This is a genomic window from Pseudomonas syringae KCTC 12500 (assembly GCF_000507185.2).
Classification (GTDB): Bacteria; Pseudomonadota; Gammaproteobacteria; order Pseudomonadales; family Pseudomonadaceae; genus Aquipseudomonas; species Aquipseudomonas syringae.
Genome location: NZ_AYTM02000002.1, coordinates 4,657,059 through 4,714,729, shown reverse-complemented (window position 1 = coordinate 4,714,729; position 57,671 = coordinate 4,657,059). Strand labels below are relative to the sequence as shown.

General features: G+C 61.0%; 39 protein-coding genes and 4 tRNA genes (2 of these 43 cut by a window edge). 15 read left to right on the top strand and 28 right to left on the bottom strand.

Annotated elements, in window-relative coordinates; genetic code table 11:
• The 6 genes from V476_RS21160 to V476_RS21135 all read right to left on the bottom strand — a co-directional run.
• Positions 1 to 57 carry the 5' end (the start) of an aminotransferase-like domain-containing protein gene (locus tag V476_RS21160; protein WP_003423583.1) on the bottom strand. It extends 1,383 nt beyond the left edge of the window, so the window shows 57 of its 1,440 coding nt (coding positions 1-57); the start codon lies at positions 55 to 57; its stop codon lies beyond the left edge, outside the window.
• 217 nt (positions 58 to 274) lie between these two features.
• Entirely contained in the window at positions 275 to 1,090 is an 816-nt protein-coding gene (locus V476_RS21155; RefSeq protein ID WP_003394544.1) for an OmpA family protein, read from the bottom strand.
• A complete protein-coding gene (locus tag V476_RS21150) occupies positions 1,087 to 1,440 on the bottom strand; it encodes a DUF4398 domain-containing protein (protein WP_024960474.1) in 354 nt (117 codons plus the stop codon). The genes V476_RS21155 and V476_RS21150 overlap by 4 nt, the downstream gene beginning before the upstream one ends.
• Positions 1,441 to 1,450: 10 nt before the next feature.
• A complete protein-coding gene (locus V476_RS21145) occupies positions 1,451 to 2,278 on the bottom strand; it encodes a substrate-binding periplasmic protein (protein ID WP_024960473.1) in 828 nt (275 codons plus the stop codon).
• 116 nt (positions 2,279 to 2,394) lie between these two features.
• Positions 2,395 to 3,324 (bottom strand): electron transfer flavoprotein subunit alpha/FixB family protein, encoded by a 930-nt coding sequence (locus tag V476_RS21140; protein WP_024960472.1) that lies wholly within the window; start codon positions 3,322 to 3,324, stop codon positions 2,395 to 2,397.
• The gene (locus tag V476_RS21135) at positions 3,325 to 4,074 is read right to left on the bottom strand and encodes an electron transfer flavoprotein subunit beta/FixA family protein (protein ID WP_003394537.1); all 750 of its coding nucleotides are present in this window, start codon (positions 4,072 to 4,074) and stop codon (positions 3,325 to 3,327) included.
• 519 nt (positions 4,075 to 4,593) lie between these two features.
• Here V476_RS21135 and V476_RS21130 point away from each other — a divergent pair.
• Positions 4,594 to 6,249 (top strand): electron transfer flavoprotein-ubiquinone oxidoreductase, encoded by a 1,656-nt coding sequence (locus tag V476_RS21130; RefSeq protein ID WP_024960471.1) that lies wholly within the window; start codon positions 4,594 to 4,596, stop codon positions 6,247 to 6,249.
• Between the two features lie 122 nt (positions 6,250 to 6,371).
• Here the strand turns inward: V476_RS21130 and V476_RS21125 are convergent, their stop codons facing one another.
• On the bottom strand, positions 6,372 to 7,265 hold the full coding sequence (locus V476_RS21125; protein ID WP_024960470.1) for an AraC family transcriptional regulator: 894 nt from the start codon (positions 7,263 to 7,265) through the stop codon (positions 6,372 to 6,374).
• A 179-nt stretch (positions 7,266 to 7,444) separates the two neighbouring features.
• Here V476_RS21125 and V476_RS21120 point away from each other — a divergent pair, with 179 nt between their 5' ends.
• Positions 7,445 to 8,497, top strand: a complete 1,053-nt coding sequence (locus V476_RS21120) for an NAD(P)-dependent alcohol dehydrogenase (protein WP_024960469.1) — start codon at positions 7,445 to 7,447, stop codon at positions 8,495 to 8,497.
• 11 nt (positions 8,498 to 8,508) lie between these two features.
• On the opposite strand, the gene V476_RS21115 is transcribed toward V476_RS21120, so the two are convergent.
• The 9 genes from V476_RS21115 to leuC form a co-directional block, all read right to left on the bottom strand.
• Positions 8,509 to 9,318, bottom strand: coding sequence for an IclR family transcriptional regulator (locus tag V476_RS21115; protein ID WP_024960468.1), 810 nt, complete (start codon positions 9,316 to 9,318; stop codon positions 8,509 to 8,511).
• 79 nt (positions 9,319 to 9,397) lie between these two features.
• Positions 9,398 to 10,708, bottom strand: coding sequence for an MFS transporter (locus tag V476_RS21110; protein WP_024960467.1), 1,311 nt, complete (start codon positions 10,706 to 10,708; stop codon positions 9,398 to 9,400).
• A gap of 326 nt (positions 10,709 to 11,034) precedes the next feature.
• Entirely contained in the window at positions 11,035 to 12,183 is a 1,149-nt protein-coding gene (gene dgoD, locus V476_RS21105; RefSeq protein ID WP_003394509.1) for a galactonate dehydratase, read from the bottom strand.
• A 69-nt stretch (positions 12,184 to 12,252) separates the two neighbouring features.
• Positions 12,253 to 12,888 (bottom strand): 2-dehydro-3-deoxy-6-phosphogalactonate aldolase, encoded by a 636-nt coding sequence (locus V476_RS21100; protein WP_003316530.1) that lies wholly within the window; start codon positions 12,886 to 12,888, stop codon positions 12,253 to 12,255.
• Between the two features lies 1 nt (position 12,889).
• The gene (locus V476_RS21095) at positions 12,890 to 13,894 is read right to left on the bottom strand and encodes a 2-dehydro-3-deoxygalactonokinase (RefSeq protein ID WP_024692066.1); all 1,005 of its coding nucleotides are present in this window, start codon (positions 13,892 to 13,894) and stop codon (positions 12,890 to 12,892) included.
• A gap of 180 nt (positions 13,895 to 14,074) precedes the next feature.
• Positions 14,075 to 15,187, bottom strand: coding sequence for an aspartate-semialdehyde dehydrogenase (gene asd, locus V476_RS21090; protein ID WP_002552957.1), 1,113 nt, complete (start codon positions 15,185 to 15,187; stop codon positions 14,075 to 14,077).
• Between the two features lie 70 nt (positions 15,188 to 15,257).
• A complete protein-coding gene (gene leuB, locus V476_RS21085; RefSeq protein WP_024960466.1) occupies positions 15,258 to 16,340 on the bottom strand; it encodes a 3-isopropylmalate dehydrogenase in 1,083 nt (360 codons plus the stop codon).
• 147 nt (positions 16,341 to 16,487) lie between these two features.
• On the bottom strand, positions 16,488 to 17,129 hold the full coding sequence (gene leuD / locus V476_RS21080; RefSeq protein WP_003423567.1) for a 3-isopropylmalate dehydratase small subunit: 642 nt from the start codon (positions 17,127 to 17,129) through the stop codon (positions 16,488 to 16,490).
• 10 nt (positions 17,130 to 17,139) lie between these two features.
• Complete coding sequence (gene leuC / locus V476_RS21075; RefSeq protein ID WP_003316525.1) at positions 17,140 to 18,564, bottom strand: 3-isopropylmalate dehydratase large subunit; 1,425 nt, start codon at positions 18,562 to 18,564, stop codon at positions 17,140 to 17,142.
• A gap of 145 nt (positions 18,565 to 18,709) precedes the next feature.
• Between leuC and V476_RS21070 the strand changes: the two genes are divergently transcribed.
• The gene (locus V476_RS21070; RefSeq protein ID WP_003316523.1) at positions 18,710 to 19,582 is read left to right on the top strand and encodes a LysR family transcriptional regulator; all 873 of its coding nucleotides are present in this window, start codon (positions 18,710 to 18,712) and stop codon (positions 19,580 to 19,582) included.
• A 66-nt stretch (positions 19,583 to 19,648) separates the two neighbouring features.
• Positions 19,649 to 21,841: a putative bifunctional diguanylate cyclase/phosphodiesterase gene (locus V476_RS21065; protein ID WP_024960465.1), complete on the top strand. Its 2,193-nt coding sequence runs from the start codon at positions 19,649 to 19,651 to the stop codon at positions 21,839 to 21,841.
• Positions 21,842 to 21,905: 64 nt separating this feature from the next.
• On the opposite strand, the gene V476_RS21060 is transcribed toward V476_RS21065, so the two are convergent.
• The 9 genes from V476_RS21060 to uvrB all read right to left on the bottom strand — a co-directional run bounded on the left by V476_RS21060 (position 21,906) and on the right by uvrB (position 29,376).
• Positions 21,906 to 22,349, bottom strand: coding sequence for an Hsp20 family protein (locus tag V476_RS21060; protein ID WP_003316521.1), 444 nt, complete (start codon positions 22,347 to 22,349; stop codon positions 21,906 to 21,908).
• A 129-nt stretch (positions 22,350 to 22,478) separates the two neighbouring features.
• Entirely contained in the window at positions 22,479 to 23,444 is a 966-nt protein-coding gene (locus V476_RS21055; RefSeq protein ID WP_024960464.1) for a tRNA dihydrouridine synthase, read from the bottom strand.
• A gap of 29 nt (positions 23,445 to 23,473) precedes the next feature.
• Positions 23,474 to 23,935 (bottom strand): acyl-CoA thioesterase, encoded by a 462-nt coding sequence (locus V476_RS21050; RefSeq protein WP_024960463.1) that lies wholly within the window; start codon positions 23,933 to 23,935, stop codon positions 23,474 to 23,476.
• A gap of 525 nt (positions 23,936 to 24,460) precedes the next feature.
• Positions 24,461 to 24,536, bottom strand: a tRNA-Glu gene (locus V476_RS21045).
• A 46-nt stretch (positions 24,537 to 24,582) separates the two neighbouring features.
• Positions 24,583 to 24,658 (bottom strand) — tRNA-Ala (locus V476_RS21040).
• Between the two features lie 51 nt (positions 24,659 to 24,709).
• A tRNA-Glu gene (locus V476_RS21035) sits at positions 24,710 to 24,785 on the bottom strand.
• An 88-nt stretch (positions 24,786 to 24,873) separates the two neighbouring features.
• A tRNA-Ala gene (locus V476_RS21030) sits at positions 24,874 to 24,949 on the bottom strand.
• Between the two features lie 148 nt (positions 24,950 to 25,097).
• Complete coding sequence (gene gltX, locus V476_RS21025) at positions 25,098 to 26,579, bottom strand: glutamate--tRNA ligase (protein ID WP_024650137.1); 1,482 nt, start codon at positions 26,577 to 26,579, stop codon at positions 25,098 to 25,100.
• Between the two features lie 781 nt (positions 26,580 to 27,360).
• Positions 27,361 to 29,376 (bottom strand): excinuclease ABC subunit UvrB, encoded by a 2,016-nt coding sequence (gene uvrB / locus V476_RS21010; RefSeq protein WP_003345654.1) that lies wholly within the window; start codon positions 29,374 to 29,376, stop codon positions 27,361 to 27,363.
• Between the two features lie 401 nt (positions 29,377 to 29,777).
• Here uvrB and V476_RS21005 point away from each other — a divergent pair, with 401 nt between their 5' ends.
• Together V476_RS21005 and V476_RS21000 are read left to right on the top strand one after the other, a co-directional pair.
• On the top strand, positions 29,778 to 30,974 hold the full coding sequence (locus tag V476_RS21005) for an amino acid aminotransferase (RefSeq protein WP_024960462.1): 1,197 nt from the start codon (positions 29,778 to 29,780) through the stop codon (positions 30,972 to 30,974).
• Between the two features lie 199 nt (positions 30,975 to 31,173).
• The gene (locus V476_RS21000) at positions 31,174 to 31,485 is read left to right on the top strand and encodes a hypothetical protein (RefSeq protein ID WP_024960461.1); all 312 of its coding nucleotides are present in this window, start codon (positions 31,174 to 31,176) and stop codon (positions 31,483 to 31,485) included.
• A gap of 52 nt (positions 31,486 to 31,537) precedes the next feature.
• Here V476_RS21000 and pvdQ read toward each other — a convergent pair whose 3' ends face one another.
• A complete protein-coding gene (pvdQ, locus tag V476_RS20995; RefSeq protein ID WP_032629379.1) occupies positions 31,538 to 33,871 on the bottom strand; it encodes a bifunctional acylase PvdQ in 2,334 nt (777 codons plus the stop codon).
• A 192-nt stretch (positions 33,872 to 34,063) separates the two neighbouring features.
• On the opposite strand from pvdQ, the gene V476_RS20990 reads away from it, so the two are divergent.
• From V476_RS20990 to V476_RS20980, 3 genes are read left to right on the top strand one after another with little or no spacing between them, the layout of a single operon-like run.
• Positions 34,064 to 35,236, top strand: a complete 1,173-nt coding sequence (locus V476_RS20990; protein WP_024960459.1) for an efflux RND transporter periplasmic adaptor subunit — start codon at positions 34,064 to 34,066, stop codon at positions 35,234 to 35,236.
• Complete coding sequence (locus tag V476_RS20985; protein ID WP_024960458.1) at positions 35,237 to 37,207, top strand: MacB family efflux pump subunit; 1,971 nt, start codon at positions 35,237 to 35,239, stop codon at positions 37,205 to 37,207.
• Between the two features lie 7 nt (positions 37,208 to 37,214).
• Positions 37,215 to 38,603, top strand: coding sequence for an efflux transporter outer membrane subunit (locus V476_RS20980; protein ID WP_024960457.1), 1,389 nt, complete (start codon positions 37,215 to 37,217; stop codon positions 38,601 to 38,603).
• A 197-nt stretch (positions 38,604 to 38,800) separates the two neighbouring features.
• On the opposite strand, the gene pvdP is transcribed toward V476_RS20980, so the two are convergent.
• Positions 38,801 to 40,435: a pyoverdine maturation tyrosinase PvdP gene (gene pvdP, locus V476_RS20975; protein WP_024960456.1), complete on the bottom strand. Its 1,635-nt coding sequence runs from the start codon at positions 40,433 to 40,435 to the stop codon at positions 38,801 to 38,803.
• Positions 40,436 to 40,617: 182 nt separating this feature from the next.
• Between pvdP and pvdM the strand changes: the two genes are divergently transcribed.
• The 6 genes from pvdM (at position 40,618) to V476_RS20945 (ending at position 51,158) form a co-directional block, all read left to right on the top strand.
• A complete protein-coding gene (gene pvdM, locus V476_RS20970) occupies positions 40,618 to 42,012 on the top strand; it encodes a pyoverdine-tailoring dipeptidase-like protein PvdM (RefSeq protein WP_016567752.1) in 1,395 nt (464 codons plus the stop codon).
• Positions 42,005 to 43,285, top strand: a complete 1,281-nt coding sequence (gene pvdN, locus V476_RS20965; RefSeq protein ID WP_024960455.1) for a pyoverdine-tailoring periplasmic protein PvdN — start codon at positions 42,005 to 42,007, stop codon at positions 43,283 to 43,285. Before pvdM ends, pvdN begins: the two co-directional genes overlap by 8 nt.
• 47 nt (positions 43,286 to 43,332) lie before the next feature.
• On the top strand, positions 43,333 to 44,193 hold the full coding sequence (gene pvdO, locus V476_RS20960) for a dihydropyoverdine dehydrogenase (protein WP_024664125.1): 861 nt from the start codon (positions 43,333 to 43,335) through the stop codon (positions 44,191 to 44,193).
• A gap of 66 nt (positions 44,194 to 44,259) precedes the next feature.
• Positions 44,260 to 45,936: a cyclic peptide export ABC transporter gene (locus V476_RS20955; RefSeq protein WP_024960454.1), complete on the top strand. Its 1,677-nt coding sequence runs from the start codon at positions 44,260 to 44,262 to the stop codon at positions 45,934 to 45,936.
• Between the two features lie 306 nt (positions 45,937 to 46,242).
• Positions 46,243 to 48,474, top strand: a complete 2,232-nt coding sequence (locus V476_RS20950; RefSeq protein ID WP_017279768.1) for a TonB-dependent siderophore receptor — start codon at positions 46,243 to 46,245, stop codon at positions 48,472 to 48,474.
• Positions 48,475 to 48,746: 272 nt separating this feature from the next.
• Positions 48,747 to 51,158 carry a TonB-dependent siderophore receptor gene (locus tag V476_RS20945; protein WP_024960453.1) on the top strand — a complete coding sequence of 804 codons (2,412 nt, stop codon included), beginning with the start codon at positions 48,747 to 48,749 and terminating at the stop codon, positions 51,156 to 51,158.
• Between the two features lie 144 nt (positions 51,159 to 51,302).
• Here V476_RS20945 and V476_RS20940 read toward each other — a convergent pair whose 3' ends face one another.
• Positions 51,303 to 57,671, bottom strand: the 3' portion of a protein-coding gene (locus V476_RS20940; RefSeq protein ID WP_024960452.1) for an amino acid adenylation domain-containing protein. The gene runs 2,262 nt beyond the window's last position; only the last 6,369 of its 8,631 coding nucleotides appear in the window; its start codon lies beyond the right edge, outside the window; its stop codon occupies positions 51,303 to 51,305.

The window sequence follows — 57,671 nt, the reverse complement described above, 5'->3', positions numbered from 1 at the left end:
ACGGATGTCTTCGGCCAACTGCTGAGCGATACGCTGGTAGAGCAAGAGATTGGTCATGACACAGCCTCAAAAAGACCGGTGATTTATTATTTTTGAAAATACAGATGCGTAATAACCGGCACAGATCGGAAGTGTACGGGAACAGTTTGAAATCAGGCCAGCATTGATGATTGCTGAGTGAAAATAAACGCGGGCAGAAACGCCATAGTCAATGTGATTAAAGACAAAAAAGCCCGAGGCCGTTTCCGGCGTCGGGCTTTTTATCGGCTTTTTATCAGCGAGCTGCGCCCAACTGACCTTTCTCGTCCGAGAAAACGATCTCGACACGCCTGTTTTGCGCACGGCCCCGCTCGGAGGTATTGGCATTCACAGGAAACTCCTGGCCATAGCCTTCGACGTGGATACGCTTTTCATCGACACCCAGGTCCATCAGCACGTCAGCGACGGCCTGTGCCCGGTCTTTCGAGAGCTTCAGGTTGTCCTGACGATCGCCCGTACTGTCGGTATAACCTTCGATCCGGACCACTCGGCGCGGGTTGATCTGCAGAAACTGCACAACTTTGAGGATGGTACGGCTGGCGGAGTTTTTCAGCTCGGCATGTCCGGCGTCGAACAGCACATCACCCAGGGTCATGACCAGGCCGCGGTCGGTTTCGGTGGTGGCCAGGCTGAGGATCTGATCCTCCAGCCAACGGCCCTGCTGCTGAGCGCTGGCCAGCTTGGCTTCACGCAGTGCCAGCTGCATACGCTGACGCTCCATGTCCATTTTCGCCAGACGCTCCTGACTCAGCATCAGGTTGCTGTGCTCACGCGCGATTTCGCTATAACGGCTGCTGAGGTAGGCGTAGTGAGCAACATCGGCGCCGCTCCCCAGGTAACTGGACAGACGCTCGGCGCGGGCCAGCGACTCACCCGCGCGGATGACATCTTTGGGCGCACTGCGCAGCACATCGGTATCTTCCTTGACCTTCTGGAAGTCAGCACTGGCCTGCTGCAACGCCTGGCCGCTGTCCTTGTGACCGGCACAACCGTAAAGGCCAGCCGACCCCAGCAACAGACACACACTCAGGACACGAGGGATACGGTTCATTGCGCCTCCCCCAGCTGCTTGCGCAAGCGATTGAGGCGGGTATTCAACTGATTGACCTGCTCCTGGCTCTTGAGGGTCAGCACTCGCGCTTCGGCCAGGCGCGCATCAAGCTCGGCCTGTTCGGCTTTCATGCGCGCGTCCTTGTAGGCGTGACTTGTCATGGAGGCTCGGGCTTCGGCAAATCCGGCCTGGGCGACTTCCATCTCGGGCTGATCGTCACTGGCGCCTACTGCCTTGGCCTGCTCCAGCGCCTGCTCGGTCAGTTTGAACTGCTCGGTTGGTACCGGATCACTGGCGCAACCGGCCAGCGTGGCGATTGCCATGACGGCAATTGAAAAACGAATACTCACAAAAACATCCCTACTTGTTGGGTGCGCTGGCGCTGGCAGGTTGCAGCAGTTGGGCTTTCCACAACTCCAGGTTGTGCCTGATGACATCCCCCGCAAGGCCAGAGGCGGCCGATTCTGTCATCTTTTTCGCCAGCTGTCCGCGCAACCATGGTTCATTGCAGGCCGAGTTGAACGACAAGGCCAGATAAAACCCCGGCGTATCGACCGGTAGAGGCTGCGCTGTAAGGTCTTTGGACAGACCCAGCGTCTGCACCATGACCAGACCGGCATAACGCCCGGCAAGCACGTAATCCACCTCACCCAGGGCCAGCTTCTGAAACGCGGGCGTGAGTGCAGGCAGGCGCTCAAGGGTCAGGTTTTCTCTGGCCAGCGCATCAAAGGAAGGCGTCAGGCGGGTCTTTTCCGACATGGCGCCGGGATGACCCTGCAGCTCGCTGACGGCATTGAACGGCACATTGTGATCGTGACGCGTCCAGACCATGATCTCGTTCTGCACAATCGGCGGATAAATGTAATCCAGCGCTTCGAGTTGTGCAGCATTCAACGGCGCGTCGGCCAGCAGGTCCATGCGTCCGGTGCGCACCTCTTCGAGTGCCTGACTGCGCTTGCCGCCATACAGAAACTCAACCTTGATACCCAGTTCGCCTGCTGCCTGAGTCAGCAGATCGGCATTGGCGCCCATCAGGTGACGCGGGTCCTGGGGATCACGCCACAGATAAGGCGGCGCGTCCGGGCTGCCAGTCACGATCAGCCGCTCGCACTTGCCTGCGGCGAAGGCCAGCGACGGCAGCGCGATCAGCCCGAAAAGAAGCGAAGACAGCAGCCGGGAATGCACCATGAGAAGTCCTTTCGATACCCAATAAAAAACCCGTTCGATCCGGGCAGGCGCACCATAAACCGCTGGTGTGCGAACCCCGAATGGAACGGGTTCTCTTTATAGTGGAAGCGCGTGGCTTAAACCAGCTTCTCCAGCTCGGGGATGGCTTCGAACAAGTCAGCCACCAGACCGTAATCGGCGACCTGGAAGATCGGCGCCTCTTCATCCTTGTTGATCGCAACGATCACCTTGGAATCCTTCATACCGGCCAGATGCTGAATGGCACCGGAAATACCGACCGCGATGTATAGCTGAGGAGCAACGATCTTGCCAGTCTGACCGACCTGCATGTCGTTGGGTACGAAACCGGCATCGACCGCAGCACGGGAAGCGCCCACTGCCGCACCGAGCTTGTCGGCCAGCGTGTACAGGTGCCTGAAGTTGTCGCCGTTCTGCATGCCGCGACCACCGGAAACCACGATCTTCGCTGCTGTCAGCTCCGGACGATCGGATTTGGCCAGTTCTTCACCAACGAAGCTGGACTTGCCGGCATCGTGAGCAGCCGATACCGCTTCAACAGCGGCCGAGCCACCCTCTGCAGCCACCGGGTCGAAGCCGGTGGCACGCACGGTGATGACCTTGACCGCAGCCGTCGACTGCACGGTGGCGATGGCATTACCGGCATAGATCGGACGAGTGAAGGTGTCAGCGGAAACCACCGATACGATCTCGGAGATCTGGTCAACATCCAGCTGCGCAGCGACACGCGGCAGGATGTTCTTGCCATTGGACGTTGCCGCAGCCATAACATGGCTATGGCCCGCAGCCAGTTCCACGACCAGCGGTGCGATGTTTTCAGGCAGTTGGTGCGCGTAGGCTTCGTGATCGGCCACCAGGACCTTGGTCACACCGGCAATTTTGGCGGCTGCGTCGGCAACGGCGCTCACGCCGGAACCGGCCACCAGCAAATGAATGTCACCGCCGATCTTCTGGGCAGCAGCAAGGGTGTTGAGCGTAGCCGGGGCTACGGTCGCATTGTCGTGTTCAGCGATAACCAGGATCGTCATTTAGATTACCTTCGCTTCGTTTTTCAGTTTCTCGACCAGTTCAGCCACCGACTTGACCTTGATGCCTGCGCTGCGTGCAGCCGGAGCTTCGACCTTGAGGGTCTTGTTGGTCGAGGCCGTGGAAACGCCCAGTGCATCCGGGGTCAGCACTTCGAGCGGCTTCTTCTTGGCCTTCATGATGTTAGGCAGCGAAGCGTAGCGTGGCTCGTTCAGACGCAGGTCCGTGGTCACGATGGCTGGCAGGCTCAGGGAAACGGTCTGCAGGCCGCCGTCGATTTCACGGGTTACGGCGACCTTGTCACCGGTCACTTCAACCTTGGATGCGAACGTACCCTGCGGGTAGCCGCTCAAAGCAGCCAGCATCTGGCCGGTCTGATTGTTATCACTGTCGATGGCCTGTTTGCCAAGGATCACCAGTTGTGGCTGCTCCTTGTCGACCACGGCCTTGAGCAGCTTGGCCACGGCCAGAGAAGTCAGTTCCTCGGCGGACTCGACCAGCACGGCACGGTCGGCACCCAGAGCCAGGGCGGTACGCAGTTGTTCCTGAGCGGTGGTCGGGCCGATGGTGACGACGACGATTTCGGTGGCTACGCCCTTCTCTTTAAGACGAACCGCCTCTTCAACGGCGATTTCGCAGAACGGGTTCATGGACATTTTGACGTTGGCAAGATCGACGCCGGAGTTGTCCGCCTTGACGCGAACCTTGACGTTGTAGTCGACCACTCGTTTGACAGCTACAAGAACCTTCATGGATTCCTCACTCTCCGGTGAAAAGAAGTCGCCCGGCGGCACCAGGCGATCGATATGTGTCCTCAACAAGCAATCGCTATGCGTGCAGGCCATTCGGACGGCTTTAAAAAGCCATATAAAAGCCGGGAGTCACCCGTCAAGCAGCGGCTGGGTGTGTAAAATGCGCCGTGCGACGTTGACCTGTTGCCTGCAGCGCGTCTGCCTGATGCCTTTTGAGAGATTGCCCGCAATCCGGGAACCTCGTTTCAGCCTACGGCAAACGCAAAACCGCCCGTATATTGACCGCAACGCCTTTTCCGGTCAATACGCCAAATCGGCCAGTTCCGAGTCTGGTGTCTTTGATTTATCTGGCCTGCGGCCGATTCAAACAAACGTTTGTATTGGACCCGCGCAGTGGTGTAGATATAATGCGAACCATTAAAAGACGGGGCGGTTCAATACCTCCATGCGTCGGCCTGCAGCAACCAAAAAAGCAGTGCCCATAAAAACACCGTGAGCCTTGAGAGTAGGAGATAGCCTGTGGAACGCGAATACATGGAATTCGACGTCGTTATCGTCGGAGCCGGCCCGTCCGGGCTTTCTGCCGCTTGCCGCCTTAAACAGAAGGCCGCTGAAGCTGGCCAGGAAATCAGCGTCTGCGTGGTGGAAAAAGGCTCCGAAGTCGGTGCGCACATCCTCTCCGGTGCCGTGTTCGAGCCCCGCGCACTGAACGAACTGTTCCCGAACTGGCAGGAACTGGGCGCTCCGCTCAACACGCCGGTCAAGCGCGACGACATCTATGTGCTGCGCGACGCCGAAAAAGCCCAGAAAATACCGGACTTTTTCGTCCCCAAGACCATGCACAACCATGGCAACTACATCATCTCGCTGGGCAACCTGTGCCGCTGGCTGGCGCAGCAGGCTGAAAACCTCGGCGTCGAAATCTATCCGGGCTTTGCCGCTCAGGAAGCGCTGTTCGACGAAAACGGTGTAGTACGCGGCATCATCACCGGCGACCTGGGTGTCGACCGCGAAGGCAATCCGAAGGAAGGCCTGTACACCCCCGGCATGGAACTGCGCGCCAAGTACACGCTGTTCGCCGAAGGCTGCCGTGGTCACATCGGCAAGCAGCTGCTCAAGCGCTTCAAGCTCGACGACGAAGCCGACGTGCAGCATTACGCTATCGGCCTCAAGGAAATCTGGGAAGTCGATCCGGCTAAACATGAACAGGGGCTGGTGGTGCACACCGCCGGCTGGCCGCTGGACGATGACAATCCGGGCGGCTCGTTCCTGTACCACCTGGAAAACAATCAGGTCGTGGTCGGCCTGATCATCGACCTATCCTACAGCAACCCGTACCTCTCGCCGTTCGACGAATTCCAGCGCTACAAGCATCACCCGGTGGTCAAGCAGTACCTGGAAGGCGGCAAGCGCATCAGCTACGGTGCCCGCGCGATTGCCAAGGGTGGCTTGAACTCCCTGCCGAAGATGGTCTTCCCCGGCGGCGCGCTGATCGGCTGCGATCTGGGCACGCTGAATTTCGCCAAGATCAAGGGCAGCCATACGGCGATGAAGTCAGGCATGCTGGCTGCCGATTCGGTAGCCGACGCGCTGCTCGCCGGCAAGGAAGGCGGCGACGTGCTGGACGCCTACGTGGACGCCTTCAAGGCCAGCTGGCTGCATGAAGAACTGTTCGCCAGCCGCAACTTTGGCGTGGCGATCCACAAATACGGCGCGATCAAGGGCGGCGCATTCAACTTCATCGATCAGAACATTTTCGGTGGCAAGCTGCCGTTCACGCTGCACGACACCAAGCCGGACTACGCCTGCCTAAAGCTCGCAGCCGACTCGAAGAAGATCGACTACCCGAAACCCGACGGCAAGCTCAGCTTCGACAAGCTCAGTTCGGTATTCCTCTCCAGCACCAACCATGAAGAGGAACAGCCCTGCCACCTGAAGCTGACCGATCCGAGCATCCCGATCAGCAAGAACCTGCCGCTGTATGACGAGCCGGCTCAGCGCTACTGCCCGGCTGGCGTGTATGAAGTCATCACCAAGGAAGACGGCGAGAAACGCTTCCAGATCAACGCGCAGAACTGCGTGCACTGCAAGACCTGCGACATCAAGGACCCGTCGCAGAACATCACCTGGGTAGCACCGGAAGGCGCTGGCGGCCCGACCTACCCGAATATGTGAGGTGAAGCAGCTGCAAGCTACAAGCTACAAGCTACAAGCTACAAGCTACAAGCTACAAGCTACAAGCTACAAGCTACAAGCTACAAGCTTTGATCTTGAAGCTTGCGGCTTGAAGCTTGCAGCTAAACCCTACATCCCTCTTCGCCCGGTCTGCGCTCAAAGTAACGTTTGTATTCACGACTGAACTGCGACGCGCTTTGATAGCCGACCTTCAACGCGACCTGCGCCACACCCAGGCCCTCGGCCACCAGCAATTGCTGAGCCTTGAGCAGGCGCAGGCGCTTGAGGTACTGCACCGGCGACAACAGCGTGCTGCGCTTGAAATGCTCATGAAAGGTCGACGTGCTCATGTTCGCGCAACTGGCCAGCGTGTCGACGTTCAACGCGTGGTCATAATGCTCATGCAGGTAGGTCACGGCCGAGGCAATTCGTGCGAACTGCCCCTGCTGTTCGACCAGCGCACGTAGCACCCCCGACTGCGGTCCGCGCAGCGCGGTATACAGCACCTCGCGAATCCGTGCCTGGCCCATGGCCTGACACTCCAGCGGATCATGCAGACAACGCAGCAGACGCTCGACACTGTCGCGCATGGTGTTGTCGATGCGCACCGAGGTCATGGACTCCGGCGTCTGCACCTGACTCTCGTGCCCGGTGACCGGGCCCATCGCCTGCACCAGCTCACCGAGCAACACGCGGTCGATGGCCACTGAAACGCCGTAAAGCGGCTTTTCCGGAGTGGCGAACGTTTCGCACTTGAACGGCACAGAGAGCGCCTGAATCAGGTAATGCCCGGTGCCGTATTCGAACGTGCGCGGCCCCAGGCACGCGACCTTGCTGCCCTGCACCACGATCATCAGGCTCGGCTCGTAGATCTGCGGGCTGCTGGCGACATAACCAAACGCCGAAAGCACGCGGACCTCCGGCAACGGCGTAGCGACAAACCCCGGGCGCACTGCCAGCGGCTGGATCAGGGAAACGAGGGTGGCATTGCCATCCAGCACAACAGGTAAGGTCATGAGCACAGCCTGACAGAGAAACAGACAGCCGTATCATCGCAGATTTGCGCCTCAGCGCCGACCCTGAAATTTCAGGCCGGAGGAATAGGCATGAAACACGGAGGATTCACCATAGCCGCGAAGGGCCTGTATCAGGACAATGGTTCGCCTCTCTTCCGTTACATCTTGCGAGGTCAAACATGTACACAGCTATCGGTTACGCCGCACAGTCAGCTACCGCTCCCCTCGCCCCGATGACCTTCGAACGTCGCGCTCTGCGTGCCGACGACGTTGCCATCGAAATCCTTTATTGCGGCGTCTGCCACTCCGACATTCACCAGGCGCGCAACGAGTGGGGCATTGCTGTTTACCCACTGATGCCAGGCCACGAAATCGTTGGCCGCGTCACTGCCACTGGCGCCAATGCCACTAAATACAAAGTCGGTGACATGGTCGGTGTCGGCTGCATGGTCGATTCGTGCCGCGAATGCTCGGCCTGCAAGTCGGACCTCGAGCAGTACTGCCTGGAAGGCCCGACCATGACTTACGCAACGCCGGACCGCGTGGACGGCAGCAGCACCATGGGCGGTTACTCGAACAGCATCGTGGTCGCCGAGCACTTCGTCGTGCGCGTCCCGGAAAAACTCGACCCAGCCGCTGCTGCGCCTATTCTCTGCGCAGGTATCACCACCTATTCGCCGCTCAAGCACTACGGCGTCAAGGCGGGCGACAAGGTCGGCATTCTGGGCATGGGCGGTCTGGGCCACATGGGCATCAAGTTCGCAAAGGCCATGGGCGCTGAAGTGACCCTGTTCACCCGCTCCGCCGCCAAGGCTCAGGAAGCACATCGTCAAGGCGCCGATCATGTGATCGTATCCACCGACGCTGAACAGATGAAGGCTGCTGCCGGGCACTTCGACTTCCTGCTCGACACCATTCCGGTGCAACACGACCTGAACCCCTACCTGGAAACCCTGCGTTTCGACGGCGCCCACATTCTGGTCGGCCTGATCGAGCCGATCGAGCCGCCAGTACACGCCGCCAACCTGGTAATGAGCCGTCGCGTGCTGGCCGGTTCGTTGATTGGCGGTATCGCGGAAACTCAGGAAGTACTGGATTTCTGCGCCGAGAACGACATCACCTGCGACATCGAAATGCTCGATATCCGCAACATCAACGAAGCCTACGAGCGCATGCTGGCCGGTGACGTGAAGTACCGCTTCGTGATCGACATGGCCACGCTGAAGGCCTGATCGACTGCCGATCAGCCGCCGAGATCGGCCGAGAGTTCCGCTGCGATGGTTTTGATCAGCGGAACCAGCTCGGCCATCTTCTCCAACGGCATGTAGGGCACGGTACTGGCGACACTGATGCCGGCAACGATCTGTTTGCTGGCATCACGTACCGGCGCTGCGACACAACGGATCGACGGCTCGTTGTCCTCCAGATCGAATGCATACCCTCCTTCTACGTACTCCTCCCGCCGTGCCTTCAACTGTTCCCAGGTTTGCTGCTCATGAGCAGGCAATAGCGGATTTCTGCCTGTGCTCGGCATGCTGATTTCATACAGCCGCTGCCACTCGGACTGAGCACTGTCCAGCAGCAGCGCCTTGCCGATACCGGTGCGCACCATCGGCATCCGATGCCCGACCCGCGAACGCATTTCCGGACCATTGCGACCGGGATTCTTGTGCAGATAGAGCACGTCGTCCCCTTCCCGTACTGCCAGATGCACGGTATCGCCGGTCAGCTCGGACAAGCGATCCAGATACGGCCGGGCCAGCATCGCCAGGGGCACCTCTTCACGCGCCTGAAACCCCAGCTCGATCAGTTTCGGCCCAAGCAGATAGCCCACCTGAGGAACGATGCGCAGGTAACGCTCCTCGACCAGGCAACTGGCCAGACGGTGCGTGGTGCTGCGCGTGGTGCCGATCAGCCGGGCGATTTCCTTGAGGTCCCGTGCGCCACCGGCAACCGCCTGCACCACCCCCAGCCCGCGCAGCAAGGTCTGAGTCCCGGTGGGTACGGAGTCCTTGCCGGTAATCTTTTCAGGGGTGATCGAATCGTTGTGCATGAGAGGCCTTGCTCGGATCAAAAGGGTTCAGATCGAAAACCGGCGGCATTATCACCGCCTGCGTCCGGATGCGTCGACATCAGAGCTCGATACGCTCCACTTTCCCTACCAGCAGGATGTACGACAGCGCGCCCAGCAGCGCCAGGACCGAAATGTAAGTGATGGCAGGCGCGAACGAGTCTCCCGACGCCAGAAAGCCAATCACGATCGGGGTGGCGATGGCAGAGAGGTTGCCGATGAAGTTGAACGTGCCACCGGTCAGGCCCAGCAGGCGCGCCGGTGCCAGGGTCGAGACCAGCGACCAGGTGATCGACGCCAGACCGTTGCCGAAGAACGCCAGCGCCAGAAAGGTGATCACCAGCGGCGTGGAGTCGACGAAGTTGGCACCGATGATCGAGGTCGAGATCAGCAGCCCGGCAATGATCGGCAACTTGCGTGCAAAGCCTACGCTATGCCCGCGACGGATCAGCCAGTCGGAAAAGAAGCCCGAGCACAGCACACCGACGAATGCGGCGAGGAACGGCAACGACGCCAGCAGGCCGGACTTGATGAAGTCCATACCCCGGTATTTCACCAGGTAGGTCGGGAACCAGGTCAGGAAAAACCACAGCGTCGAGTTCAGGCAGAACTGGCCCAGGTAGATACCCCACAGCTTGCGCCTGCTCAACACAATGCCCAGGTCCAGCCAGCTGAACGCCTGCTTCTGTTTTTCGACATACTTCTGGATGTCCACTAGCCCGCCGCCCTCCTGAATCAGCTCGATCTCCTGCTGATTGACGCCTTTGAAATCACGTGGCTCGCGATACACCGTGTACCAGATCAACGCCCACAGCACGCCGACTCCACCGGTGGCGACAAACACCATGTGCCAGCCGTAATGCGCCTGCAACCAGGCCAGTACCGGGGTCAAAAACGCCAGACCGACGAACTGCCCGGAGGTATAGACGCCGATGGCAGTAGCCCGCTCGCGCTCGGGAAACCAGGTGGTGACCACGCGACTGTTGATCGGATAAGCAGGTGCTTCCAGCGCACCGACCGCCATGCGCAGTACGAACAGAGCGATGAAGCTGGCGGCGAAGCCGAGCATGATGGTCGCGATGGACCACAGCAGCAGGGCTGCGGTATAGAGAATGCGCGGCGGTACGCGGTCCACCAGCCAGCCCCCGGGCAGCTGCATGGCGGCGTAGGTCCAGCCGAACGCGGAAAAGATCAGCCCGACGTGCACCGGGTCGAGGCCCAGCTCGGAGGTCAGCGCTGGTGCGGCAATCGACAGGTTGCTGCGGTCCAGGTAGTTGATCACTACGGTGATGAACAGCAGCACCATGATAAAGAAACGTTTGCGGGACGGCGTCACCAGGGATGCCGCACCCTCCAGAGTTCGAGTGCGCATGGAATGTAGCCTCTTGTTGGATTTATTGAGGTCTGTGTTTCGATATAACCGAGCTGAAGGCACGCCGATTCTCGTTCCCACGCAGAGCGCTCATCGTTATACGCAAGTGCGCTTTTGATTCTGGCCGAAGGCCGTAGGAGCGAACTTGTTCGCGAAGACAATTGTTCAAACGAAACATTTTCAGAGAACAGGTAAGCCTGTTCGCGAACACGTTCGCTCCTACGCCCTGCGGGCAGAAGTCTGAACGCCCATTTTCCAGGCGCTTCAGGACTTATGTATGGCGATGAGCGCAGAGCGCCGAAACGATGGCTAGCGGATTTGCTTTTCTACCACTCGGCAAAACTGCCATCCGCATGACGCCAGATCGGGTTGCGCCAGCGGTGGCCGATGGCGGCGCGTTCAATGACGTATTCTTCGTTGATTTCGATGCCCAGGCCGGGGCCGTTGGGGATCTTGACCATGCCTTTGTCGTAGTCGAAGACTTCCGGGTGCTTGACGTAATCGAGCAGGTCGTTGCTTTCGTTGTAGTGAATACCCAGGCTCTGCTCCTGGATGAAGGCGTTGTAGCAAACCGCGTCCAGTTGCAGGCACGCCGCCAGCGCGATAGGCCCCAGCGGGCAATGCAGCGCCAGTGCGACGTCGTAGGCTTCGGCCATGTTGGCGATCTTGCGGGTTTCGGTAATGCCACCGGCGTGCGAGGCATCCGGCTGGATGATGTCGACGTAGCCTTCGCTCAACACGCGCTTGAAGTCCCAGCGCGAGAACAGCCGCTCGCCCAGCGCAATCGGGGTGCTGGTCAGCGGCGCCAGTTCCTTCAGTGCTTCATAGTTCTCGCTGAGCACCGGCTCTTCGATGAACATCAGCTTGTACGGGTCCAGCTCCTTCATCAGCACCTTGGCCATCGGCTTGTGAACCCGGCCGTGGAAGTCCACACCGATGCCGACATTCGGCCCCACTGCATCACGCACGGCGGCCACGTTGGCCAGTGCCAGGTCGACCTTGTCGAAAGTGTCGAGAAACTGCAGCTCTTCGGTGCCATTCATCTTCACCGCCGTAAAACCGCGCTCGACCGCTTCCTTGGCGGCGCGCGCCGTATCGGCGGGCCGATCACCGCCAATCCACGAATAGACGCGAATCTTGTCACGCACCTGACCGCCGAGCAGATCACTGACCGACACACCCAGCGCCTTGCCCTTGATGTCCCACAACGCCTGATCGATACCGGCCAGCGCACTCATGTGAATCGCGCCGCCGCGGTAGAAGCCGCCGCGGTAGAGCACGGTCCAGATGTCTTCAATGTTGCGCGGATCCTTGCCGATCAGGTAATCGGAAAGCTCTTCCACAGCGGCAGCGACCGTGTGCGCGCGGCCTTCGACCACTGGCTCGCCCCAGCCGACAACGCCCTCGTCAGTCTCGACCTTGAGGAAGCACCAGCGCGGCGGAACGATGAACGTGGTGAGTTTGGTGATTTTCATGGGTGCGGTTTCTCTTGTTGATTCTCTTGTTGGATAGCGGCTACTGAACGGCGGCGTCTGCTGCGCCGGTCAGTCTGCAAGCGCTGCGCTGTGCAGCTTCCAGGCCGCCACATAGGCTTGGGCACGCTCGGTGACGTCTGCGACGCTCATGCCGGGTTTGAACAGCCCGGAGCCCAGGCCAAACCCCTTCACGCCCGCATCGAGAAATACCTTCATGTTGTCCGGCGAAATCCCCCCGACCGGCAGCAGAATCGTGCCCTTGGGCAAGACCGCCAGCCACGCCTTGACCACCGCAGGCGACATTTGCTCGGCAGGAAACAGCTTGAGCACATCGGCACCTTCGGCCAGTGCCGCAAAGGCTTCGGTCGGCGTCGCGACCCCTGGCGACAGGAACAGCCCGGCCGCCTTGGCCGCACGCAGCACCTTGGCGTCACTGTGCGGCATAACGATCACTTGCCCGCCGGCATCCTTGACCTGAGTCACCTGCTCAGCGGTGAGCACGGTGCCAGCACCGATCAGGCAATCGGCAGGCAATTGCTGACGCAACAAGCGGATGCTGTCGAACGGTTGCGGGGAGTTGAGCGGCACTTCGATGACCCGAAACCCCGCCTCGTACAGCGCATCGCCCACGGCAGGCGCTTCTTCGGGACGCAGGCCGCGCAGAATCGCGACCAGGCCATTTTCTTTCAATGCTTGCTTGAGCATGTCAAACCTCTCGAATGTGTTGGGACGAGCGGCGCGCGATCAGACCGGCCTGAACGGCGACCTGCCACAGGCCACGCTCGGTCGCCTGCTCGGCCAATGTCACCCCGGGAAAGCCGCAAACCGCAAGCCCGCGTGCATAGCGCGTGCACAGCGAATCACTGCCGATGAGGATCACCGCAGGCAATTGTTCGTGGTTGTGCAGGTGCAGCCTGGCGATGGCACCCAGTTCATGGCCAATCAACAGGCCGGAAAGATAGTCAGGTTGCGCACTGGCAGCCAATTGCCCGGTCAGGCCGAGCGTCCGCGTGCTGAAAATCGTCGACAGCGGCCCCGCGGAGCCCGCGTCGGACAGAGCAATCGACAGGCCGCGGTCAAACGCCTGCTCATCGAACGCCTCGGCAGGCTGCATGGTGCGTCCGAGAATGGTATGTGCGCAGAGTGCGGCGTAGACCTCGCCGGTCATGAAGGTGTCGAAGTGAACGATGCGCCCGCGCTCTACCTGCACCCATTTGGAGTGACTGCCAGGCAGACCGATCAGCAGAGGCTGGCTGCCCTGCCCGTCTTCGAGCCCCGCCAGCACACCCAGCACCTGGGTTTCTTCGCCACGCATGACGTTAGGCAGGGTCGAGCGCTGCAGGACGCCGGGGATGATGTGCACGGTTACACCGCGCACGCTGCGCACGGTCTGCAACGCTGCGCTCAGTTCGTTGACGCTGGCCGGCGTTTCCCGGTAAGCCGCCTCGCGCCAGCCCTGCGCGCTACCGACCATGCCGCAGGCAATCACCTGCAGGTCTGGCTGGGCATCGAGCCAGTCGCCGCACGCCTGGTCAAAGGCCAGTTCGAAACCGTCACTGCAGAACTGCCCCGCGATCAGCCGCGGCGTGGTTGGCAACTGCATGATGCCCGCGCTCAATGCGCGCTGTTCCAGTACCTGGCCATGTTCGCCAAGTCGATAAGCACGAAGTGAGGTTGTCCCCCAATCGAGCGCGATCAATTGCGCCTGCATTGCGTCACCTGTTGTTTTTTTGGAAGTGAGTGCAGGACGACTATAAACCCGTTGTTACACTTATCTCAATATGTAAATTTCAATCCCATATATAGGGAAGAAGGGCGATCAATCAAAAGTATCAGCCATTAAAAAACCCGCCTCCCTTTCGGAAAGCGGGTTTGCTGTGAAACCGAAGCCTCAACGCTCCAGCAGGATTCTCAGCATGCGACGCAGCGGCTCCGCAGCGCCCCACAACAGCTGGTCACCCACGGTGAAAGCGCCCAGGTATTGCGAACCCATGTTCAGTTTGCGCAGACGCCCCACCGGAATGCTCATGGTGCCCGTCACCGCCGTCGGGCTCAGCTCATGCATGCTGGCTTCGCGGTTGTTCGGCACCAGCTTGACCCACGGGTTGTGCTGGCTGATCAAGCCTTCGATGTCCGCAATCGGCACATCCTTGTTCAGCTTGATGGTCAACGCCTGGCTGTGGCAGCGCATCGCACCTATGCGCACGCAGATGCCGTCCACCGGGATCGGGCTCTTGAAGCGACCGAGGATCTTGTTGGTCTCGGCCTGGCCTTTCCACTCTTCGCGGCTCTGGCCGTTTGGCAGGGCCTTGTCGATCCACGGGATCAGGCTGCCCGCCAGCGGCACGCCGAAGTTCTCGGTAGGGAACGACTCGCTGCGCATGGCTTCAGCCACCTTGCGGTCGATGTCCAGAATGGCGCTGGCCGGGTTGGCCAGATCATCAGCCACCGAAGCATGCACCGCGCCCATTTGCCGGATCAGCTCACGCATGTTCTGCGCGCCGGCGCCGGAGGCCGCCTGATAGGTCATGACGTTCATCCACTCGACCAGACCGGCATCGAACAGGCCGCCCAGGCCCATCAGCATCAGGCTGACGGTGCAGTTGCCACCGATATAGTTCTTGGTACCCGCATCCAGTTGCTGGTCGATGACCTTGCGGTTCACCGGGTCAAGCACGATGACCGCGTCATCCTGCATGCGCAGGCTCGACGCCGCATCGATCCAGTAACCCTGCCAGCCCGCTTCGCGCAGCTTGGGGAACACCTCATTGGTGTAGTCGCCACCCTGGCAGGTCAGCACCACGTCCAGGGTTTTCAGCTCGTCGATGCTGTAGGCATCTTTCAGGGGCGCAACATCCTTGCCCACCGAAGGCGCCTGGCCACCGACATTGGAAGTAGTGAAGAACACCGGCTCAATGAGATCGAAGTCCTGCTCTTCCCGCATCCGCTGCATGAGCACGGAACCGACCATGCCACGCCAACCGATCAGACCTACACGTTTCATCGCAACTACACCTTGAATAAAAGTGGGACCGCCGCTCTGCGCTTACACAGCAGGCGGCGGGCCAGAGAGATTACAGATTCCGCAGCGCGGCGACTACAGCATCGCCCATTTCCTGCGTACCGACTTTGACTTTGCCTTCCGACCAGATGTCGCCGGTGCGGATACCCTGATCCAGAACCAGGCTGACAGCCTTTTCGATGGCGTCGGCCGCATCGGTCAGATTGAAGCTGTAACGCAGCATCATCGACACCGACAGAATGGTCGCCAACGGGTTGGCAATGCCTTTGCCGGCGATGTCCGGCGCAGAACCGTGACATGGCTCGTACATGCCCTTGTTGGCCGTGTCCAGCGAGGCCGACGGCAGCATGCCGATGGAGCCGGTGAGCATCGACGCCTGATCGGAGAGAATGTCGCCGAACAAGTTGTCGGTCACGATCACATCGAACTGTTTGGGTGCACGCACCAGCTGCATGGCAGCGTTGTCGACGTACATGTGGCTCAGTTCGACTTCAGGGTAATCCTTGGCAACCTGCTCGACGATCTCGCGCCACAGCTGGCTGGACGCCAGTACGTTGGCCTTGTCCACCGAGCAGAGCTTCTTGCCACGCACCATGGCCATGTCGAAACCGACTTTGGCAATGCGGCGGATCTCGCTTTCGCTGTACGGCAGCGTGTCATAAGCCTGACGCTCGCCATTATCCAGCACCCGCGTGCCGCGTGGCGCGCCAAAATAGATGCCACCGGTCAACTCGCGAACGATCAGGATATCCAGGCCGGCGACAATTTCCGGTTTCAGGCTCGACGCGTCGGCCAGTTGCGGATAAAGGATCGCCGGACGCAGGTTGCCGAACAGGCCCAGTTGCGAGCGTATTTTCAGCAGACCGCGCTCAGGACGGATGTCGCGCTCGATGGTGTCCCATTTCGGGCCGCCGACTGCACCCAGCAGCACGGCATCGGCCGCACGGGCACGCTCCAGGGTTTCATCGGCCAGCGGCACGCCGTGCTTGTCGATGGCCGCGCCGCCGATCACGTCGTGGGTCAACTCAAACCCCAGCTGATACTTTTCATTGGCCATCTCCAGCACTTTGACCGCTTCGGTCATGATTTCCGGACCAATACCATCACCAGGGAGAATCAGAATCTGCTTGCTCATAACATCCTCGATTTTGTGCATCGGCGTCTTTGACAACGCCTGCTTGAAACGCTCGATACCACAGAAAATTTAGCGTGCCGCGAAAACACTTTTGCCAGCAAGGGGCAATTGCACCTTACTGGCAAACATGCATCCGCTGGCAATCAATCAGTCGCGAAACAGCCACGGCTGGCTGGCGCGATGCTTGCTCTCGAAACCGGCGATGGCCTCGGCGTCCATCAGCGTAAGGCCGATATCGTCCAGACCGTTGAGCAGGCAATGCTTACGGAACGCATCGATTTCAAAGCTCAGGACCTTGCCATCCGGACGGGTCACGGTCTGCGCCTGCAGATCGATACTCAACTGATAACCGGGCGTGGCTTCCACCTGCTTGAACAGTTGATCGACGTCTTCCTCGGACAGGATGATCGGCAACAAGCCGTTCTTGAAGCTGTTATTGAAGAAGATGTCCGCGTAGCTCGGCGCAATGATTGCGCAGAAACCGTACTCTTCCAGTGCCCACGGCGCGTGTTCGCGGCTCGAGCCGCAGCCGAAGTTTTCCCGGGCCAACAGAACACTGGCACCCTGATACCGCTCGTGGTTGAGGACGAAGTCAGTGTTCAATGGGCGCTTGGAGTTGTCCTGGTAAGGCTGCCCCACGTCCAGATAACGCCATTCATCGAACAGGTTCGGACCGAAACCGGTGCGCTTGATCGACTTGAGAAACTGCTTGGGAATGATCTGGTCAGTGTCGACGTTGGCACGATCCAGAGGAGCGACCAGGCCACGGTGCTGGGTAAAGGCTTTCATACGGGACTCCTCAGTGCTGGATCAGGTCGCGAACATCGATGAAACGGCCATTCACCGCAGCGGCAGCGGCCATCGCCGGGCTCACCAGATGCGTGCGGCCACCGGCCCCCTGACGACCTTCGAAGTTACGGTTGGAGGTCGACGCGCAGTGCTCGCCGGAACCCAGGCGGTCCGGGTTCATCGCCAGGCACATGGAGCAGCCCGGTTCACGCCATTCAAAGCCGGCTTCGATGAACACCTTGTCCAGCCCCTCCTTCTCGGCCTGCGCCTTGATCAGCCCCGAGCCCGGCACCACGATGGCCTGCTTGATGGTTGAAGCCACCTTGCGACCTTTGGCAACGTCCGCAGCGGCGCGCAAGTCTTCGATGCGCGAGTTGGTGCAGGAACCGATGAATACCCGGTCCAGCTGGATATCGGTAATCGGCTGATTGGCTTTCAGGCCCATGTACTTGAGCGCACGCTCGATGGAGCCGCGCTTGACCAGATCTGGCTCTTGCGCAGGGTCCGGCACGTTCTGATCGACCGCCAGGACCATTTCCGGCGAGGTACCCCAGCTGACCTGCGGCTTGATCTGTGCGGCGTCCAGCTTGACCACGGTATCGAACACAGCGTCCGGGTCGGACACCAGGTCCTTCCAGGCTTCGACAGCGAGGTCCCACTCTGCGCCTTTGGGTGCGAACGGACGGCCTTTGACGTACTCGACGGTCTTCTCGTCGGTGGCTACCATGCCAACCCGTGCGCCCGCTTCGATGGACATGTTGCAGATGGTCATGCGCCCTTCGATCGACAGGTCGCGAATCGCGCTGCCGGCGAACTCGATGGCGTAACCGTTACCGCCGGCAGTGCCGATCTTGCCGATCACTGCCAGTACGATGTCCTTGGCTGTCACGCCAAACGGCAATTGCCCTTCGACCGACACCAGCATGTTCTTCATTTTCTTGGCAACCAGGCACTGGGTGGCGAGCACGTGCTCGACTTCGGAAGTGCCGATACCGTGGGCCAGCGCACCGAATGCGCCGTGGGTCGAGGTGTGCGAGTCGCCGCAGACCACGCTCATGCCTGGCAGGGTTGCGCCCTGCTCCGGGCCGATCACGTGGACGATGCCCTGGCGCGGATCATTCATCTTGAATTCGGTGATGCCGTACTCGTCGCAGTTGTCGTCGAGGGTCTGGACCTGCAAGCGCGACACCTGATCCTCGATGGCACCGATGCCACCCTTGCGTTCCGCGGTGGTCGGCACGTTATGGTCAGGCGTGGCGATGATCGAGTCGATCCGCCAAGGCTTGCGCTTCGCCAGCCGCAGACCTTCGAACGCCTGCGGCGAGGTCACTTCGTGGATGATATGACGATCAATGTAGATCAGCGCCGAACCATCGTCGCGCTGTTTGACCAAATGCGAATCCCAGAGCTTGTCGTAGAGCGTTTTCCCGGCCATCGGACGTACTTCCTCATCAGCTTCTTTCTATGCCTTGGGCAATCGTGGCGATGACCCTTTGGCTTGTGCGGTCATCCTATGGAATATGCTTAAATAACTCAAATTCATAATTTTCATACTTTGGATAACCAACTGGAATCTGACCATGGACCTGGCCAACCTCAATGCCTTTATCGCCATCGCCGAGACCGGCAGCTTCTCCGGGGCAGGCGAACGCCTTTACCTGACCCAACCGGCCATCAGCAAGCGGATTGCCGGTCTGGAGCAGCAACTCAACGTGCGCCTGTTCGACCGCCTGGGCCGCGAAGTCAGTCTGACCGAGGCCGGACGCGCCCTGCTGCCACGCGCCTACCAGATTCTCAACGTGCTGGATGACACCCGCCGTGCTTTGACCAACCTGACCGGGGAAGTCACCGGGCGGTTGACTCTGGCGACCAGCCATCACATAGGCCTGCATCGTTTGCCGCCGATATTGCGCGCCTTTACCCGCACTTATCCGAAGGTTGCACTGGACATTCAATTCCTGGATTCGGAAATTGCCTATGAGGAAATTCTTCACGGGCGCGCCGAGTTGGCAGTCATTACACTGGCGCCCGAGCCGCATGCACTGATTCGCGCCGTGCCCGTCTGGGACGATCCGCTGGATTTCGTTGCGGCACCCGAGCACGCGCTGGCCAACAGCGGCCCGATGAAGCTGGAGGATATTGTGCGCTATCCGGCGGTATTTCCCGGCGGTAACACGTTTACCCATCACATTGTCAGCGGATTGTGCGAGGCCCAAGGCCTCAAGCCCAACATCGCCATGAGCACCAACTATATGGAGACCATCAAGATGATGGTTTCCATCGGCCTGGCCTGGAGTGTTCTGCCACGCACCATGCTCGACGAGCAGGTCGCGCGCATTCCGCTGCCGGGCGTACAGCTCAATCGCCAGCTAGGCTACATCCTGCACACCGAACGCACGCTGTCGAATGCGGCACGGGCATTCATGAAATTGCTCGATGCGCAGACACAGTGAATAGAGGCTGCTGCAGGCCGCAGGCAGATCGCTCTGGCGGCTCCATCGATCAAAGGCTCGGATAACATGCCCAACCTACCGGATAACGCCGTGCCGAAAGCTACCGCACAGTCGGCCTCCGCCAGGCTGCCGCTGACGGACGCAGAGCGGGCCCTGAAGGAAACCCGTGATCGCCTGGAGCTGGCACTGGACCTGGCGCAAATGGGCACCTGGGATCTGGATATCGTCCGCAACCGGCTGCAGGGTTCGGCACGCGCGGCGCTGTTGCACGGCATGCCGGCACGGCTCTTCGACGAGTCTGGCGGGCAGTTCTTCGGCAGCCTGCCTGCCGAAGAGCGCCGCCGAATGCGCGCGATCTATGCCGTGGCACTCGAAACCGGGCAGGACTGCCTGCAAGTCACCTACCGGTTCAAGTTGAAAAACGGAGCGTCACGCCTGCTTGAAGGCCGCGCGCGGATTTACCGGGATGAACAGGGCAAGCCCGTCAGGCTGTCCGGCACCCTCATGGACATTACCCAACAGTGCGCGCAGATCGCCCTGGAGGCCAGCGAGGAAAAATTTGCCAAGGCGTTTCATTCAAGCCCCGACTCGATCACCATCACTGAAATCGACTCGGGCCGCTATGTCGAGGTCAACGATGGTTTTACTCGCCTGACCGGTTTCAGCGCGCAGGAAGTGCTCGGCCGTACAGCGCACGAGGTCGGTATCTGGACCGACACCTTGCAGCGCGAACACATGCTTGAAGAATTGCGCCAGAAAGGCCGCGTGCATCATCGGGAAATGGACGGTCGAGACAAGCACGGCGCGCCCCTGGTACTGGATATATCGGTCGAATTCATCACCCTGAACAACACCGCCTGCCTGTTGATGAATGCCCGCGACATCGGCGCGCTTAAAAATGCCCAGGCGCAGATTCAGCACCTGGCTTATCACGACCCGCTGACCGGGCTGCCCAATCGCGCACTGCTGCTCGACCGCCTGAGCCAGCAAGTGTCGCTGCTTCAGCATCAGAACCTGCGCGGTGCCCTGCTGTTTCTCGATCTGGACCATTTCAAGCACATCAACGACTCGCTCGGCCATCCGGTGGGCGATAGCGTTCTGAGCATCATCGCCGCGCGCCTGGAAGCCAGCGTGCGCCAGGAAGACACCGTGGCCCGCTTGGGCGGCGACGAATTCGTGGTGTTGATCTGCGGCCTGGAAGGCTCGCAGGACGAGGTCACCCAGCAAGTGCGGGAGCTGGCCGACAACCTGCGCAACCTGCTGGCCGAACCGATGTTTCTCGACGGCCATCGCCTGCAGGTCACACCGAGCATCGGCGTGGTGCTGATTCCGGATGATGGGCTGACCCCGGCCGATCTGCTCAAGCGCGCCGATATTGCCCTGTATCGGGCCAAGGATTGCGGGCGCAACGCTTCGCAGTTTTTCCATGTATCGATGCAACAGGCCGTCAGCCAGCGTCTGCGCCTGGAAAACGACCTGCGCCTGGCACTGACCCGCAACGAATTTCATCTGCACTTCCAGGCCCAGGTCGACTGTCGCAACGAATACATCACCGGGGCCGAGGCCCTGCTGCGTTGGCAACACCCCGAATACGGATTGCTGGCGCCTGATCAGTTCGTGCAGATACTTGAAGAAAGCGGGATGATTCTGGAGGTCGGCAGCCATATTCTGAACGAAGCCTGCAAAACCGGTGGCCTGCTGTTAAGACAGGGGCTGATCCCGGAAAACAGATTCCTGATGGGCGTCAATATCAGCCCGCGACAGTTTCTCCAGCACGATTTCATCGAGCGCGTGGAACGCAGCCTGACCCTGCATCAGTTGCCTGCGTCCATGCTCAAGCTGGAAATCACCGAAGGTATCGTCATCCAGAACCTGGACGACACCATCCTCAAGATGCTCAGCTTAAAGGCGCTGGGCGTCAGCTTTGCGATGGATGATTTCGGCACTGGCTATTCGTCACTGACCTACCTCAAGCGCTTGCCGGTGGATACGCTGAAGATAGACCAGTCTTTCGTCCAGGACGCCACCAACGACCCTAACGACGCGGAAATCATCCGTGCCATCGTCGCCATGGCGCAGAGCCTCAACCTGAACGTGATCGCGGAAGGCGTGGAAACCTCAGAGCAGTTGGCATTTCTGGAAAAAGTCGGCTGCTACACCTATCAAGGCTATCTGTTCAGCGAACCACTGCCAGGCCCGCAGTTCGAGTCCTTGCTGGAGCTCAAGCGGCCTGCGCAGCAAACCGCACATCAGGACTAAAAAAGAAGGCGCCCCGCAGGCGCCTTCTCTGTTACATGCCGCTGACTCAACGTCACCTGACGGATCAGTTTTCCAGCGCTTTCTGGCTATTGAGCGGAATACGCTTTGGTTTCGCTTCTTCCGGCACGTTGCGCACCAAGTCAATATTCAGCAGGCCGTGAGACAAATCGGCCCCTTTGACTTCGATATTGTCCGCCAGCCTGAATGACAGCTTGAATTCACGCCGGGCAATACCCTGATGCAGATACGTCACGTTTTCGGCTTCTTGCTCGCGCTTGTTGCCGATCACGGTCAGCACGCCTTTTTCAACCTGCAACTCGAGATCCTGCTCTTGCATGCCTGCTGCAGCAATCACGATTCGATAATGGTCATCGGTGTGCCGCTCGACGTTGTAGGGCGGATAACCGCTGGTTGTCTCATTTCGTGCCGCCGACTCGAAGAGGTCGTTGAAGCGGTCGAATCCCACTGAGTTGCGAAACAGTGGAGCCAGAGAAAATGCAGTAGCCATAACAATTCTCCTGTTTATCAGCGAGTGATTTACGCGACCCTTTTTCGGCATCGCTTGATCACCAAAACAGGGACAGCCCTTCGCTTTTCAAGAGACTTTTTTCAGAATTTTTTTGACCGTTCGTCGGGATCAGCTTCTGGGTAAGCAACCGGGCGCGCAGCCCAGCAATACGCTGATGCGATCGCAGTCGGTCTCGCGGCGCAACGTATTGAACATCAGGGTCGCCTCGGGGTAGCTTTTGGTCAACAGCACCAGCCACTGCTTGAGCCGACCCGGCGCCTGAATCAGCGTCATCTTCGCCAGGCAGTCCTGCCAGAAGACCCGCAGCATCGGCTGTAGCTCGTCCCAGGTCATTGGCACGACCTCTTCGCCCTTCTGCGCTGCAGCGATCTGCCGGGCCAGATCAGGACGCGCCACCAGCCCGCGACCGATCATGATGTCCCGCGCGCCACAGATTTCGCGGCAACGCCGCCAGTCGTCAACGGTCCAGATTTCCCCGTTGGCGACCACCGGAACCTTGACCACTTCCTGAATGCGCGCAATCCACTCCCAGTGCGCCGGCGGCTTGTAGCCGTCGACCTTGGTGCGGGCGTGAACGACGATTTGCTCTGCCCCGCCGTCAGCCAATGCCCGTGCGCAATCCAGCGCGCCATCGGTATTTTCGTAACCCAGGCGCATCTTGGCGGTGACAGGAATATGTTGGGGCACGGCACGGCGTACCTGGCTGACGATCGAATGCAGCAATTCCGGCTCCTTGAGCAGGATTGCGCCGCCACGCGAGCGGTTGACGGTCTTGGCCGGGCAGCCGAAGTTGAGATCCAGCACGGGGGCGCCCAACTCGCAGGCGAACGCGGCGTTCTCGGCCAGGCACACGGGGTCAGAGCCCAGCAATTGAAGGCGTAACGGCGTGCCTGCGTCAGTTTTCGCGCCTTGGTGAAATTCCGATGCGTATTTATAGAAGTAATGCGCCGGCATCAAACGCTCGGACACCCGGATGAATTCGGTCACGCACCAGTCGATGCCGCCGACTTTCGTCAGCACATTACGCAGGATGTCGTCGACCAACCCCTCCATGGGCGCCAGAGCAATTTGCATGGGTCACACTCGAAAAAAAGTCCGGCAGTTTACTGCCCGACGTGCGGATTGGGAACGGCGTTGTCAGCGATGGCTGCGCCGTAGCCCTCAATGAACTCGGCAGGCATACGCTTGGGCTTACCAGTGGACAGTTCGATGCAGACGAAGGTGGTTTGCGCGCGCAGCAAGGTCAGGTTATCGGCAGGACGCTTGAGCTGAAAACAGCGTGTCATTTTCAGCCGGCGGTCCCAGTCGACGATCCAGGTCGCCAGTTGCAGCTCGTCGTTCTCGTAGGCGCTGGCGAGGTAGTCGACCTCATGCCTGACCACCGCCATCGCCCGATCCAGACGCCGGTATTCGGTAAGGTCCAGCCCGAGGAACTGCGAATGACGCCAGGCACAGCGCTCCAGCCAGGACACATAGACAGCGTTATTGGCATGCCCCAGCCCGTCGATGTCTTCGGCGGCGACATTCAGATCGATGACAAACGGCGTTGCCCGGTCCCAGACCATGCGTGCTCCTGCTTGAGTAGATGTGATTGGCGGGAGTGTAGCGGGTCATGGCGCGCGTTCACACGCGCTGGCATGAAAAGCGCCCCTCGGAACGCCTTTTGCTCTTCACGCTACAGCGCTCAGAGTCACACACAAGTCTGGATAAGCCCGGATAAAAGGCCTGAAACCGTACGTGCAGACTGGACACAGACCTGTGGGAGTGAGCTTGCTCACGAAGGCGATGCATCCAACCCCTATTTCCTGGGAGCTATACCGGCCTCTTCGCGAGCAAGCTCGCTCCCACAAGACTTATGTATAACCATGAGGGCTGTAGCGCGAGGATGCAGTTCGCGGCGCACTGCGTTGCGAACGCATAGAGGACGCGGAGTGTCCCGAACGGCATGCCAACGCAGTATCGGCACGAGAGTCGGTTACAGTTGAGTGTGGCAATAGATAAAAACAGAAAGGAGGGGTTTTCAAACCCTGAAAAAACAAAAGGGCCATTCAATAATCGAATGACCCTTGGTCCCGCATAGCGGGAAATCGTGGCGTCCCCTAGGGGACTCGAACCCCTGTTACCGCCGTGAAAGGGCGGTGTCCTAGGCCACTAGACGAAGGGGACGCAAAACCTTCAGTCAGGTTCATCGAACGATGAACCCTGGCAAAATTGGTGGAGCTTAGCGGGATCGAACCGCTGACCTCCTGCATGCCATGCAGGCGCTCTCCCAGCTGAGCTAAAGCCCCGGATTTACGCCTCTCGGCGGAGATCAACCTTCCGGCATCACTCGGTGAAACTGGCGTCCCCTAGGGGACTCGAACCCCTGTTACCGCCGTGAAAGGGCGGTGTCCTAGGCCACTAGACGAAGGGGACAAAACCTTCTCGCAAAGCAAACGGTCGCTGGATCCGCTTGTTTCACATCATTCCAGAGCAGTGTAGCAGCACTCTGAAACGCTAAATTTGGTGGAGCTTAGCGGGATCGAACCGCTGACCTCCTGCATGCCATGCAGGCGCTCTCCCAGCTGAGCTAAAGCCCCACATCAGTGGACGGGGCGCATATTAAGCGTGAGTGACAGGGCTGTCAAATTTATTTTCTACAATCTGCAAACTTTTTTGTCGGTAATACAACCACTTACCATTCAACCCCCGGAGAACCGGGGGCGATTCACAGGAACAGGTAATGCCTCAGGCAATCGAGCCCAGCAGCTTTTCCCATTCCTTGTTTTCTTTCTTGGAAACGCCGCCCAGCAAATCGAGGGCCTGACGCAGCCGGAAGCGGGTCAGGTCAGGACCGAGGATTTCCATCGCATCGGTCACCGACACCGAGTTGGCCTGACCGGTGATCGCAGCGAACATCAGTGGCATGGCATCACGCAGCTTTAGTTCGAGATGTTCAACCACCGCCTGGATACAACCCATGATGCGGTCCTTCTCCCACTGACGCAGCGATTCCAGCTTCCACAGGATCAACTGGATCACCTGACGCACCTGCTCCGGGGACAGCTTCTTGTGTTCGAACAGCTTCACATCAGGCGTGACACCACCTGCGAAGAAGAAGCCGGCCAGCGGTGCGACCTGACTGAAGGTCTCTACCCTGCCCTGCACATGCGGTGCGATCTTCATCATGTAGTCAGGATTCAGCGCCCAGGTCTTCAGACGTGAGGCAAACTCCTCGACCGGCAGATCACGCAGCCATTGGCCATTGAGCCAGGACAGCTTCTCAATATCGAAGATCGGCCCGCCCAGCGAAACACGCGACAGGTCGAAGTTGTCGACCATCTCCTGCAAGGAGAACTTCTCGCGCTCGTCAGGCATCGACCAGCCCATGCGCCCCAGGTAGTTGAGCATCGCCTCGGGCATGAAGCCCATGCGCTCGTAGAAAGTCACCGAGGTGGGGTTCTTGCGCTTGGACAGCTTGCTCTTGTCGGGGTTACGCAGCAGCGGCATGTAGCACAGTTGCGGCTTGTCCCAGCCGAAGTATTCGTACAGCAGGATCAGTTTGGGTGCCGATGGCAGCCATTCTTCGCCGCGCAATACGTGGGTGATGCCCATCAGGTGGTCATCGACGACGTTGGCGAGGAAGTAGGTCGGCAGGCCGTCGGTCTTCATCAGGACCTGCATGTCCATGCGGTCCCACGGGATTTCGACTTCGCCACGCAGCATATCAGGGACGACGCAGACGCCTTCGGTCGGCACTTTCATGCGGATCACGTGTGGCTCGCCGGCATCCAGGCGGCGCTGAACTTCTTCCTTGGTGAGCAGCAAGGCACGACCGTCATAGCGCGGGGTTTCGCCCTTGGCCTGCTGTTCGGCGCGCATTTCGTCCAGTTCTTCGGCTGTGCAGAAGCACGGGAAGGCATGGCCCATGTCGACCAGTTGCTGCGCGTATTTCTTGTAGATGTCGCCGCGCTCGCTTTGGCGGTAGGGACCGTGAGGACCACCGACGTCGGGGCCTTCGCTCCAGTCGATGCCCAGCCAGCGCAGTGCGTCGAAGATCTGCTGTTCGGACTCGCGGGTAGAGCGCAGTTGATCGGTGTCTTCAATGCGCAGGATGAACTCGCCGCCATGCTGTTTGGCAAAGCAGTAGTTGAACAGCGCGATGTAGGCCGTGCCGACGTGGGGGTCGCCTGTGGGCGATGGCGCGATGCGGGTACGAACGGTGGTCATGGAAAATCCCGAATGAGGTCGATCAAGCGCGGAATGTTAACAGGCCGGGGGCATGGGGCTCCAGCAAGAAAGGCAATTGCCCGGACGGCTCTCGTTCCGCATGCTCCGCGCCCGGAGCTGTAAACAAATTCAGCTGATTATCGTGCCAATCCTCCGCGTTGGCATGCAGTTCGTGACGCTCTGCGTCACACGGCGGCTCTGCGCCGTCAGGTGGATTGAGGGTCGGCTCAGGTCACCTTTTCGCCCCTCGGCGACTCACTTTGAGGGACCAAAGTGAGCAAAGTCCCTGCTCGGCGTGGATATCGTTCCCACGCTCGCGTGGTAATGCAGTTCGTGACGCTCTGCGTCACACGACGGCTCTGCGCCATCAGGTGGATTGAGGTTCGGCTCAGGTCACCTTTTCGCCCCTCGGCGACCTACTTTGATGGGGCCAAAGTAGGCAAACACCCTCGCTCCGGTTTCCGGCCCGACTTCGTCGGGTTCCTTCGCCCTGTCACTGATCCGGGGGTCGCCGCAACGCGCCATCCATGGCGCGGTGCGGCTAGCCTGGCGTCCTGCCAGGCTACCCCCGGATCAGCGCCAGGACTCAGCCGTCACTAACGTCGCACTCTGCGTCGTCTGTGCCATCGTGATCGAAAAGCACGTATGGCGGCCTCATAGAGGCGCGGCATGACGTTGTGCGGCACTGAAGACTTTTGACACAGAGCGTAACGACCTGCCTGCCAACACGGAGCATTGGCATGTAGGTCAGCGCGGATTGACACAAGCGGCGGCCAGCCAATCAAACCGCCAGCAACCGCTCGCGCAGTTTGCCGATTTCGTCGCGCATTTGTGCGGCGGCCTCGAATTCCAGGTCGCGGGCCAGTTGGTACATTTTTTCTTCCAGTTGGCGAATGCGTTTGTTGATCTCGCTCGGCGAGCGCAGTTCGTTTTCGTAGCGGGCGTTTTCTTCGGCGGCTTTGGCCATGCCTTTGCGCTTCTTGCTGCGCGAGCCGGGCACGGTGGCGCCTTCCATGATGTCGGCGACGTCCTTGAATACGCCTTTGGGCGTAATGCCATGTTCCAGGTTGAAGGCGATCTGCTTCTCGCGACGTCGCTCGGTCTCGCCGATGGCGCGCTCCATCGAGCCGGTAATCCGGTCGGCATACAGAATCGCCCGACCGTTGAGGTTCCGCGCGGCCCGGCCAATGGTCTGGATCAGCGAACGGTCGGAACGCAGGAAGCCTTCCTTGTCGGCATCGAGAATTGCCACCAGCGACACTTCCGGCATGTCCAGACCTTCACGCAGCAGGTTGATGCCCACCAGCACATCGAACGTCCCCAAGCGCAGGTCGCGGATGATTTCGACGCGTTCCACCGTATCGATGTCCGAGTGCAGGTAACGCACGCGCACCCCGTGGTCGCTCAGGTAATCGGTCAAATCCTCGGACATGCGCTTGGTCAGCGTGGTGACCAGCACCCGCTCTTCAAGCGCAGCACGCTTGTGAATTTCCGACAACAGATCGTCGACCTGGGTCAGCGCCGGACGAATCTCGATCTGCGGGTCCACCAGGCCGGTCGGACGCACCACCTGCTCGACGATACGCCCGGCGTGCTCGGCCTCGTAGTTACCCGGAGTCGCCGAGACGAAAATAGTCTGCGGGCTGATCGCCTCCCACTCGTCGAAGCGCATCGGCCGGTTATCCAGTGCCGACGGCAGGCGGAAGCCATACTCGACCAGGGTTTCCTTGCGCGAACGGTCACCTTTGTACATCGCGCCAACCTGCGGCACGCTGACGTGGGATTCGTCGATCACCAGCAAGGCATCCGGGGGCAGATAGTCGAACAGGGTCGGCGGCGGCGCACCGGACGGACGGCCCGACAGGTAGCGCGAGTAGTTTTCGATACCGTTGCAGTAGCCCAGCTCCAGCATCATTTCCAGATCGAAACGGGTGCGCTGCTCAAGACGCTGGGCTTCCACCAGTTTGTTCTGGCTGCGCAGGTATTCGAGACGCTCCTGCAGCTCGACCTTGATGTTTTCCATCGCTTCGATCAGCGTTTCGCGCGGGGTGACGTAGTGGCTTTTCGGGTAGAAGGTGAAGCGCGGCAGCTTGCGGATCACCTCGCCGGTCAGCGGATCGAACGCCGACAGGCTCTCGACCTCGTCATCGAACAGCTCGACCCGAATCGCTTCCAGATCGGATTCGGCCGGGTAGATGTCGATCACATCACCGCGCACCCGGAATGTCGCACGGGCAAAGTCCATGTCGTTACGGGTGTACTGCAGGTCCGCCAGACGGCGCAGCAAGGCACGCTGATCGAGTTTGTCACCGCGATCGATGTGCATGACCATGCGCAGGTAGGTTTCCGGACTGCCCAGACCGTAGATGCACGACACCGTGGTGACGATGATCGCATCCTTGCGCTCCAGCAACGCCTTGGTCGCGGACAGACGCATCTGCTCGATGTGGTCGTTGATCGACGCATCCTTCTCGATGAAGGTGTCGGACGACGGCACGTAGGCTTCAGGCTGGTAGTAGTCGTAGTAGGAAACGAAGTATTCCACGGCGTTGTTCGGGAAAAACGCCTTGAATTCGCCATACAGCTGTGCGGCCAGGGTCTTGTTCGGCGCCAGCACCAGCGTGGGGCGCTTGATCTGGGAAATCACGTTGGCGATGCTGAACGTCTTGCCCGAGCCGGTCACCCCGAGCAAGGTCTGGTGGGCGAGCCCGGCGTCGATCCCTTCGACCAGTTGGCGAATGGCCTCGGGCTGATCGCCGGCTGGCTCAAAGCGGGTAACGAGCTGGAACTCGGACATAACTGACCTCTTGAATGGTGCGCGTCTGACGGGTTCGCGTGAATCTTTCCGCGACCTGACCGCCTCGACGGCACAACTGGAAATATTCGTCGGCGCATGACGGCGCGCAACGACGAAATCATCGCAAACGGCCATTCCCACCGGGAAGCAGGCGTGCGATGTTTTGAAGTGATGGCTAATAGATGGAGTCATATATCAGCCTTTCAAGCCACCCACTTAAAGCATTGAGGTTTTAACCGAACGAACGTTCTACAAATATGCGCAAAAACCTGTAAAAAACCCGCCCTGCACTGTCGATCACCGAGGGGATGCTCTCTATACTACGCTCTGTTTGCGCACCGCTTTGGCGCATCGAGCCTCAGCGTGTCCCCTTCCCACTCTTCACCAAGAGCCGCCGCACCATGAGCCTGTTCTCCGCTGTCGAAATGGCACCCCGCGATCCGATCCTGGGTATCAACGAAGCCTTCAACGCCGACACCCGCAGCACCAAGGTCAACCTTGGCGTAGGCGTCTACTGTGATGAAAACGGGCGCATTCCCCTACTACGCGCCGTGGCCGAAGCCGAGAAGGTCCGCGTGGCCCAGCATGCGCCGCGTGGCTACCTGCCGATCGACGGTATTGCCGCCTACGACCAGGCCGTGCAAAAACTGTTGCTGGGCGCCGATTCACCGCTGATCGCCTCGGGCCGTGTGCTGACCACCCAATCGGTCGGCGGCACCGGCGCACTGAAGATCGGTGCCGACTTCCTCAAGCAGTTGCTGCCCGATGCCGTCGTCGCCATCAGCGACCCGAGCTGGGAAAACCATCGCGCGCTGTTCGAAACCGCAGGCTTTGCGGTGCAGAACTATCGCTACTACGACGCTGCCACTCACGACGTGAACCGTGCCGGCATGCTCGAAGACCTGCACAACCTGCCGAACAACTCGGTGGTCGTGCTGCACGCCTGCTGCCACAACCCGACCGGGGTCGACCTGAGCCTGGATGACTGGAAAAAAGTGCTGGAAGTGGTCAAGGCCAAGGGCCACGTCCCGTTTCTGGACATGGCCTATCAAGGCTTCGGTCAGGGCATTCAGGAAGATGCGCTGGCAGTGCGCCTGTTCGCCGAGTCGGGCCTGACCTTCTTCGCCTCGAGCTCGTTCTCCAAATCGCTGTCGCTGTATGGCGAACGCGTCGGCGCGCTGTCGATCATCACCGAATCGAAGGAAGAAACCACTCGCGTCCTGTCCCAGGTCAAACGCGTGATCCGCACCAACTACTCCAATCCGCCGACCCACGGTGCGATCATCTCCGCGGCGGTGCTTAACGACCCGACGTTGCGTGCAATGTGGGAAGAGGAACTGGGCGAAATGCGTCTGCGCATTCAGGGCATGCGCAAGGCGATGGTCGAGCGTCTGGCTGATAACCCGGCCGGTCAGGACTTCAGCTTCGTCGCGCGCCAGTGCGGCATGTTCTCCTACTCCGGTCTGACCGCCGAACAGGCCCAGCGCCTGCGCAGCGAGTTCGGCATCTACGCGCTGGACACCGGCCGTATCTGCGTGGCCGCGCTGAATCAGAAGAACATCGACGTAGTGTGTGACGCGATCAAGCAGGTTCTTTAAGCTTTAAGCTGCAAGCTGCAAGCAAAAGCAAAAGCAAAAGCAGAACCGCTCTTGCTTGCAGCTTGTAGCTTGTAGCTTGTAGCTTGCAGCTTGTAGCTCCCAGCTCCCTGCTCCGCTGGGCACTTTCCATCGAACGATCTGAAAAAACCTGCCTCGAAACTCTGTCAGCACATTTTCTGAACCAGATATCGAGGTACTCATGTCTATCGAACCGCAACGTCAGAAAGAACCGACGCCAAATCAGGACTCACCTGCCAGCCCGGGCCCGGACCGCAACGATCCGGCAATCGAGCGGCAAGTCGGGGACGTAAAACCCGAGACTGAAAAGGGCAATGGCCAGAGCCAGGCCCAGACGCCTTCCCCAAGCCAGTCACAGACTCAGTCGCAGAGCCAGTCAAACAGCGACAGCGCCTATGTGCCTGACCATGAGCCGGAAGAAAAAACCGAGGATTTACGCAATCATCAGCCCACCACTGGCGTTGACGCCGATATCGATACACCCGGCGGCTGATTCCCGGCAAGCGCATTTGGGCCGCATGGCCCAAACGCTTTTCTTGCCTCTTTCAGCGATTGGCCTCCTCGCTTATCACCTGCACCTCATACTCAGGATCAGCCTTGATCTGTGGTTCAGTGAACGGCAACGCTTGCCACTGCTTTTTTGAAAACGCCTCAGTCTGGTCGCTTGAATGGGCTGACTGTGGATTGCTCGACTCCGAGAACGCCAGTAAACCCTGCGCTTTGGGGCCATGCTCGTCGAACGACACCACCTGCAGGTAGCTGGTGCCACTGACCACCTCCCGCTTGCCGCCCTTGCCAGCGATTGTCTGCATGGCGTTGTAGACGCCCAGCCCGGCCGGCCCGCCATGAATAGGGATCTGCTTGCCGCTGATGCTGGAGACCTGAATGTCGCCCCATTTACTGCCTGCCGAGAGGCCTGCCTTGGTCACTTCATCCACTGCGGCCAACATGGCAGCGCGCAATGCAGTGGCGACCTGAGGGTTCTCAATCGCCAGCCCGCTCGGCGTGTGAACCGGGTCCTGAGGGTCGAACGCAACACGCCAGCGCAAGGCAACAGCCTGCATGGACGTCACGATTCTCTGGAAGTACACGAAGCCGATGCCACTGTTCAGGTCAGCGCGACCATCCCAGGCTTTCAGCGCGGTACACAGCGGCATCAGACGCGCCGCATCATCACCCAGCTCCGAGGCACAGAACCTGAGCAGATCCGGCAGCACTTGCCCGGCCTGATGCACCTCGTTATCCATGACCATCGCTTGCAGGTTCTCGACGCTGATCTTGCCCGCCTTCTTTAGGCTCTCCAGCCGATCCAGCGCAAAACGCGCTCGCTGTCCCAGCGGCTGACTGTCCTGGCTGATCAGCGGCGAAAAGTCCTTCAACGGCGCAGCGGGATTGACCATCCACGCCGAATCGTTGGAGTGCTGCACGAAGTCGGTCCGCAGCAGTTGCGGCTGGCGCGAGGACGGATAGATACCGGCTTGTGCCGCCTCCGCGGAGACCTTCCAGTTGCATTCACTGCGCGAGCCGTCGAGCACGATCAGTTCCGTGCCGATGCGCGGATCACTGCATCGGGCAAGCCTGGCGGCGTCAACGTTCGGCACCACCGAGAGGTTCATGTACAGCGCCTGCCCCTTGGCATCGACTGCCAGGGTGTTGACCCACGGAATGCCCTGGATCTTGTGCACCGAATCCTCAAACGCCTTGAGGCTGTCGGCCTTGTCCATTGCATACCACTGCTGCAACACCCGATCATTTTGCAGGTTGGCATCACGCAGACTGAAGGCAAACTTATTATCCCAGTCCAGCTTGCCCGGCCATTGCACCACCGGACCGAATATGGACGAATAGACGATGCGTGGCACCGACTTCAGGCTGCCATCCGGTTGCTTCACGTCGACACTCACCTGCTGCTTGCCCATGGCAACCGATTGGCCATCCAGCAGGTAACGGGTGGAATCCTTCGGGTCGAGCTGCAGACGATGCAGCGTGAAGTGTTTCGACGTGTCGACGGTATGGCTCCAGGCCAGATGCTGATTGAAGCCGATATTGATCAGCGGCAGGCCCGGCAGCGCTGCGCCCATCACGTCGAGTTTGCCGGGAATGGTCAGGTGCATTTGATAGAAACGCATGCCGCCAGCCCATGGAAAATGCGGATTGGCCAGCAGCATGCCACGCCCGTTGGCGGACAGCTCGCGCCCTATTGCCACTGCATTGCTGCCGCGCTCCAGGGCAAAACGCTGATTACGCGCTGCGGCCAGTTGCAGCGCCTGAACCTGCTGAGCATTTACCTGCAGTGGCTTCTGCAGCGCAGGCGGCGTGGCACCGGCCAGCGCTTCGGCGAACTGCCCCACGCCCCCCTCGACCAGCAGGCGACGGGTCAAACGCACCAGGTCATCAGTGCTGATCGGCCGGACCCACTCGGCCGCACAGCGTTGCGGCAGGCCTTGGGTGGTCTGCTCGGCCAGCGAACGGTTGTAACCGGCGACATAGCCCTGCATCAACTGGCGAATCTCCAGTGGCTGCGCCTTCCAGAAATCCGCCAGTGCCTGCGGCGTATTGAGCCACTGGAACAGCAGGTCACTGGCCATGTTGTTGCGCTGCTCAAGGGTCGCCTTGTCCGGGCCGAAATAGCGCGAGCGCTGGCCATTGACGGTGACCACCTCATTGGCCAACAGGCACAGGTTGTCCTGCGCGTAGGCATAACCGATGCCGTAGCCCAGACCGCGCTCATTGGCGGCAACGATATGCGGCACGCCAAAACCGGTCCGCCGGATCTCGGCCCTGGCCGCCTGATTTCCAGGCTCAACCAAGGCCTGCGCAGGCAGAACCACAGCGAACGAAAGACCTGCAAACAGAAAACCGCACAGGGGTCTGGACATAATCACGCTGACTCCAACTCGACAAGACGACCCGAATTAGCCGCTCCCGTTAAACGAAGCACGGACGCTGATGTTTAGCCGAAGCGGATAACCCGTGTTCGACGCTAAATTCCTGCCGGCATGCCTCGTTTAAAGGGCAGCTCTCGTGGCCGTCGTTCACCGACCGACTGATCTCCCAGCGCAGGAATCTGCATGAAACGCTCTCGACATCCTCGACGCGCCCTCCTGGTGGCGCTGTGCCTGTTCCCGGTCATTGCCGTATGCGCCTGGCAGATCCTGCCCGACAGCAAAGGCAGCGCCGCGACTGTGACGGTGACCCGCGGCACGATCGAAAACAGCGTCACGGCGCTCGGCACCCTGCAGCCGCGCAGCTACGTGGACGTGGGTTCGCAGGCCAGTGGGCAGATCATGAAAATCCACGCCCAGGTCGGCGACCAGGTCAAGGAAGGCGACCTGTTGGTCGAGATCGACCCTTCGACGCAAAAAGCCAAGCTCGACGCCGCACGCTACGCCATCGATAACCTCAAGGCGCAATTGCAGGAACAGCGTGCGCTGCACGAACTGGCCGAACAGAAGCAGCAGCGCCAGAAGCGCCTCGCCGCAGGCGGTGCCACACGGGCCGAGGACGTGCAGGCTGCGGAATCGGAATTTCGCGCCACCCAGGCACGGGTCGATATGTTCAAGGCGCAGATTCTCGAAGCGCAGGCCGCCCTGCGCAGCGACGAAGCGGCGCTGGGCTACACCCGTATTTTCGCGCCCATGAGCGGCACAGTGGTGGCACTCGACGCACGTGAAGGCCAGACATTGAACGCGCAACAACAGACACCGCTGATTCTGCGCATCGCCCGCTTGTCGCCGATGACGGTCTGGGCCGAGGTCTCGGAGGCCGATATCGGCCATGTCAAACCCGGCATGACTGCCTATTTCACCACCCTGAGCGGCGGCAACCGGCGCTGGAGCAGCACCGTGCGGCAGATCCTGCCAGTACCGCCCAGGCCGCTGGATCAAGCCAATCAGGGCGGTGGCAGCCCAAGCAGTTCGCGCAAAAACGGCGGTGGCCGGGTGGTGCTGTACACCGTGCTGCTGGACGTGGATAACAGCGATCAGGCGCTGATGGCAGAAATGACCGCACAGATATTCTTCGTCGCCGAAAAAGCCGAGAACACCCTCACCGCGCCACTCGCGGCGTTGCGAAACGGGGCGCAGACTGATAGGCAGAACGCCCAGGTGCTATCTGCCAATGGCGAGGTGCAGATCCGTCAGGTGCGCACCGGCATCAGCGACCGTCTGCGCGTGCAGGTACTCGACGGACTGAATGAAGGTGAGCGCCTGCTGGTGCCCGCCTCCGTCGGCAGCGGGGGCTGAATGCGCACGCCGCTGATCGACCTGCGAGGCATCCGCAAATCCTACGGCGGAGGCGACAGCCCACTGGTCAACGTGCTGCGCGGCATCGATCTGTCGATTCATGCCGGTGAGTTCGTGGCGATTGTCGGCGCTTCCGGGTCCGGCAAGTCGACACTGATGAACATCCTCGGTTGTCTGGACCGTCCGACCTCGGGCGAATACCTGTTCGCCGGAGAAAACGTCGCCACGCTGGGCAGCGACGAACTCGCCTGGCTGCGCCGCGAGGCATTCGGGTTCGTGTTTCAGGGCTATCACCTGATTCCGTCCGGCTCGGCTCAGGAAAACGTCGAGATGCCGGCGATCTATGCCGGGACGCCCGCCGCAGAGCGTCACGCGCGGGCCGCCGCCCTGCTCGACCGGCTGGGCCTGGCGTCGCGCACCGGCAATCGACCGCATCAGTTGTCCGGCGGCCAGCAGCAACGGGTTTCCATCGCCCGCGCCTTGATGAATGGCGGGCACATCATCCTCGCCGACGAGCCCACCGGTGCGCTGGACAGCCACAGCGGCGCGGAGGTGATGACCCTGCTCGACGAACTGGCCAGCCAGGGCCATGTGGTGATCCTCATCACCCATGACCGGGAAGTGGCGGCGCGCGCCAAACGGGTCATCGAGATCAGTGATGGCCTGGTGATCAGCGATACCGCCAATGACCGGTCCACGCCGCCTGTAGACAATCCAGCCGCGCTGCAAGCGGTCGACCTGCGCAAGCGCCTGAGCGAGGGCAGCGGCAGTCACAGCGCCTGGCAAGGCGAACTGCTCGATGCGGTTCAGGCGGCGTGGCGCGTCATGTGGATCAACCGCTTCCGAACTGCGCTGACGCTGCTGGGCATCGTCATCGGCGTGGCGTCGGTGGTGGTGATGCTGGCCGTCGGCGAAGGCAGCAAGCGTCAGGTCATGGCACAGATGTCGTCGTTCGGCTCCAACATCATTTACCTCAACGGCAAGGCGCCCAATCCGCGTGCGCCCAAGGGCGTCATCACCCTGGAGGAAGTCGCCGCGCTGGGCCAGTTGCCCGAGGTCAAGATGATCATGCCGGTCAACGGCGGCCAGGCCGGGGTGCGCTACGGCAACGTCGATCACTCCAGTTACGTCGGCGGTAATGACACGCACTTTCCGGCGATCTTCAACTGGCCGGTGGTGGAAGGCAGTTATTTCAGCGAGGCGGATGAGCAGAACGCAGCGGCCGTGGCAGTGATTGGTTACAAGGTTCGCCAGAAACTGTTCGGCGAGCAGACCGACCCTGTCGGCCAGTACATCCTGATCGAAAACGTGCCTTTTCAGGTGGTCGGCGTGCTGCAGGAAAAAGGCGCCACGTCGGGCGATCTGGACAGCGACAATCGCATCGCCATCCCCTACTCGTCGGCCAGCATCCGCCTGTTCGGCACGCAGGACCCCGAGTACATCACCATCGCCACCCGCGACGCCAACAACGTCAAACAGGCCGAACAATCAATACGCAACCTGCTGCAACAACTGCATCACGGCAAACAGGATTACGAGCTGACCAACAACGCCGCGATGATCCAGGCCGAAGCACGTACCCAGAATACCCTGTCGCTGATGCTCGGCTCGATTGCCGCCATTTCCTTGCTGGTCGGCGGTATCGGCGTGATGAACATCATGCTGATGACGGTGCGCGAACGCACCCGTGAAATCGGCATCCGCATGGCCACCGGCGCGCGGCAGAGCGACATCCTGCGGCAGTTCCTCACCGAGGCCATGATGCTTTCCGTGGTCGGCGGGCTGGCCGGTATCGTCCTGGCGCTGGGCATGGGCGCAGCGCTGCTGCTCAGTAAGGTGGCGGTGGCGTTCACCCTGCCGGCTGTGGCCGGGGCGTTTGCCTGCGCCCTGATAACCGGCGTGATCTTCGGCTTCATGCCGGCCCGCAAAGCTGCTCGCCTCGACCCGGTCGCGGCCCTCACCAGTGAATGATCGATCAATGAAGACCAGTCTCTCCGTTTTGACTGCCTGCCTGTTGCTGAGCGCTTGCCAGACGCCTGCTCCGCCGCTGGACAGCGGCATCCAGCCACCAGCAAGCTGGGCGTTTGCCGAAAACGCCGCCGCACAGCGCAGCGACGTGCGTTGGTGGCGGCAGTTCGGCAGTCCGCAGCTGAATCGCCTGATCGAACAGGCCAGCCGCGACAGCCACGAAGTCGCTGCGGCGATGGCGCGGGTTCGTCAGGCGCAGGCCAGCGCTATCATCGGCGGCGCGCCGTTACTGCCGGAGCTGGCGTTTGACGTGCGCGGTGAACGCAACAAATTCGTGCGCAACAGCGACCGCAAGGCCAACCCTTCAGATGACAACAACACCAACAACTTCACCAGCGACCTGACCGCCAGCTATGAAGTGGATTTCTGGGGCGGCATCGCAGCGGGACGCGGCAGCGCACTACAGGGCCTGCGCGCCAGCCAGTTCGATCAAGCGACCGTGGAGCTGACCCTGCTGGCCAACGTCGCCGATCGCTATGCGCAAACCCTGGCGGCGCGCGAGCAAGGGCGGATTGCCGAACTGAACCTGACCAACGCACAAGACGTGCTGCGTCTGGTGCAGACGCGCTATGAATCGGGTTCAGCTACCGCTCTGGAGCTGGCGCAGCAGAAGAATCTGGTTGCGACCCAGCAGCGTGAACTGCCCCGTGTTCAGCAACTGGCCAACGAGCAGTTGATCACCCTGGCGGCCTTGCTCGGTCAGCCGGTGCAGAATCTGCACCTCGCGGATCAGCCCTTCGACACCCTGAACTGGCCGGACATCGGCCCCGGCCTGCCCAGCGAACTACTGACCCGCCGCCCTGATCTGGCCACGGCCGAAGCCGAACTGGCGGCGGCACAGGCCAATGTCACCGTCGCCCGCGCCGCCATGCTGCCGAAACTGACCCTGAGCGCCAGGCTCGGTACCGAAAACACCCGCGCCGAAGACTGGCTGCGCGCACCGTTCAGCAGCCTCGCTGCCGGGCTGGTCGGACCGATCTTCAACAATGGTCGCTTGGCCGCCGAGCGCGACAAGGCCACAGCGCGTCAGGAAGAGCTGCTGGAAACCTATCGCGGCGCGATCATCAACAGCTTCGCCGACGTGGAAAAAGCCTTGAACAGCATTCGTGGCCTGGATCAGCAGCGCTACTGGCACGAAGAAGAGCTCAAGCAGGCGCAGACCGCCTTCCGCATCGCCCAGAGCCGCTACCAGGAAGGCGCCGAGGACCTGCTCACCGTACTGGAAACCCAGCGCACGTTGTACCTGGCGCATGATGTCAGTGTGCAACTGCGGCTGGCGCGCCTGCAGACGAGCATCGCGCTGTACAAGGCACTGGGTGGGGGCTGGCAGGTGCGCTGAGCGTCACGCAAGGAACGATAATCGCACCCCACTATCGTGCTGAAGCTCTGCGTCGGTCTGCGCGGACAATCCGATTATCGTGCGACGCTTCGCGTCGCATGCCTTTCTGGACGCTCTGCGTCCTCTTGCGACGCAGAGCGTCATAGACGGCACTCCCACGCTGGAGCGTAGGGGACGACAATCTCAACCGTCGTTCGTCAAAACCACCTGTCCGGCAACAGATTCCGGGCATACCACGGCCGGCGCGGTACACGGCGAAGCAGGTTGCTCAACCTGTCATCCGCAGCAAAAGTAATCCGCAGCGCCAGCTTCATGACTTCCGGGTCCATTTCCATGGTCGTGCCTGCAGCCTGGCCGGGCACTGTGCTGCAACCGTGCGTTTCAGGCCCCAGCCACGGGTCGCTGACATTCACCCAGCGGCCTGGCGCAAACCACGGCACGCCGTTGACTTCCAGGCGCTTCACTTCGCCCGGATGAAAGCGCTCGTGGGCGCGGAACCAGTCCCCAATGCGGTCGTCAATCCAGCCATGGAACATCCAGAACACCGGGTTCACGTGCGATGAAAACGGGTCGGCGAGAAAGTCGTTTTCCGGCGCGAACCAGCGCTCGGCAAAATCATCCGAACGACGTGCCATCGGCACCGGCTGCCCGTTGGCCGGATCTCGGGCCACCGAGGCCCAGCGCATGTGCAGCCAGTCGTGCAGTTCCAGTTCGACCTGCGAACCAAACTGGCCCAGGGTCAGCTTCGACAAAAAGCGCGGATCGCGATACTGCGATTCCCAGACCTGAAAATGCGTATGAAACGTCTCGTGGCTTTTGATATCGCTGACCAGCTGTGTGTATTCCTCGTCACCATGCGCCAGCCAGTTGGGCGGCAGCGAACAACCGTCGTGATTGTCGAAATAGCGGGCAAAGCCCAGGCGGTCGCGTTCCAGCTCAGGCTGCGGCAGCGGAAAGCGCGGCCAGGACGGCAAGTCCTGAATCCTGCGTGCCTGGATCAGCATGTGCCGGTGCATATAAAAGAAGTCTTCACCCGAGCCGTTGCGGTCCTTGTGCGGGCCACGCGCATCGCGCTCATGATCACGCGGCCCCGGCTGCCAGCCGATGCCGCGCAATGCGTCACGCTTGTCTTCCGGCAACTTGTGCCATTTGTCTCGCGAGGCATGCCAGAGCTGATGGAACAGACGATGCTCCCTGGAAACCAGCCAGGCCAGAAACGGCGGACTCAGGCCCACCCTTTCCCGCGCTTCTGGAAACACCTGCTTGATCGCGATCAGACGGTTTTCCAGTTCGGGCAGGGCCAGCGGTCGGTCAAGACGTTCGATACGCCCGCTCAGAGTGCCGCTGCCGGCGTTACCGAACGCGCCCCAGACTTCATCAAGGGTCAGGCTGAATTCGTAATCCGGGCTGTCGCTGTGCGGATCATTGCCTGCATGCCCGTCCATGACCCGCAGATAGAGTCTTGCGGCGTTGGCCGGTTGCAGATCGCCAATCACCCGAAAACGCGGCAGCGCATCGCCGCGCAATTGCTCGGCCGTGTCTATGTAGCCGCGCAGACCGCGACCGCGCGGGGCGATGTCGAGAAACATTTCCAGGCCTTCGAGCGGCGCACCGCCAAGCCCGGCATCGCGCCCCTCAAAGCGCAGAGTCCACACACCGCGCAACTTGTCGGCCAGGCGCTGGGTGGCGGTATCGGCAGGCCCCGCCGTCGCTTCGCCCGGCGTTTCCGGCAGGTCGACCCGGGTGAGTTCCCGATGCGCGTAATACGCTGCCGGAACTGCCGCACCGGTCAGCGCCAGCCCCGCTATGAACCCTCGTCGAGAAATCGTCATTACCCTACCTGTTCCAGCCCCGAGACAGCCGTTATCCAAGCTAGAACGTAAACCCGGCAGACAAATTTAGCGCTGCACCTACATCCATTACCCCGCGCTAAATTTATCGGCGATCCGCTCGTTCTCCACCAGATAGCAACAGCCGTCGCAGGCTGCGCAACGGTTAATCACACGAGACGGAAATGACAAGACCGCGTTGGAAAAAAGCTCTCTTCATCGGCCTGCCGCTGGCCCTGGCAATCAGTGCAGGTACGGGCTTTCTGGCCTGGAATTACTGGTCGCCGGCAGGCTACCCGGTCAAGGTCATGCAACAGGCCGACGACTTGCAGGAGCGGATCATTTCCTTCGACAGCCACATCACCGTGCCGATGAAATTCGGCAGCGAGGGCAACGAAGCCGACAAGGACGGCTCGGGGCAGTTCGACCTGGTGAAAGCCGCGCGCGGACGCCTGTCCGGGGCAGCGCTGACGGTATTCGGCTGGCCGGAGATCTGGAACGGCGACAACGCCCCGCATCGTCCGACACCCGGTTTCGTCGACGAAGCACGCCATCAGCAGGAAGTGCGCTACAAGATCATCACCGGCATGGTGCGCGATTTCCCCAATCAGGTCGGCATCGCCTACACCCCGGACGACATGCGCCGCCTGCACGGCGAAGGCAAGTTTGCGATCTTCATCAGCATGCTCAACGCCTACCCGCTGGGCAGTGACCTGAGCCTGCTGGACCACTGGACCGCACGCGGCATGCGCATGTTCGGTTTCAGTTACGTTGGCAACAACAGCTGGGCCGATTCTTCACGCCCCCTGCCATTTCTCAATGACACGCCCGACGCACTGGGCGGCCTGTCGGAGATCGGCAGGCAAGCCGTGCGCCGCCTCAACGACCTGGGTGTAATCATCGACGTGTCGCAGATGTCGAGCAAGGCGCTGCAACAGGTCAGCGAGCTGAGCCGTACGCCCATGGTCGCCTCGCACTCGGCGCCGCGTGCGCTGGTGGACATCCCGCGCAACCTCAGCGACGAGGAACTGCAGCTCATCAAGCGCAGCGGCGGCGTGGTGCAGATCGTAGCGTTCCCGGCCTATTTGAAGCCGCTGAGCCAGAAAACCCAGGACAAGCTCAACGCGCTGCGCAAGGACTTCGACCTGCCACCGCTGCCGAACCTGGCCATGGCGCTGATGCCCGGCGACCCGATCATCACCGTCTGGCCGGAGCAACGCTTCGGCGCCTATGCCAGCAAGCTGTACGCGATTCTCGAGGAGGAGCCCAAAGCCACGGTCAAGGACTTCGTCGACGCCATCGATTACACCGTCCGCAAAATCGGCATCGACCACGTCGGCATCAGCTCCGACTTCAACGATGGCGGCGGCGTGAAAGGCTTCAACGATGTCAGCGAGATCCGCAACGTGACGGCCGAACTGATCGAGCGCGGCTACGCAGAGGCGGATATCACCAAGCTGTGGGGCGGCAATTTCCTGCGTGTCTGGGAGCAGGTTCAGGCGGCTGCCCGTCCGGATGTGAAACACATGAATCTCTCAAACGCCGCTACCCGACCCTCAGGCGCAGACGCTCATGACTGATCGCAGAACCTTTCTCAAACATGCCGGAGTGCTGGCCGCAGCCCTGCCACTGGGCTCCGGCCTGGCAACGGCGGCCATGACGCCAGCCACTCAGCCGGCCTCCACGGATAAATGGACGCGCCTGAAACAATTGTTCAATCAGGACCCGGACTACGTTCACCTCTCGAATTTTCTGGTTACTTCGCACCCTGCACCGGTTCGTCAGGCCATCGAACAGCATCGCGCGCATATCGACCGCAATCCCGGTCTGGCCATGGACTGGGACCTGGGAGAGACCGAGCGCCGCGAACACGAGGTTCGCGTCTGGGCGGGCAAGTACCTGAAGGCCCAACCCGGCCAGATCGCCCTGACCGGCAGCACCACTGAAGGCCTGGCGATCATCTACGGCGGTCTCCATGTGCGCCCGGATCAGGAGATTCTGACCACCGAACACGAGCATTCCTGCGTCCGCGACATCCTCAAATTCCGCCAGCAGCGCGACGGCACGCAGGTGCGCAAGATTCGCCTGTTCAAGGACCCGGCTACCGTCTCGGTCGATGAAATCATCGGCTCCATCGCGCGCAGCATCCAGCCGAAGACGCGGGTGCTGGGCATGACCTGGGTGCAGTCCGGCAGCGGCGTGAAACTGCCCATCGGGGCCATCGGCGATCTGGTCGAGGAACACAACCGCAACCGTGACGACCAGGACCGCATCCTCTACGTGGTCGACGGCGTGCATGGCTTTGGCGTCGAGAACCTCGATTTCCCGGAGATGAAGTGCGACTTCTATGTCGCCGGCACCCACAAGTGGCTGTTCGGTCCACGCGGCACCGGCATCGTCTGCGCCCGCTCGGAACAGGTCAAGGACCTCACGCCGCTGATTCCGACGTTCTCGGAAGCCAGCGGTTTCAGCACGATCATGACGCCCGGCGGCTACCACTCGTTCGAACACCGCTGGGCGTTGAACGAGGCTTTCAAATTGCACCTGCAACTGGGCAAGGCCGATGTGCAGGCACGTATTCACCAGCTCAACAGTTACCTCAAGCAGCGCCTTAAGGCCCAGCCCAATGTCGAGCTGGTGACGCCCATGGATTCTGCGCTGTCGGCGGGCTTCAGCTTCTTCCGGCTCAAGGGCCAATCGTGCGACGACGTGGCGGCCTGGCTGATGAAGCAGCGCATGGTCGTTGATGCGGTGAGTCGCGACGTAGGCCCGGTGGTGCGCACCGCGCCGGGGCTGCTGAACAGCGAAGCCGAAATCGATCGCTTCATGACGCTGCTCGCCCGGCGCGCCTGACACAAATGCACTGATCACCTGTTTTCCGTTTTCCATCGAGACCCGTCATGAAAAAAACACTGCTGCCCCTGTCCGCCCTGCTCGGCCTTCTGCTCTGCGACAGCGCCCTGGCCGCCACGCCGGTACCCGCGCCCGGTAAGGTGTTCAAGGACTGCAAGGACTGCCCGGAAATGGTCGTGCTGCCTGCGGGCACCTTCACCATGGGTGCGCCCGAAGAGGAACTGGGTCGTCAGCCGGACGAAGGTCCTCTGCACGACGTGACCTTCGCCAAACCCTTCGCCATCAGCCGTTTTCAGGTGCTGAGCGGCGAGTGGAACGCTTACATCAAGAGCTCCGGCTACAAAATGCCGGACGGCGATACCCGGCCGGGTCGCGAGTGCAAGGCCGGCACGCCGCGCTACCCGCTGAGCCCGCGTCAGCCTGCGGTGTGCATGGACTGGAACGAAGCCAAGGCGTATGTCGAATGGCTGTCGAAAAAGACCGGCAAGTCCTACCACATGGTCAGCGAAGCCCAGCGTGAATACGCGGCACGCGGCGGCAGCAAGGGCTCTTTCCCGTTTCCGATGGACGAAGGCAAGCCCTACAGCATCGCCAAACACGCCAACACCTACGGCCCGGAAGACGGTTTCAGCTACACAGCGCCCGCTGGCAGCTACAGCCCTAACGATTTCGGCATCTACGACGCCCACGGCAACGTCTACGAATGGACTGCCGATTGCGAGACCAGCAACTACAACGGCGCGCCCACCGATGGCAGCGCATGGCTGGCCGGTGATTGCACCTGGAAGATGATTCGCGGCAATGACTGGACCGAAGCGCCGATTTTCTCGCGCTCCGGCAACCGCAACAGCCGCCAGCCGGATGTACGGGGCGACTGGCTGGGTTTCCGGGTCGCCCGCGACCTCTGACGGACTTCATGCGCCCCCGGCCTGAACAAGCCCACGCCGCACTCACGGACACTGACGAGACACACCATGACCCGCACAACTGAAAGCCTCGCCCGGGAAACCCTGAGAATCCTCAAGCCGTTCTGGTGGCTGGTGGCGCTGTCGACCTTGCTGGGGATTGTCAGCGGCCTGAGCGTGACCGGCCTGCTGGCCACCATCAACAACGCGATGAACATGCCCGGCGGGCCGGACACGCAGACCGCGCTGCTGTTTGCCGGCCTGTGTGTGCTGACCCTGGCGTGTTCGACCCTGTCCAACCTGTCGACCAATTACGTCGGCCAGCGAGTCGTCGCCAACCTGCGCCGCGAGCTGGCGGCCAAGGTGCTGGTCGCGCCCATCGAGCAGCTGGAACGCTATCGCGCGCACCGCCTGATCCCAGTGCTGCTCAACGACGTTAACACCATCAGCACCTTTGCCCTGTCGGTCGCGCCGATGGTGATTTCGTTTACCGTCACCCTAGGCTGCCTGGCCTATCTGGCCGTGCTGTCCTGGCAGATTCTGGCGCTGACGGTGCTCACCGTGGTGCTCGGCACCGGCGCGCAATACCTGGCGCATGCGTTCGGCATGCGCAGCATTCTGGCCGCGCGCAACAGCGAAGACGAATTGCAGAAGCACTATCAGGCGCTATCCGCAGGCGCCAAGGAGCTGCGCATTCAGCGCAAACGTCGTCAGCACATGCTCGACGAAAAGATTCACGGTGCCACTGAACACATTTGCCGCTCGAACATTCGCGCTGCCAATATCTTCGTCAGCGCGGAAACCTTCGGCTCGATGCTGTTCTTCGCGGTGATCGGCATGGCCATCGCCTTTCAGGCGCTCTGGCCGACGACCGAAAAGACCGTACTGGGCGGCTTCGTGCTGGTGATGCTGTACATGAAAGGCCCGCTGGAACGCCTGATTACTGCCCTGCCCGGCATCAGCCGTGCGCAGATCGCCATGCGTCGCATCGCCGAGCTGTCGTGGAAATTCTCCAGCCCCGAACCGCACCTGCTGGTCAGTGACCGCCCGACGTCGCTGGCCAGCATGCACACGCTGGAACTGCACAACCTGCGCTATGACTACCCGCCGGTCGAGGGCAGCGATGCCTTCCACCTCGGCCCGGTCGATTTGAGCATCAAACAGGGCGACATCGTGTTCATCGTCGGCGAGAACGGCTGTGGCAAGACCACACTGATCAAGCTGCTGCTGGGCCTATACACGCCGCAACAGGGCGAGATCCGCCTCAATGGCCAGGCCGTCACTGCGGAAAAGCTGGATGACTACCGCCAGCTGTTCACCACGATTTTCGCCGACTACTACCTGTTCGACGAGCCGTTGCAGGGTCAGGCCGCGCTGCCGCAGGACGCGGGCAAATACCTGGAGCGCCTGGACATCGCGCACAAGGTCAGGATCGAGAACGGGGCCTTCACCACCACCGATCTGTCGACCGGTCAGCGCAAGCGTCTGGCGCTGATCAATGCGTGGCTGGACGAGCGTCAGGTGCTGGTGTTCGACGAGTGGGCCGCCGATCAGGACCCGGCGTTCCGTCGCGTGTTCTACACCGAGCTGCTGCCGGAACTGAAGCAACAGGGCAAGACCATCATCGTGATCTCCCATGACGACCGCTATTTCTACGTCGCCGACCAGCTGGTGCGGATGCAGACCGGGCAGATTCAGGTCGAACAGGTTCACAGCGAAACCCGTGACAAAACCATTCCGGCGTGATTCACCCACGCCTTGAACGCCCCGCCCGGCTCGTCCGCGAGCGGGGCTTTTTTTTGCCTGTGCACTCCGCGCTAAGCTCAATTACTAGCCAAGCGCCATCTTTCTTCGTGAATTGTGAAAAAAACATTAAATAAACGTTATTCGCTTTCGTTCTCATTAACAGCGAATTGCGCGCCCAGCCATCTCTCGCGCAACGCCCCATAAAAAAGTAGCTCACGCCTGCCCGGTCGACGGCTGGACCCGACTGCGCAGACCTGAACGACGCTCCCGATCTCCTTGCCGATACTCACTGGAAAGAGCCAATTCATGCACAACCCGTCACGACTCACCCCGCTCAGCAAAGCGTTGATGCTCAGTCAGATGTTCCGCTCCCGGCCATCCATGGCGGCCATGGGTCTTGCGCTGTGCATGCCGGTGGCCGGCCAGGCGCAGGAAACTGTCGCAGACGATTCGAACACGACGGGCACGGTCAATCTGGCCCCGACCGCAATCGACTCGCATTACCTGGGCACCAGCACCGACGGCACCGGTTCCTACACCACCGGCGCAGTGAGTATCGGCAAGGGCGCACCGCAATCGCTGCGCGAAACACCGCAATCGGTGAGCGTGGTGACTCGGCAAGTCATGGATGACAACAACCTCACCAGCCTCAGCGACGTGCTGGAAGACACTCCGGGTATCACCTTCCAGTACCGCAACTTCGGCGGTCACGTGTACACCTCACGCGGCTTCTCGTTGCTGGCGGAAAGCTTCCTGGTCGACGGCATTGGCGGTCAGGGCTATCAGATCACCGGCTGGATGCAGCCCGACATGGCGATCTACGACCGCGTGGAAGTGCTGCGCGGCGCGTCAGGGCTGCTGGTCGGTGCCGGTCAGCCCGGCGGTGCGGTCAATCTGGTGCGCAAACGCCCGACCGCCGAGAACAAATTTTCGATCACCACCCGCGCCGGCTCATGGGACCAGTACCGGGTCGACCTGGATGGCAGCGGCAAGCTCAACGATTCAGGCACCCTGCGCGGGCGCATGGTCGCGGCCTACGATGACAGCGGCTCCTACCTGGACGGTCGCGACAGCCGCACGCCGCTGCTGTACGGCATCGTCGAAGCCGACCTGAGCGATGACACCACCCTGACCATGAGCCTGCGTCGTCAGGAACAGGTCATCAACGGCTACTCGATCTATGGTCTGCCGCGCTACAGCAACGGCCAGTCGCTGGGCCTGTCGCGCTCGACCAACCTGGCGCAGAAGTGGAACCGCCATGAAAGCGACATGACCGAGGTGTTCACCGAAGTCGCGCATCGCTTCAATGAGGACTGGACCAGCCGGACGTCGCTGACCTATTCCCAGGGTGGCTTCGATCAGAACATTGCCTACGCACGGGGCGCAGTGAATCCCGTGACGCTGGCGGGCTCCAACTTTCAGGGCACGCTGTTTCGCAAGGACGAGGTCGACAGCGTCGGTCTGAACAGCCAGCTGGAAGGCAACTTCAACGCGTTCGGCCTTGAACATCAAGTGACCCTGGGGGCCGATTGGTCGAAGCAGGACGCCAACACACATCAGGCGACCGTGACCAGACGCACCGCAGTCAACGTTTTCGACGTCAACGAGAATGCGTTTGCCAAACCGGCCCGTCCCGCTTGGCAAAATGACATCGACACCACCGAAGAACGCGCGGGTCTGTACGCCAACACGCGCATTCACCTGAGCGAACCGTTGAGCGTGGTGCTGGGCACGCGCCTCAGCTGGTACGACTACAAGTACGACGTCAAAACCGGTGCGGCAAACAGTTACGAATCCAAGCAGACTCAGGAATTCACCCCGTTCGCCGGCCTGATCTATGACATCAACGACAGCTGGTCGTGGTACGCCAGCTATGCCGACATCTTCACGCCACAGGCCAACTACGTCACCGCTGGCGGCTCGCCACTGGACCCGGCCATCGGCTCCAACTACGAAACCGGCTTCAAGGGCGAGCTGTTCGACAAACGCATGAACCTGTCGATGGCGCTGTTCTATATCAAACAGAAAGATGTGGCTGCCGTTGATGTGAACACCACTGAACTGTGCCCTACCAGCTCCGACGGTTCCTGCTACCTGCAGGACGGCATCAGCCGCAGCAAGGGCGTCGACGTCGAGGCCAGCGGTGAAGTGCTGCCGGGGCTGCAAGTGTTCGGCGGTTACACCTACAACATGCTGCGCAACAACGGTGATTCGGATGTGGCTTACGAAACGCCGAAACACATGCTGCGCCTCAACACCAGCTACAACCTGCCAGGTGCCTGGAACCGCCTGACCCTGGGCGCTGGAGTGTCGGCGGATTCGGGTTACGAAGTGCCGTCCAACAAAGAACTGGGCGTGGCCGGTCGGGCCATCTGGGATGCCAGGGCGTCATGGAAACTGGACGAAAACTGGAAGGTGTCACTCAACGCCGAAAACCTGTTTGACCGCAAGTACTACACCACCTCGATCGCCACCGACCGCTCCAACGTCTACGGCGAACCGCGCAGCTACGTCCTGACCTTGCGGGGGGATTTCTGATCTAAGTAAACGATAGGCGTGATTCTAGCGCCTACGCTCTGCATTCAGCGTTATACACAAGCCCGCTTTTGATTCTGGCCGAAGGCCGTGGGAGCGAACTTGTTCGCGAAGACTGTAGTTCAGACGATGCATTTTTGGACAACATACTGGCCCATGAGCGTTTGAGCGAGCGGAACGCTAGGGGCCGGGACACTCAGCAAACATCTGCATACCACCAACTCCACCGCAAATGCATTATCCTTCGCCATTGATCTCAACGAGCCATCCCTCCCATGCAAACATCCTCCAGCCGTCTGCGCACAGGCCGCGTGAAAACGCTCGGCCTGCGTCTGGGCGGTGTGGGGTTGTTGCTGGTGTTGAGTGTTCAGGGACAGGCACTGGCAGAGGAATTCGAGTTCGATATCCCGGCCCAGACCCTGAGCAGTGCGCTAAAGGAATTGGGCCGCCAGTGCGATCTGCAAATCCTCTATAACCCCGACGACCTGAACGGCAAGCTCAGCAGCCCGGTGCATGGCAGGCTGACGCCCGAACAGGCAGTTGCCGACCTGCTGAAAAAAGCCAACGTAGCGCACAGTCTTGAAGACAACACCCTGACCCTTGGCGCTGCTGCCTCCGCACAAACCATGAATCTCGGGCCGGTGGCGATCAAGGGCGACTCGTTCGGCATCACCTCCGAGGGCAGCGGCTCGTATGCGGCCACTGGCGTGAGCATCAACAAGACCGCTCAGTCGCTGCGCGAAACGCCGCAGTCGATCACCGTCATGACCCGCCAGGTGATGGACGACAAAAACCTCACCGGCCTTGATGAAGTGATGGCCCAAACGCCCGGCATCACCTTTTCCCAACGTAACTTCGGCTCTCATGTCTTCAGTTCGAGGGGCTTCGCGCTGGAGGACGAGAGCTACATCATCGATGGCGTGGCCGGTCAGGGTTACAGCGTGACCGGCTGGATGACCCCGGACATGGAAATCTACGACCGCGTCGAGGTGTTGCGCGGCGCAGCCGGCTTGCTGATCGGCGCAGGCAACCCCGGTGGTGCGGTCAATCTGGTCCGCAAGCGCCCGACCGCCCTGCCGCAGCTGTCGATTACCACCCGCGCAGGCAGTTGGGACAACTACCGGGTCGACCTGGATGGCAGCAGCAAACTCAACGATTCCGGCAGCATCCGCGGGCGTTTCGTAACGTCCTATGAAGACCGCGGCTATTTCACCGATGGTCTGCAGAAAACCGCGCCGTTGCTCTACGGCATCCTGGAAACCGACCTGAGCAAAGACACCACCCTGACCCTGGGCGTGCGCCATCAGAACGCGGACACCCAAGGCTTTTCGATCTTCGGTCTACCTCGCTACAGCAACGGCAAGGCCATCGACCTGCCGCGCTCCACGTCGCTGGCCCAGAACTGGAACCGCCACCAGACCCGCACCGACGAAGTGTTCAGCGAGCTGGAAACCCGCTTTGATGAGAGCTGGAGCGGCACACTGTCGGCAACCCACTCCGATGGCGCTTTCGATCAGAAGGTGGCCTACGCACAGGGCGCTATTGATCCAGCGACGCAGAGCGGTTCCCGGCTGGTCCGAACCCTGTTCCGCTCGGACGATATCCATAGCAATGGCATCGACGCGCACCTGGACGGCCGGTTCGACGCCTTTGGCCTGACTCACCAGTTGACCGTCGGCGGCAACGGGTCCGAGCAGAAACGCGAGTCGCGCTATGCCACGGTCAACGCCAATCAGCCGCTGGCTATCTTCAACCCCGACCACGACGCGATTGCCGAACCTGCGCGCCCGGCCTGGAGCAGCACGGACTACAGCGACAAGCGCTATGGCGTCTACAGCAACCTGCGCCTGAGCCTGACAGAATCCTTGAGCCTGGTGATGGGTGGCCGGGTCAGCAGCTATGACTATCAGACCACGTCCGCAGGCGTAAACCGTCGCGCGCAGGAGGACAACCAGGTCACGCCGTTTGCGGGGGTCATCTACGACCTCAACCGGGACTGGTCGTGGTACGCCAGTTACACGGATATTTTTCTGCCGCAAAGCGCCTATCGAACCGCCTCAGGTACGCTGCTTGATCCGGCCATCGGTGCCAGCCATGAAACCGGAATCAAGGGCGAGCTGTTCGACAAACGCCTGAACGTGTCACTGGCGCTGTTCTATGTGAAGCAGAAGGACGTGGCCGTCGAAGATGATGCCAATGCGGGTCAGTGCCTGAGCAATGATGCCTATGGGACCTGCTACCTGAACGGTGATATTCGGCGCAGCAAGGGCATCGATATGGAAATCAGCGGCGAGCCGTTACCGGGATTGCAGACCCTGGCCGGCTACACGTTCAACATCACCCGCGGCAGCGACGGGCAATCGATTTCAGCAGAAACACCCCGGCATATGCTGCGCCTGACCAGCCGCTACACCCTGCCCGGCGCCTGGCGTCGGTTGACGGTCGGCGGCGGGGTTTCGGCGCAGAGCGGCTACTCGGAACACGAGTCGACCCAACCCATCGATAACGCTGGCAGGGCCATCTGGGATGCCCGGATCGCGTGGAAAATCGACGAACACTGGTCGGTGGCCCTCAACGGCAACAACCTGCTGGATCGCAAATACTACAAGGCCACCGGCGACATCGACCGCGGTAACTATTACGGCGACCCGCGCAACTACGTCCTGATCCTGCGCGGTGATTTTTAAGCGACGCTCGCGCCGCGCACTCAAGAGCGGACGCAGAGCGTCCAGAAAGGCATGCCCACGCTGGAGTGAACTGACCCCAAAAAGTCGGACGTTTGACTATCGTTCCCATGCTCCGCGTGGGAATACCGTTCGTGCCGCTCTGCGTCACACCAAGCGCTCGGCAAGCCCCTGCAGAAACGCTTCCGCGATCACCAGGTTGTCGTGTCGTTGATCGATTGTCGTCGAGCTGCGCAGTCCGTTGACCGAGCACTGTTCCAGCAGCACCGCTTCAGCCTTGGCAATCTGTCCCGGTTTGCGGCTTTGCCCTGCCCACCAGCAATCGGCCTGTACATTGAGGGTCTTCAAGGTAAACGCCTGGCTGAGTTTCGCGTTGGCTTCCAGCAACTTGTAACCGGTTTCGATTTCGTCCTGCACCGCGATGTCCTGGAACATGCTGCGCAGGCTGTCGACGTTCATTGCGTGTTGCAATGCGATCTGCTCGATCACCTGATCAATCACTTCACTCTCCCCGGTCACCGACTGCCGGGCTGTTTCGATCAGGTCGACAATGGTTTGCTCCTGCAAGCCCGGCACAAAGGCCTGCAGGCTCTTGATCAGGCTGCGGTAGTAGTTTTCGCCCTGCTGCTGCGTGGTGACGTGCGGGTCCTCTTCGACCCATTGCATGCCGACCGATGCCGGTAGCTGGGTGTCGACAAGCCCGAGAAAGCTCACCACCTCGCCAGCACGCTCCAGCACATGCGCGACCTCGACGGCCAGCGCGCCGCCCATCGACCAGCCCAGCAGGTTGTACGGCCCGTGCGGCTGGGTCATGCGGATCTGCTCGACATAGTAATCGACCATGTCCTGCCACGACGTATCGAACCAGCCCGGCACCACATAGGCCTTGTTGACCAACCCGTAAACCCTTCGGCTGTCGCTCAACCTGCCCGCCAGCGGGTAATACGAATAGGTGCCACCACCGCCCGGAGGCAGGCAGAACAGTGGCGTATGCGCCGAGCCACTGGCGTTCATGGCGATGACCGCCGATTTGACCCTGGCTTCATCGGCGCGCATGAAATCGGCCAGTTCGCCCAGGGTCTGCAGCAACAGCAAGTCATGCAGCTTGATGGAGATATCGAACGTCTCGCGAATCCTGCCCGCCAGTGAAACCGCCAGCAGCGAGTGCCCGCCCAGGGCGAAGAAGTTGTCATTGAGCCCGACCCGTTCGACGTGCAACACCTGCTCCCACAACGCAGCAAGGCGTTGCTCGAATGCGCTACGCGGCGCCACATAACCCTGCTGTGAACGGGCCACGTCCGGTTTCGGCAGAGCCCTGCGATCCAGCTTGCCATTGGCGGTCAGCGGCATCGAATCGATAAATACGAAGTAGCCCGGCACCATGTAATCCGGCACCTGAGCCTTGAGGTGGGCCTGCAGACGCTCGCGCAGAACGTCCGGCGCCTCAGCGGTAGCGGTCGGCACCAGATAAGCCACCAGTTGCTTGCCGGACGGCCCGTCGATGTCGATCACCGTGGCTTCGCGCACAGCGGCATGCTCATGCAGACGCGCTTCGATTTCGCCCAGTTCGATACGCAAGCCGCGAATTTTCACCTGATGGTCGATACGCCCGGCATAGTCGATAACGCCCGCGTCGCGGTAGCGCGCCAGATCGCCGGAACGGTACAGCCTGCCGCCGCCCTGTTCGTCGAACGGATCCGGCACGAAGCGCTCAGCCGTCAAGGCTGCTCGGTTGTGATAACCCCGCGCCAGACCGACGCCGCCCAGGTACAACTCCGCCGCCACGCCCTGTGCAGCAGGCAGCAGGCCGTCGTCGAGGATGTGGGTTTTCAGGTTGTCGATCGGCCGGCCGATCGGCACGCTGAGCACGTCGTCGGTGGTGCACGTCCAATGGGTCACGTCGATGGCCGCTTCGGTCGGGCCATACAGGTTGTACAAACCGGCCTGCGGCAAACGCTTGAGCACCTGAGCGGCCAGCTCGGCAGGCAGTGCTTCGCCGCTGCACACCACTCGGCGCAGCGTGTTGCAGCTTTCCACCTGAGGATGAGCCATGAACGCCTGCAGCATCGACGGCACGAAGTGCAGCGTCGTGACCTGATGCTCACGGATGGTCTGCACCAGCCGCTCGGGGTCGCGGTGATCGCCCGGCAGCGCCATGGCCAGACGTGCACCGGTCATCAGCGGCCAGAAGAATTCCCAGACCGACACGTCGAAACTGAACGGCGTCTTCTGCAGAACCGTGTCGCTGCCATCCAGCGCGTAAGCCTTCTGCATCCAGTGCAAGCGGTTGACCAAAGCACGATGGCTATTGCCCGCGCCCTTGGGTTTGCCGGTCGAACCCGAGGTGTAAATCACGTAAGCCAGATTCAATGGATGGCTGAGGTTGACCGGGCTGGCGGTGCTGTAACCCTCCAGCCAGTCGCCGTGCTGATCCAGACACAGGCTCTGCACCTGATGCGGAACCGGCAAGCGTTCCAATAGCGCCGTCTGAGTCAACAGCAAACCAATCCCGCTGTCCTGCATCATGTAGGCCAGACGATCCTCGGGGTAGTCCGGGTCCAGCGGCACGTAAGCGCCACCGGCCTTGATGATCGCCAGCAGACCGATCACCAGTTCCAGGCTGCGCTCGACGCAGATACCCACTAATACGTCCGGGCCGACGCCCGACTCACGCAGACGATGCGCAAGCTGATTGGCGCGGGCGTTGAGGTGTGCGTAGCTCAGTTGCTCAGCGGCGAAAATCAGCGCCGAAGCGTCCGGCGTGGCACGCACCTGGGCTTCGATCAGGCTGTGCAGGCAGTCCTCGCTGGGGAAGTCTGCAGCTGTGGCGTTCCACTCGCGCAGAACATGCTGCTGCTCGTTGTCGTTCAACAGCGCCAGTTCGCCAAGCGCCGCGTGCGCATCATGCGCCAGCGCCTGCAGGACCTGCTGAAAATGCGCCGACAACTGCGCCATGTGTTGCTCGCTGAACGCCTGACGGGCGTAACTGAAGCGCAACGACAGGGTTTCACCGAGATTGACCACCAGCGTCAGTGGATAATGCGTCTGCTCCTGCGTGTACAGACCACCGAACACCAGCCCCGGCGGCGCAGCTTGTTGCAGGGCTTCGGACACCGGGTAGTTTTCGAACACCAGAATGGTGTCGAACAGCGCCTCGCCAGCGCTGCGTGCCCAACGCTGAATCTCGTACAGCGGCGTGTGTTCATGCTCTCGCAGAGCGATATTCTGCGCCTGCACCTGTTGCACCCACTCCGCCACGCGCTGCTCGGCACGTGGGCTGGCGATCACCGGCAGGGTATTGATGAACAGCCCGAGCTGCTCCTCGACACCCGGCAGGTCCGCCGGACGCCCGGCCACGGTTGCGCCGAAGGTGACGCTGGACTGCCCCGTGTAGCGTTGCAGCACCAGCAGCCAGGCCGATTGCACCAGCGTGTTGAGGGTCACGCGCTGCTCGCGGGCAAACTCGCTCAGTTGACGGGTGTTCTCGGCGTCGATCGAGTGCAGGTAATCACCGTGCCCCTGCCCATTCTCAGGCGTCTTGAAGGCCTGCACCAGCCGCGTGGGCTCATCGAGTCTGGCCAGCTGATCGGTCCAGAAACGCTCGCTGAGACCAGCATCCTGGCGCTGCAACCATTCGATGTAGTCGCGATAGCGGCTGACCTGCCTCGGCAGTGTCTGGCCGCTATAACGCTGCAGCACTTCACCCAGCAGACGTGAGCTGCTCCAGCCATCCATGAGGATGTGATGGCTGGTGTAGATCAGTTGATGGCTCTGCTCGCCGGTGCGCAATACGGCCAGGCGCAGCAAAGGCCCCTGGGCCAGATCGAAACCTTGCTGGCGGTCGGCATCGGCCCATTGGTCGATCCAGCCGGACGACTGCCCCCGGGCATCCAGCTCGACAAAAGGCATGCGCACATCACGCAAGACCACTTGCAGCGCTGGCTGCAGATGGCTGATGAAAGCACTGCGCAGCACCTCATGGGCATCCAGCGTGGCCTGCCAGGCGGCGCGGAAACGCGGCACGTCCAGACCGCTGACCTCGATGCGCATCTGGTTGATGTAATGACCCGCCTCCTGCTCGAACAAGGTGTGGAACAGCATGCCCTGCTGCATCGGTGCCAGCGGGTAGAGGTCTTCGATCTGCCCGGCAGATATCGGCAAACGGCTCAACTGCGACTGGCTCAGGCGCGCCAGCGGAAAGTCCGACGGAGTCGCCCCAGCCACGCCTTCGGTGGTGCAATGGGCAATCAATTGTTGCAATTCGGTGGCGTACTCATCGGCCAGGCGCTGCACGGTCTCGCGCTCGAACACCGCGCCACTGAAGGTCCAGCTCAGGCGCAGCTCACCGGCATAGACCTGACCGTTGATGCTGATCGGCGCAGCCAGCGGCGCATCGGCACTCTGTGAGGCACCGCTGCTGTCGGCCGAAGGTGTGAACAGTGCCTCCGGTGCGTCGAAGCTGCCGTCGAACTGCCCCAGGTAATTGAATACGATGCTGCCCAGCGGCAGGGCTTGCAGGGTCTGCCGCGCCGATTCGCGGCCCAGGTAGCGCAACGCGCCGTAACCGATGCCCTTGTAGGGCACTGCGCGCAGTTGCTCCTTGATGGTCATGATCGAATCGGCCAGCGAGGCCTGCGGGGTGAGCCTGACCGGGTACACATTGCTGAACCAACCCACCGTGCGGCTCAGGTCCAGTGCGTCGAACAGGTCTTCGCGGCCGTGGCCTTCGAGACGAATCAACGCATGCGGTTGCGCGGTCCAGCGGCTGACCACCCGCGCCAGCGCGGTCAGCAGCAGGTCATTGATCTGCGTGCGGTAAGCCGCCGGGGCGTCCTGCAGCAGTTGCCGGGTCAGCTCGCTGTTCAATTGGGTGACCACCGACAGCGCGTGCTGCTGTTGCTGGCCGCCATGCGGATGATCACACGGCAAGGCATCGCTGACGTCCTGCAATTGCGCCTGCCAGTAGCCCAATTCCTGCTCCAGCGCCGGGCTTTGCGCGTAGGCCTGCAAGTGCTCGGCCCAGCTTTTCAGCGAGCTGGTTTTCGCCGGCAACAGCGCTGGCTGGCCTGCTGCGAGGGCGATGTACGCCTGTTGCAGGTCTTCCAGCAACACCCGCCATGACACGCCGTCCACCACAAGATGGTGAATCACCAGCAACAAGCGCTGTTCGCCTTGCGGCAGATTGATCAGCACGGCACGCAGCAACGGGCCGTTTTTCAGGTCCAGGCTGCGTTGCGCTTCATCGGCCAGCTCAGACAAACGCTCGATGCTGTCCAGCTCATGGGTCCAGAGCAGCTCGCGAGTATTCGGCGCGCCAAAGGTGGCAAGCCATTGGCCGTCCTGCTGGGTGAAACCCAGACGCAACGCGTCGTGCTGTTCGATCAACGCAGTCAATGCAGACTGAAGATAAGAGGCCTCCAGCGTTTGCAGAGTCTTGAGCATCAGCGCCTGATTCCAGTGCTGACGCTCGGGGATGTCCAGTTCGAAGAAACGTGCCTGAATCGGCAGCAACGGCAACGAACCGCTGATCTGCTCTGCCACAGCGGCGGGCTTTTTTTGAATCAGTTTCGCCACCGAAGCCAGTTGGCTAATGGTCTGCTTTTCGAACAATTGCTTGGGGCTGAGCCTGATGCCCTGACGCTTGGCGCGGGCGATGATCTGCAGGCTGAGAATCGAATCGCCGCCCAGTTCGAAGAAGTTGTCAGTGCTGCCCACTTGCTCCAGCTTGAGGACATCCGCCCACACGGCGGCGAGCTTTTCCTCGATCTCGCCGACTGGTGCGGTGTAACGCTGTTTGACTACGCCAGGTCTGGGCAAGGCGCGCTTGTCGAGCTTGCCATTGGCGGTCACTGGCAGACGCTCCAGGAGCATGATCTGCGCGGGCACCAGATACTCCGGAAGGCGAGCCACCAATTGCTCGCGCAGCTTGTCGACATTGAGGCTCGTGCCGGCCACCGCGACGCAATAGGCCACCAGTTGCAGGCGCGTCTCGTCACTGTCCAGCGGCTGGGCCAGCACCACGGCCTCGGCGACGTTGTCCAGGGTTTGCAGAAGCTGGCCGACCTCGCCCGGCTCAACCCGATAACCGCGGATTTTCACCTGATCGTCAGCACGGCCCAGGTATTCCAGCACGCCATCCACCCACCGCGCACGGTCGCCTGCACGGTACAGGCGCTGACCATTGGCGTCCGGATCCGGCACAAAGCGTTCGGCGGTCATTGCCGCACGGCCCAGATAACCCTGCGCCAGCCCGCGCCCGCCCAGATACAGTTCACCGGTCACCCGTTCGGCCACCGGGTTGAGGTAAGCGTCCAGCACCCGCGCCTTGCCGTTGGCCAGCGGCTGACCGACCGGCACACTGCGGCAGGCGTCTATAGGCCCCGCCACTTCGTGGGTCAGGATGCCGACCGTGGTCTCGGTCGGACCGTAGTGGTTGATGACCCGGCAGCCCGGTTTGAGCGCACGCACCTGCTCGATCAACGCCCAGGCGCTGGCCTCGCCGCCCAGAATCAGCAC

Excerpts from the sequence above, each read along its gene's own strand:
- V476_RS21155 (WP_003394544.1), bottom strand. The coding sequence starts at position 1,090 with ATGAACCGTATCCCTCGTGTCCTGAGTGTGTGTCTGTTGCTGGGGTCG.
- V476_RS21145 (WP_024960473.1), bottom strand. The coding sequence starts at position 2,278 with ATGGTGCATTCCCGGCTGCTGTCTTCGCTTCTTTTCGGGCTGATCGCG.
- V476_RS21140 (WP_024960472.1), bottom strand. The coding sequence starts at position 3,324 with ATGACGATCCTGGTTATCGCTGAACACGACAATGCGACCGTAGCCCCG.
- V476_RS21135 (WP_003394537.1), bottom strand. The coding sequence starts at position 4,074 with ATGAAGGTTCTTGTAGCTGTCAAACGAGTGGTCGACTACAACGTCAAG.
- V476_RS21125 (WP_024960470.1), bottom strand. The coding sequence starts at position 7,265 with ATGACCTTACCTGTTGTGCTGGATGGCAATGCCACCCTCGTTTCCCTG.
- V476_RS21120 (WP_024960469.1), top strand. The coding sequence starts at position 7,445 with ATGTACACAGCTATCGGTTACGCCGCACAGTCAGCTACCGCTCCCCTC.
- V476_RS21115 (WP_024960468.1), bottom strand. The coding sequence starts at position 9,318 with ATGCACAACGATTCGATCACCCCTGAAAAGATTACCGGCAAGGACTCC.
- V476_RS21110 (WP_024960467.1), bottom strand. The coding sequence starts at position 10,708 with ATGCGCACTCGAACTCTGGAGGGTGCGGCATCCCTGGTGACGCCGTCC.
- dgoD (WP_003394509.1), bottom strand. The coding sequence starts at position 12,183 with ATGAAAATCACCAAACTCACCACGTTCATCGTTCCGCCGCGCTGGTGC.
- V476_RS21100 (WP_003316530.1), bottom strand. The coding sequence starts at position 12,888 with ATGCTCAAGCAAGCATTGAAAGAAAATGGCCTGGTCGCGATTCTGCGC.
- V476_RS21095 (WP_024692066.1), bottom strand. The coding sequence starts at position 13,894 with ATGCAGGCGCAATTGATCGCGCTCGATTGGGGGACAACCTCACTTCGT.
- asd (WP_002552957.1), bottom strand. The coding sequence starts at position 15,187 with ATGAAACGTGTAGGTCTGATCGGTTGGCGTGGCATGGTCGGTTCCGTG.
- leuB (WP_024960466.1), bottom strand. The coding sequence starts at position 16,340 with ATGAGCAAGCAGATTCTGATTCTCCCTGGTGATGGTATTGGTCCGGAA.
- leuD (WP_003423567.1), bottom strand. The coding sequence starts at position 17,129 with ATGAAAGCCTTTACCCAGCACCGTGGCCTGGTCGCTCCTCTGGATCGT.
- leuC (WP_003316525.1), bottom strand. The coding sequence starts at position 18,564 with ATGGCCGGGAAAACGCTCTACGACAAGCTCTGGGATTCGCATTTGGTC.
- V476_RS21070 (WP_003316523.1), top strand. The coding sequence starts at position 18,710 with ATGGACCTGGCCAACCTCAATGCCTTTATCGCCATCGCCGAGACCGGC.
- V476_RS21065 (WP_024960465.1), top strand. The coding sequence starts at position 19,649 with ATGCCCAACCTACCGGATAACGCCGTGCCGAAAGCTACCGCACAGTCG.
- V476_RS21060 (WP_003316521.1), bottom strand. The coding sequence starts at position 22,349 with ATGGCTACTGCATTTTCTCTGGCTCCACTGTTTCGCAACTCAGTGGGA.
- V476_RS21055 (WP_024960464.1), bottom strand. The coding sequence starts at position 23,444 with ATGCAAATTGCTCTGGCGCCCATGGAGGGGTTGGTCGACGACATCCTG.
- V476_RS21050 (WP_024960463.1), bottom strand. The coding sequence starts at position 23,935 with ATGGTCTGGGACCGGGCAACGCCGTTTGTCATCGATCTGAATGTCGCC.
- gltX (WP_024650137.1), bottom strand. The coding sequence starts at position 26,579 with ATGACCACCGTTCGTACCCGCATCGCGCCATCGCCCACAGGCGACCCC.
- uvrB (WP_003345654.1), bottom strand. The coding sequence starts at position 29,376 with ATGTCCGAGTTCCAGCTCGTTACCCGCTTTGAGCCAGCCGGCGATCAG.
- V476_RS21005 (WP_024960462.1), top strand. The coding sequence starts at position 29,778 with ATGAGCCTGTTCTCCGCTGTCGAAATGGCACCCCGCGATCCGATCCTG.
- V476_RS21000 (WP_024960461.1), top strand. The coding sequence starts at position 31,174 with ATGTCTATCGAACCGCAACGTCAGAAAGAACCGACGCCAAATCAGGAC.
- pvdQ (WP_032629379.1), bottom strand. The coding sequence starts at position 33,871 with ATGTCCAGACCCCTGTGCGGTTTTCTGTTTGCAGGTCTTTCGTTCGCT.
- V476_RS20990 (WP_024960459.1), top strand. The coding sequence starts at position 34,064 with ATGAAACGCTCTCGACATCCTCGACGCGCCCTCCTGGTGGCGCTGTGC.
- V476_RS20985 (WP_024960458.1), top strand. The coding sequence starts at position 35,237 with ATGCGCACGCCGCTGATCGACCTGCGAGGCATCCGCAAATCCTACGGC.
- V476_RS20980 (WP_024960457.1), top strand. The coding sequence starts at position 37,215 with ATGAAGACCAGTCTCTCCGTTTTGACTGCCTGCCTGTTGCTGAGCGCT.
- pvdP (WP_024960456.1), bottom strand. The coding sequence starts at position 40,435 with ATGACGATTTCTCGACGAGGGTTCATAGCGGGGCTGGCGCTGACCGGT.
- pvdM (WP_016567752.1), top strand. The coding sequence starts at position 40,618 with ATGACAAGACCGCGTTGGAAAAAAGCTCTCTTCATCGGCCTGCCGCTG.
- pvdN (WP_024960455.1), top strand. The coding sequence starts at position 42,005 with ATGACTGATCGCAGAACCTTTCTCAAACATGCCGGAGTGCTGGCCGCA.
- pvdO (WP_024664125.1), top strand. The coding sequence starts at position 43,333 with ATGAAAAAAACACTGCTGCCCCTGTCCGCCCTGCTCGGCCTTCTGCTC.
- V476_RS20955 (WP_024960454.1), top strand. The coding sequence starts at position 44,260 with ATGACCCGCACAACTGAAAGCCTCGCCCGGGAAACCCTGAGAATCCTC.
- V476_RS20950 (WP_017279768.1), top strand. The coding sequence starts at position 46,243 with ATGCACAACCCGTCACGACTCACCCCGCTCAGCAAAGCGTTGATGCTC.
- V476_RS20945 (WP_024960453.1), top strand. The coding sequence starts at position 48,747 with ATGCAAACATCCTCCAGCCGTCTGCGCACAGGCCGCGTGAAAACGCTC.